This window comes from Gordonia sp. IEGM753, from assembly GCF_050321825.1.
In the GTDB taxonomy this organism is placed as follows: Bacteria; Pseudomonadota; Gammaproteobacteria; order Pseudomonadales; family Pseudomonadaceae; genus Aquipseudomonas.
In genome coordinates this window covers 293,175-349,397 of record NZ_JBNQGB010000005.1, presented here as the reverse complement: position 1 = coordinate 349,397, position 56,223 = coordinate 293,175, and the positions used below count along the sequence as shown (strand labels likewise).

Below are 56,223 nucleotides of genomic sequence, written 5' to 3'. Positions count from 1 at the left end.
TCTCGAATTCGAGGCGATAGCCGTTATGGGGGTCAATGCGGTTGTCGCTTTTCAAGTAGGAATAGGCGACGCCGGGCATCAACAACGTGCTAAGCCCGGAGTCGTCGCCCAGCCTGTATTCCTCACGCTGCCATTTAAGCGACACCACGCGCTGCCAACCACTGGGCAACTTACTGTGCCATTCAGGGCCGAGGGTCAACAGCTTGCTGAGGGAATCCTTGTCGGCGATTTCTTCACTCTGATAACCACCGGCAAAACGCAATTTGTCGGTCAGGGGCGGGTCCAGCGGAATGTCGTAAAACACCCCGACGTTTTGCCGTGGCTCCGAGATTTCAGCCTCCCAACCATAGCTGTGGCCCTGTGGATTGACCCAATGCCGGGTCCAGTTAGCCTTGACTCGCGGGCCGACGTCGGTCGAGTAACCCACGCCCAGGCCCATGGTCCGTGGCTTGCGGGTTTCAAGTTTTACGTCCACCGGGATCACATCGTTTTTTGATGCGGTGGGCGCCGCATCGACGCGCACGCCTTCGAAATAGCCGCTCGATTGCAGTGCCTGATTGAGTTCAGCGATCAGTTCGGAGTCATAAGGTGCGCCTTCCTTGAACGGCACCATGCGTTGCAGCAGGTCTTCGTCAAAGGGTGTGTCGCCTTCGAATTTGACCTTGCCCAGTGAATAACGCGGGCCGCTTTCGTAGATCAGTTCGATATCGGCAACGCCGGCGCGCGGGTCCACCAACAATTTCGAACGGGTAAATCGTCCGCTGAAAAAACCGAAACGCGAAGCCTGGTTCTGAATCAGTCGTTTGGCGTCTTCGTAATGGCCGTGGTTCAGCACAGCACCGGTTTTCAGTGCCTTGTCGTTAGGCACACGGAAGGACTTGAGGGAGGCTGCAGGGCCGTCAATACGGATGGTGACGTTGCGCAAATGAATGGGCTTGCCGGGGTCTATGTTCAGCACCAGACGCGGCGTTTTGCCGCCCTTCACGTCCGACCCGATTTGCGGCTGGTAATAACCCAAGGCCTGGGCAGCCTTGCGTGCCTGTTCTTCAGCGCCACGACTGAAGCGCTGCAACGCTGCTTCATCACGATCGCCGAGGCTGCCGATATAGCCCTCTATATTGGCCTTCAGTTCATCGTTGGACGGTTTGATCCGCACATCCAATTCACTTTGCGCCAGTGCCGCGTAGCTGGATAACAGCATCAGCACGCCACTGGTAAATCTTCCTGGAAACTTCATAGGCGCGGATGCTATCACGAGCTGGGGAGCGTGATAGAGCCTCGCTCGCCGTGAAAGTTCTAGCTTTATGCCGTCGCGGTTTGCAAGACCTGGGGGTTGGCGTGGAAAAAAACGTGTTCGCGTATCGGTCCGATAGCCACTTCGCCAATTTCCTCATAACCCTGACGTTTATAAAACTCCAGATAGCGCGGGTTGCCGGTGTCGAGAATCACCCCTTGTGAATGCTCGTCCACGGCGCACCAGTTGTGCACGGCTTGCAACAGCTGCTCTCCGAAGTGTTTGCCCTGGAACTGCGGATGCACCCCCAGCAACGGCAGGACGTGCACCGAGTCGGACGGCACACATGCGGTGACTGCATCGTGATATTCGAGGTAACGCCGAGTGCAACGAAACCCGGTACTCAGCACCATTCGTAAACGCCAGGCCCAACTTTCGGTAATTCCCAAGCGCCGTTGCGGCGGCGCGATCAGTGCAATACCGATCAATCGGTCGTTCACCAACAAGCCAATGGCCGGCAGGTCTTGCAGGAAGTGTTGCTTGACCAATTCGCGCACCGTCGCGCGAACCCGCTGTTCGTAACCCGGGCGTTCGGCCTCGAACAGGTAGCCAAAGGTGGGTTCATGGCGGTACGCCTGGTACAGCAGGGACCGCGCTTCTCGGGAATAGCCGCTGTCGAGCATGTGAATATCGGCAATGGCGGTCGACGTTTCGGGCATAACGGTAGATCTCCCCTGGACGAAGCTCAAAAGGCCCCGCTCTTGTTATACGAGCCCTGGGTTCAAGTGATCGTTCCCACGCCCGAATGACATTAGCAGTGCATCTGGACTACTGCCACGCTGGCCCCCGTCCTACATGTCAGCTAGCATCGCCCTTTTGCCAGGACTGCCGACCATGAAGATCGTCTCCTTCAACATCAACGGGCTGCGCGCTCGCCCGCATCAGCTGGCAGCGCTGATCGAAAAGCATCAGCCAGACGTGATCGGGCTTCAGGAAACCAAGGTCCATGACGACCAGTTTCCGCTGGCCGAGGTTCAGGCGCTGGGCTACCACGTGTATTTCCATGGTCAGAAAGGCCATTACGGCGTCGCTTTGCTGTCGCGCAAAGAACCGCTGACGCTGCACAAAGGTTTCGCTACCGATGAGGAAGATGCGCAGCGACGCTTCATCTGGGGCACTTTCGCTGATGACAATGGCGTGCCGATTACCATCATGAACGGCTATTTCCCACAGGGCGAAAGTCGCGATCACCCGACCAAATTCCCGGCCAAGCAACGTTTCTACAACGACCTGCAACAGTTGCTGGAAAGCCAGTTCAGCAATGATCAACCAGTGATTGTGATGGGCGACATCAATATCTCACCGCAAGACTGCGATATCGGCATTGGCGCCGACAACATGAAACGCTGGCTGAAAACCGGTAAATGCAGCTTCCTGCCCGAAGAGCGCGAATGGATGGCGCGCCTGAAGAACTGGGGCCTGGTTGACAGCTTCCGTCATCTGAACCCAGACGTCGCCGACCGTTTCAGTTGGTTCGACTACCGCAGCCGTGGCTTTGAGGATGAACCGAAGCGCGGGCTGCGAATCGACGTGATCATGGCGTCCAACGGTTTGCTGCCGCGCGTGAAGGATGCGGGCGTGGACTACGAACTGCGCGGCATGGAAAAACCATCGGACCACGCACCGATCTGGCTCGAATTGAGCTGATGACCTGTGGAAACCGGCTTGCCGGTGATGGCGCTTTTGAAATCGCCATCGCTGGCACGCCTGTCTCCTGCGGATCGGTGGTGACGCAGAGAGAGGGATACCTAGAATACAAATCCGTAGGAAACCGGCTTGCCGGTGATGGCGCTCTTGAAATCGCCATCGCTGGCAAGCCAGTCTCCTACGGATCGGTGATGACGCAGAGAGGGATACCTCGAACACAAATCTGTAGGACACCGGCTTGCCGGTGATGGCACTCTTGAAATCGCCATCGCTGGCAAGCCAGTCTCCTACGGATCGATGGTGACGCAGAGAGGGATACCTCGAACACAAATCTGTAGGAGACTGGCTTGCCGGTGATGGCGCTTTTGAAATCGCCATCGCTGGCAAGCCAGTCTCCTGCGGGGTCGGGCGCAGGCTTGCGATAGCGGACACCTGTATAAGCGTTGTCAGCACCTGTCATCTGTATGAAACCTTACTGACTTATTCTCCCGGCACTTCCTATGGCTTCTTAAGGTGCCGGCATGACGCTGCGCGGGTTATTCCTGTTGATGTTGTGCGCTGGACTGCCGCACGCGGCGTCGGCCACCGATTTGCCGATGCCTGATCAAGGTCCGGTGCTGCGGATTCAAGGTTCCAATACCATCGGTGCAGCATTGGGCCCGGCGCTGGTCGAAGGGCTGATGCGTGAACAAGGTTTGCTCAAGGTACACAGCGAGGCACCGGACACCGCCAACGAACTGCGTATCGTCGGGGAAACCGCTGCGGGGCGCCGGGTTGTGGTCGACGTTGCGGCCCATGGTTCCAGTACCGGCTTCACCGCCCTGAAAGCCGCCACGGCGGATCTCGCGGCCTCTTCTCGCCCGATCAAGGACAGCGAACTGGCGGCCCTCGTGGCACTGGGCGACTTGAAAAGCCCCAGCGCCGAGCAGGTCATCGCCATCGACGGACTGGCAATTATCCTTCACCCGCAAAACCCGCTGGGCCAACTCAATACCGATCAACTGGCGCGAATTTTCAGCGGCGAGGCCAAAACCTGGGAGGAACTGGGCGGCAGCGGCGGACCCATTCATCTGTATGCGCGCGATGATCAATCCGGCACGTACGACACCTTCAAGGAATTGGTCCTCATCGGACGCGGGAAAACGCTGAGCAGCACGGCGAAACGTTTCGAATCCAGCGAACAGTTATCAGACGCCGTCAGCCTTGACCCGCAAGGCATTGGTTTTATCGGCCTGCCTTACGTGCGTCAGGCCAAAGCCGTGGCGATTGCCGATGGTCAGTCGCAGTCCATGTTGCCGCTGAACAGCCTGATTGCCACGGAAGACTATCCATTGTCGCGCCGTTTGTTTTTCTACTTGCCACCCACTGGCACCAATCCTTGGGCCCAAGCTTTGGTTGCGTTTGCGCAAAGCAGCAATGGCCAGGCCATTGTCGCGGCCAACGGATTTATCGCTCAGACCGTCCAGGCCATGGCAGTGTCCCCGAATGCGCTGATGCCCGAGGGTTACCAAGCGCTGAGCCGGCATGCCCAGCGATTATCAGTGAATTTTCGTTTCGAAGAAGGCAGCGCCACGCTGGACAACAAGGCCCGACAGGACTTGAGGCGAGTGCTCGATTACATAAAGCAGCAAGACAAAGCCAATCGCCAGGTAACCCTGGTGGGTTTTGGCGACGCCAAAAGCGACCCGGCCCGCGCCGATTTGCTATCGAAACTGCGGGCCATGGCGGTACGGCGGGAACTGGTGAAAAACGGCGTGGTATTTCGCGAGATTCGCGGCTTTGGCGCCGAAATGCCAGTGGCTGCCAACAGCGCGGATGAAGGCCGAATCAAGAATCGTCGGGTTGAGGTCTGGGTGTACTGAGACACGATGAAACGGGGGCGAACGGAGCAAAATCAGCCGAAGCGCTCCATCAGGTTGAAACTGCCGATTAGAGTGGCGAGGGGATTTATCCCCGATGGGTGGCGCAGCCACCCTCAAGTCATCGACGCATGTCAGAAAAACGACTCTCGTCTGAACGAAAACGGCTGCGCAGCCAGCCTGACGGGGATAAATACCTTCGCCACAAAATCCCGAACAACGGGATTTAAGCTAGCCAACAAGTTTAACCCTTAGCCCTGCAGTTTCTGCAGTTGCGCGGTGGTATCGACAGCGCCCATGGTTTTGGCGGCATCCAGCGCCGAAACGCCGTTGGCATCCTTGGCTTTCGGGTCGGCACCCTTGCTGATCAGGTAGTCGACGATTTCAAAGCGGTTGAACATGGCCGCCATCATCAGCGCCGTCCGGCCGTCGAAGGATGACCCTTCCACTTGTGCGCCACCTTCGACCAGCGCCTTGACCACCGCCAGATCACCTTTGAACGCAGCACCGGCAATCGGGCTCTGGCCGTTGTCGTTGCGGATTTCCGGATCAGCCTTGTGTTCGAGCAATACCTTCACCGTATCGACATGGCCGTGGTAAGCGGAGAGCATCAGCAATGTGTCGCCCTTGTGGTTACGCAGATTCGGCGGCAGGCCTTTGGTCAGCAGCGCAGCCATCATGGCCGCATCGCCCTCGCGTGCTTTGTTGAATACCTGTTCGGCAAATTCAGCAGCTTCTTCGGGGGTCATCTGGCGGCTTTGGTCAGACATCTGGAACTCCACGTTCAGTTAATCGCAAAGTCGACAGTTTCCCGAGCGACTCCGAAACTGTCACTTCTTTTTTCTCATGCCTTGCCATAGCCACATTCAATAGCGGTACTTGCCCGCATTGATGTCCGCCAGCAATTGCCCGGTAACCTGCACGTAAGTGTGAGTGCCCGGGAGCCAGGCATAAATCGGATCGTCGCCAGTTTTGTCGGGATCGAAGGCCTCATTCTTGAGCCGGACTTTCTGATATTTGAAGGTCCCGGTGGTTTCCATTTTCACCTTCACCCGCAGGAATAATGGCACCGCGTACGCTGGCATGCGCTCACGAACAAACGCCAGCAGCCCGCTGAAATCCAGGGTTGCCAACGACTCGGCTGGCGTGATCGCCGCCATACCGGCGCGCCCGTTTGTATTGACGATTTCTACCCCGTAAGCCACCGCTTCGGAAATATTCGGGTGTTGCAGCAGGATATTCTCGACCTCGGTGGTCGAGACGTTTTCGCCCTTCCAACGATAGGTGTCGCCCAACCGATCAACAAACTGTGCATGCCCGAAACCGATATTGCGCAGCAAATCGCCGGTATTGAAGTAGCGGTCGCCCTTTTGGAACACATCTGTCAGCACGACTTTTGCGGTGTTCTGCGGATCGGTGTAGCCATCGAGGGGTGCCTTGTCATCAATTTTTGCCAGCAACAGTCCCCGCTCACCTTTGGCGACTTTGCGCATGAAGCCGTTGGCACCGCGCAACGGCAAACCGCTGTCATGGTCGTAGGCCGCCAATTCCCATGACATCAGCGAGAAGCCAACGGTGTTGTCGAAGTTGAGCACATTGGTAAAGCCGATATTGCCGTCACTGGCGGCGTACAGCTCACAGATATGGTCGACGCCAAACCGCGTCTTGAACTCGGCCCATGCGCCCGGGCGCAGGCCATTGCCGATCATCTTTTTCACGTTGTGCTGACTGTCGTCGGCACTGGGCGGCTGGTCTACCAGGTATCGGCACAATTCGCCGACGTAACCGAGCGTGGTAGCGCGGTAGGTGCGCACATCGCTCCAGAATTGACTGGCGCTGAACTTGCGGCGGATGGCGAACCCCGAAGCCCCACTGATCGCCGACCCCCAACACACGCAAAGTCCGGTGGCGTGATAGAGCGGCAAGGTGCAATACACGACATCGTCGGGGCGCATATCCAGCGCGATCATGCCGAAGCTTGCCGAGCTGCGCATCCAGCGACCGTGCTTGAACACCCCGGCCTTGGGCAAACCCGTGGTGCCCGAGGTGTAGATGTAGAAACAAGGGTCATTGCAAAAAATTTGCTGGCTGCTCGCCGGGTTGTCACTGCACTCATCGGCACTGGCGGTCATAAAATTGATAAAACCGTCGGGCGCGGCGGCGGCAGCGTTGCCGGAATTATCTTCCGCGACAAACCAGGTTCGCGTCGGCTCAATCGATACGCGCTGGCGAACTGCGTTAAACGCTGACACCAACTCCTCACCGACGACAATTGCTACCGGCGCCACCAGTTCAAGGCTGTGCGCGAGGGTATCGCGTGTTTGCGAGGTATTAAGCAAGGCGCTGACTGCACCCACTTTGGCCACTGCCAAAATTGTCACCAGCATTTCTGGGCGGTTGTCGATGAACACCGCTACCACATCACCCTTGGCGATACCTTGGGCCAACAGGTGATGGGCGATACGGTTGGCCCATTGGTTGACCTGCAGATAGGTGAGCGTGACGTCACCTTGCAGCAGCGCCGGGCCATGCGGATTGCGCACGGTGGCCTGTTCGAAGCTCCAGCCAAGACCGCACGTTTGGGTCGGATCCTTGACGTTTGCCGCTTTCATTCCCTTCACCACGCGTGGAATGGCTTTGGCAATGGCAGGCAGCTTGCGGAGCATCATGCCCCAGGTAATCGTGTGATGCGGCGTGTGGCTCATGGTTGCTCCCGTTCGATCTTTTTATTGTCGGGTGGCGTTGTCTGATGCCGAAAATACGTCAGCCGTTCCTGAGCTGTACACGCAGTTTTTGAAATGTTTTGTATCCGCAGCACCGGTATTCGCCAGCGAGAGCATCGCAGTGGCGTTTGGTTCCATCGACTGATGCCCGACCACGCAAAATGCAGGATGCACGATGGCCATTCATGCAGATTGCACGAAAACAAAAAATCGCGGTTTTTTTAACTTGTTGTTTTATAAGGAATTTAAATTTTTAGGGTGCTGGCACAAAGGCTGCAACTACCTCTTCATGCTTGCCATTCAAGTGCTAACGGAGCTGATAGACATGAGCCTGATCCAAGAAAAATTTACCTCCCTGTTCTCCAACTTCGAAGTAAACACCCAAGCACGACCAGACGGCGGCATTCTGCTGACGCTGCGCAGCGTTGACGGCAGAGTGTTTAAACGCTCGATTTCGTATCAGCAATTGCATGCTGGCGATCAGCTGTCGTGGGTGATCAGCGCCATTCGCCGCGACCTGGCAGAACAGGCCAGCGAGTTGCCACAGATTTCCATGCTGCAAAGCCAACAGCGTTTCGCTCTGCCTACTTATCATTCAGCGTAAATCGATACAAAACCCGCAACACTGAACACCGTGGGAGTGAGCCTGCTCGCGATGAGGCCGTATCAGTCGACATCAATTGATGCAAGCTGATACACCGCCATCGCGAGCAGGCTCGCTCCCACAGTTTTTGTGGCGCTCAGAGGTTTTGTGCTGGAAATTAGAACGTAGAGGGTTCGATCAGCGCGAAGCTGTCGACAGTCACATGCCCCTTCAACTCCCCACCTTCCCGAGCAAGTGCGCACGTTGCCATCCCGGCCGACCGCGCCGCCTCCAGCTCTTCGACAATGTCCGACAGAAACAGGATCTGCGCAGGTTCGACGCCGATTGCCAAAGCGATGCGCTGATAAGACTGCGCGTCACGTTTGGCCCCCGAAGTGGTGTCGAAATAGCCGTTGAACAACGCCGACAAATCCCCCGCCTGCGAACAGCCGAAGATCAACTTCTGCGCCTGGATCGAGCCCGAGGAATAAACAAATAATTGAAACCCTGCCTGATGCCAGCGTTTAAGCGCTTCAACGGCATCCGGGTAAACGTGACCTTTTAACTGCCCCGCCAGGTAACCCTGCTCCCAGACCATGCCTTGCAATGCCTTCAATGGCGTGGCCTTGCGGTCTTCAGCGATCCAGCGCAACAGAATCTCGATAACGCGCTCGATATCTGCATCCGGTTCATTGCTGTCCTGGCGTACCGCAACCAACTGCGCCGCGACATCGGCGCGCTCGGCGTGCTGGCGGACGAAATCGGGCAGGTGCTTGGCGGCGTACGGAAACAACACGTCGAATACAAAACTCACCGCGCTGGTGGTGCCTTCGATGTCGGTGAGAATTGCTTTGATCGACATGGGCTCAGTCCTCAAGACGCGGGAATTGGTTGGCGATGTCTTCGCCGGTGAAGTTGGCCACCCAACCTTCAGGGTTGTTGAACAGGCGAATGGCGACGAAATGCGGATGCTCGCCCATGTCAAACCAATGGGGCGTGCCGGCCGGTACTGAAATCAGGTCGTTTTTTTCGCAGAGTACTGCGTACACGTAATCGTCGATGTGCAGGGTGAAAAGACCGCGCCCGGCGACGAAAAATCGCACTTCGTCTTCGCCATGGCGATGCTCGTCAAGAAACTTGGCGCGCAGTTCGGCTTTTTGCGGATGATCGCTGTTGAGGCTGATCACATCGACCGTGACATAACCGCGCTCGGTCATCAGTTTGTCGATTTGCTGCTGGTAAGCGGCGATCACCTCTTCCTGGCTGGCGCCCGGCTGAATCTTTGCCGTGGCTTGCCAGCGGTCAAAACGCACGCCCTGCTCAGCCAGCGTGGAGGCGATGTCTTCGAAATGTGTCAGCACCTTGTTAGGTATTTCAGGGCTTGAGACGTGGTAAACGGACAGGCTGCTCATCAGGGCAACTCCTTAACGGTTCATGCTTGGCGGTTGAGAACCGAGCGTGTCTTCAACTCGCACTCGAACAAAAATTCAAATGCTTCTATCTGCCGCAACGCATCGCTCATGCGCGCGCCCCACGTGTAGAGGCCATGGCCGCGAATCAAATAGCCAACACAATCGGGATGGGCGTCGAGCCAAGGCTGCACCTTGGCGGCGAGGCGCGCAATGTCCTGGTCGTTGTCGAAAATCGGCACGCGCACCAAGGATTCGTGGGTCGAAACGCCACTGAAAGCTTTTTGCAGTTCGTAGTCTTCAAATTCAATGAAGTCGTGTGGCGTCAGGCGTGACAGCACCGTGGCGTTGACCGAATGCGTGTGCAGCACCGCGCCGATCTGTGGGCGCCACTGGTAAAGCTGAGTGTGCAACAGGGTTTCAGCGGAGGGCTTTTTGCCCGGCTCCAGGCTGTTGCCCGACAGGTCGGTGGCCAACACATCATCCAGGCCCAACTGGCCTTTATGTTTACCGGAAACGGTCAGCAGCGCTTCGGTCGCCGACAGGCGTGTCGAATAATTGCTGCTGGTGGCCGGCGACCAGCCGCGGCCATACAAAAAACGCCCGGCATCGATGATTTCCTGGGCGAGGTGTTCACGGGTAAGGCTCATGGCCTGTCCTCTTGCAGTCGTGTGGCAATGATAACGGCAGCCGCGAGGGCTGCGAGGCTGGCAATACTAAAGGTCAATGTGGGGCCGAGACTGTTCCAGCTGTAGCCGGAATACAACGCTCCCATTGCGCCGCCGGTTCCGGCCAGCGCTGCGTACAACGCTTGGCCCTGCCCTTGCTGGCGCGCGCCGAAGCTACGTTGCACGAACTGGATGGCAGCCGCATGAAAACTGCCAAAAGTCGCGGCGTGTAATACCTGGGCAAACAGTAGCACCCACAGAAACTCGGCGAACGAGCCTAGCAATAACCAGCGCAGCGCTGCCAATAGAAAACTGGCCATCAACACCCGGCGCACCGAAAAACGCGCCAGTATCCTGCTCATGGCCAAGAACATCAGGACTTCAGCCACCACCCCGACCGCCCACAGCATGCCGATCAATCCACGGCTGTAACCGAGTCGTTCCAAGTGCATCGTCAAAAAGGTGTAATACGGGCCGTGGCTCATCTGCATCAGTGCCACGCAGGCATAAAAGGCCAACACGCCAGGGCTGCGTAATTGGCGTAGAAAGCCGTCCTGAGCTTCGCGTTGGCCCAATGCCGGTTGGGCGTTCGGCACCCACAGACTGCTGACGACAATCCCGGCCATGATCACCACCAAAGCCACGGGATAAATGTCGAGGTTGAGCCACTCGAACAGCCGACCCAGCGCGACCACAGTGATGATGAAACCGATGGAACCCCACAACCGGATCTGGCTGTAACGCTGCGTCTGACCCTTCAAGTGCGCGAGCGTGATGACCTCGAACTGCGGCAACACCGCGTGCCAGAAGAACGCATGCAACGCCATCACCATCGCCAGCCAGGCGTAGGTCTTGCTGACGAAGATCAGCGAGAACGTCAGCAACGTGCAGACCGCGCCGAAACGCACGATGGCCAAGCGGCGGCCGGTATAGTCGCCGAGCCAGCCCCAGATGTTCGGGGCAACGCAACGCATCAGCATCGGGATTGCCACCAGTTCGCCGATGCGCGCACTGGAAAAACCCAGGTGATCGAAATACAGCGCCAGAAACGGCGCTGTCGAACCGAGCAAGGCGAAATAAAACAGATAGAAACTGGAAAGCCGCCAGTACGGGAGCGCCGCCACAGTCCTCAGACCGCAGCGGCAATAAGGTCAGCCATTAAAGCTGACCCAGCACCGGCGTGCTCACGCGCACGTCGGCGTTCTGGCCACGGTGACGCAGCAGGTGATCCATCAGCACAATGGCCATCATCGCTTCGGCAATCGGCGTGGCGCGAATGCCGACGCACGGGTCGTGACGGCCCTTGGTGATGACGTCGACCGGGTTGCCGTGGATATCGATCGAACGCCCCGGCGTGGTGATACTCGACGTCGGTTTGAGCGCCAGGTGCGCAACGATTGGCTGACCCGACGAGATACCGCCCAAAATGCCGCCGGCGTTGTTGCTGAGGAAACCTTGCGGCGTCAATTCATCACGGTGTTCGGTGCCACGCTGGGCGACGCTGGCGAAACCGGCGCCGATTTCCACACCCTTGACTGCGTTGATGCTCATCAGCGCATGCGCCAGCTCAGCATCGAGACGGTCGAAGATCGGCTCGCCAAGGCCCGGCATCACGCCCTCCGCGACCACGGTGATCTTGGCCCCGACCGAGTCCTGATCGCGGCGCAACTGGTCCATGTAGGCTTCAAGCTCCGGCACTTTGTCGGGGTCTGGACTGAAAAACGCGTTGTCTTCCACCGAGTCCCAGGTCTTGAACGGGATTTCAATCGGCCCGAGCTGGCTCATGTAGCCCCGAATGACGATGCCTTGGCTGGCCAGGTATTTTTTCGCAATCGCACCGGCCGCCACGCGCATGGCCGTTTCACGGGCCGAACTGCGGCCACCGCCACGGTAATCGCGCTCGCCGTATTTGTGGTGATAGGTGTAGTCGGCGTGGGCCGGGCGGAACAGATCCTTGATCGCCGAGTAGTCCTTGGATTTCTGGTCGGTATTGCGGATCAACAGGCCAATGGCGCAACCGGTGGTGCGACCTTCGAACACGCCAGAAAGAATTTCGACTTCGTCGGCTTCCTGGCGCTGAGTGGTATGGCGGCTGGTGCCAGGCTTGCGGCGGTCAAGGTCACGCTGCAGATCTTCCAGAGAAATCTCCAGACCCGGCGGGCAGCCGTCGACAATGGCGACCAACGCCGGGCCATGGCTTTCGCCCGCGGTGGTGACAGTGAACAACTTGCCGTAGGTATTGCCGGACATGCAGGACGCTCCGTGAAATGAACCTTAATACGTAATGCGCGCCAGTATACGCAGGCTACCGAAGTAGTTCATCCTCGAACCTTATGGGTGCCCCGCGAGTCCAAACGGCACCTTTGTGAATGATGGCGTGATGATGCTGCGAGTTCTAGCCTTGAGCCTTACCCTGTTTACCGGTTTTGTACAGGCCACCGTCCTGCAACGCCCGATCAGCCTGGACACCGGAAGTGGTGAGCTTTTCGGCTCGCTGTTACTGCCCAAATCCGACACACCCGTACCGGTGGTGCTGATCATTTCCGGCTCCGGCCCCACTGACCGTGACGGGAACAACCCGGATGGCGGACGCAACGACAGTCTCAAACGACTGGCCTGGGTGCTGGCCAAACACAACATCGCCAGCGTGCGATACGACAAACGTGGCGTGGCGGCCAGCCTGGCGGCGACCCCGGATGAACGCAATTTGTCGGTGGAGGCCTATGTGGCCGACGCTGAAGCGTGGGGCCGCAAGCTCAAAACCGATCCGCGCTTCGGCAAATTGATCGTGCTGGGCCATAGCGAAGGCGCATTGATCGCCAGTCTCGCGGCGCCGAGTGTTGACGCCGCAGCAGTCATCTCCATGTCCGGCAGTGCTCGCCCCATCGATCAGGTGTTGCGTCAGCAACTGAGCAATCGCCTGCCACCGCCGTTGATGCTGCGCAGTAATGAATTACTCGACAGCCTCAAGGCCGGCCATACAGACGACAACGTGCCGCCGCAATTGCAGGTTATTTTCCGTCCGAGCGTGCAGCCGTATCTGATTTCGCTGTTTCGCCAGGACCCTGCCGGCGCATTCGCCAAGCTGAAAATGCCGGCGCTGATCATTCAGGGCAGCAACGATATTCAGGTGGGTGTCGGCGACGCCCGCACGCTCAAAGAGGCCAAACCCGATGCAGAACTGGCGGTGATTGAAGGCATGAACCACGTCATGCGCATCGTCCCCAACGATGTCAAACGGCAATTGGCTTCCTACAAGGATCCGCAATTACCGCTGGCCGCCGAGCTGGGCACGAAAATTATCGAGTTTATTGACGGACTTGGCACCCGTTAAGCGCTGTTTGCCCTCCAGTCCTGAAAAAAACGGCCGATAAGCATTTGTCGCCAGTACCAAGACTGGCGGCAAGCTGAGCTTGGACAGGATCTCGCCGTTATGACTGATACCCAGACTTCACCCGACACCACCGTTGAAAAAGACGTGCCGCCAGCGGTGGAGCTGCCATGGGCGGACGTTAACGTCGAGCATCACAAAATGCTCCGTCTGGCGCCGCTGAAAACCGATCGCCACACCGGTGGCCGCCCATTGCGCTTTGTCGAGTTCGGTTACGCCGAGCGCAACGACAAGCAGCGCAGCCTGATGCGCATGAGCATCACCCTGCCCGCCCAGCGTGTGCGTAAAGAACAGAATCATCTGGATGTGTGGGTCGATCACAGCACCCGGCGCGTGCATTTCGGACCAGACAGCGGCTTGCAGATCGAGCCGATGAATCGGGGCATCGGCCGTTTCATGGCCGCGCAAGGCATCACGTGGGCGAAGAAGCGCTGGCCCGGCTACACCGTCGACGGCAGCGATCTGAACAACAAGGATGCGCTGAACGAAGACACACGCATGCGCCGCGATCACTTTCTGCGGGTGCACGGCTTTGATGTGGTGTACGCCGACGCCCAGCATTTGAAAGGCAGTGTGAAAGAGGTTCAGGTCAGCGACCTGCTGGGCGACTGGAACACCGAGAAACTGCAGATTGTGGAAATTCTCGAAGCGGCCGCCATGCTTCAGCAGGCCGAGCAGAACCTGGCCGAGCAGGAAGTGAAGCTGAAAAAACACGAAGAAAAGGTCAGCAAGTACAAACGCGAAGACGCCGGGCTGCGCTTTACCATTACCTGCCTGGTGGCGTTTGCAGTATTTCAGGCAGGGCTGTTGATCTGGATTGCTACGCACCGTTGAAGGCGTTTTGTGCACTTGTAGCGAGGGAATTTACCCTCGATGGGAGGCGTAGCCCCCCAAAAAGCTTGCGATTGCTGCGCAGCCGAGCGGGAGCACGCTCCCTCGCCACAATGATTTGGCTTACACGCGCGAAGCAAACAACGCTTGGTGATTGCGGCATTGCTCTGCGGTCAGCATGAATACGCCGTGGCCTCCGCGCTCGAAATCGAGCCAGGCGAAGTCCACTTCCGGGTACAGCGCTTCGACGTGCACCTGGCTGTTGCCGACCTCAATGATCATTAAGCCCTTCTCCGTGAGGTGATCTGCAGCTTGCGCGAGCAGGCGGCGAACCAGGTTCAAGCCGTCTTCGCCACACGCCAGGCCAAGCTCCGGCTCGTGCTGGTATTCGTCCGGCATGTCGGCGAAATCTTCGGCATCGACATACGGCGGGTTCGACACGATCAGGTCGAATCGCTGGCCGGGCAAGCCATCAAAGCCATCACCCTGCACCGTGTAGACGCGCTCATCGACGCCATGGCGCTCGATATTCTTGTTGGCCACCTCAAGTGCTTCGAACGACAGGTCTGCCAGCACCACTTCGGCATTCTGGAACTCGTAGGCGCAGGCAATACCGATGCAGCCGGAACCGGTGCACAGGTCGAGAATGCGCGCAGGCTCGGCGCCCAGCCACGGTTCGAAACGTTTTTCAATCAGCTCGCCGATAGGAGAACGCGGGATCAGCACGCGCTCATCAACGATGAACGACATGCCACAGAACCATGCCTCGCCCAGCAAGTACGCGGTCGGAATACGCTCTTCAATCCGGCGTTTGAGCATGCGTTGCAACTTGACCAACTCGTCGTCTTCGAGATTGCAGTCCAGATAACTGTCGGCAATTTCCCATGGCAAGTGCAAGGCACCCAACACCAACTGACGAGCTTCGTCCCATGCATTGTCGGTCCCATGGCCAAAAAACAGATCCTCCCCATGGAAGCGGCTGACGGCCCAACGAATATGGTCGCGCAGGGTACGAAGGCGGGAAGTGATCACGGTGGCAAACTCCAGAAAAAACGACTGGCGATTCTACCAGCCAAAACGCGCCACGACGACGCTGGAAAAATACAGCCTCAGAGGTAGGAGTTATCTGTTTTTTTGCTCGGCCAGAGAACAAAACTGGCATATTGACAAGGCTACGGGCCACTAACGACGCCGCTTACGATGGTAGCGATTCACAGAAGCGCTCAGCCAGAGGACAATGTCGCAAAAGCCCCACTCGAAGGAGCCCCAGAATGTCCGTTCCAAAAACGATGTTTCAACTCAGCGGCCGCGGTTATGCAGCAGCCAATCTGAGCCATGCGACCCTTGTCATCATTGATGCCCAAAAAGAATACCTCAGCGGTCCATTGGCCCTGAGCGGCATGGATGCTGCCGTCGCGAACATCAAGCAATTGTTGGGCGCGGCCCGTGCAGCGGGTCGCCCGATTGTGCATGTGCGTCACCTTGGTACCGTCGGCGGGCTATTTGATCCACAGGGCGAACGCGGTGAGTTCATCCCTGGACTGGAACCACAAGGCGACGAAACCATTATCGGCAAATTGCTGCCAAGTGCTTTTCATGGCACCGAACTGCTGGACCGCCTGCAAAACCTGGGCTCACTGGATTTGATCGTGAGTGGTTTCATGAGCCACTCCAGTGTCAGCACCACAGTGCGCGCGGCAAAGAACCTGGGCTTTCGTTGCACGCTGGTCGAGGATGCCTGCGCCACGCGCGATTTGCCTTACAAGGGCGGCGTAATAAGCGCCGAGCACGTTCAGCAGACCGAAATGGCGATCATGGCGGACAACTTCGCCACACTTGCCCAGACCTGCGAACTGATCTGATCCAGTCTGCGCTGATCCACGCTTGATGAGCGGCCCATGCCGCCGCTCATCCGCAAAAGCCTCTCATTTGCCGTAAATGTCTTAGCTTCAGGAACATCGAGGTCAACTCCCGGTCGAAGGGCCGATACCCATTGAGGAAGGTCGGAATGAAGTTATCCGATGGATTTGACGCACGCCGCTTGCGGCCCAAAAGCCAAAGCAACTGGCGATATCGATTTGGCGCAGCGTTTGCGGCGTTGTTGGCGATGTGCGGTGTATTGCTCGCAATGGCCGGCGCTGCCAGCCTGATCGGCCACCCACCGGCCCTCGGTGAACTGAACGCAAGTCCGTTGGGCTCGGCGATTATCCTGGCCGTGGGCCTGTTGGTGTTGTACATCGGCGTGTGGATGTGGCGTCGTTGTCGCCGCCGCTCGCGTCAATCGCGAGAGCTGAACATGTCCCCGCACCTGATGAAAAAGCACGACTGAATAAGTGCCCCGACGTTTTGATGGGCCCCAATTATTATCGATAGGGGCTCGACTTGGGTAAACTGGCCGCCCTTCGCGGAGGCTGACATGCAAGACGACGATTTTTCCCTGTTTAAAAGCGCGACCCAAGGCATCAAGCCGATCAAACACGATCGCGCCGAAACCGGCAAACCTAAAGCTGACCGCGCGCAAATTGCCAAACTGCGTCAGGCCGCCACTGTGCGCACCGATGCCACGACCGTTGACGGGCTGTCCGATCAGTTTGTCATCGATGTCGGTCCTGAAGACGAATTGATGTGGGCGCGCGACGGCGTCCAGGAAAGCCAGATGCGCAAGCTCAAGATCGGACAGATTCCGTTCGAAGGCAGCCTGGACCTGCACGGCATGAGCGTGGAAAAAGCCCGGGAGACACTCTGGGCCTTCCTCGCCGAAGCCACAAAATTCGAAATTCGCTGCGTGCGCGTCACGCATGGCAAAGCCGTGCGGCTGGATGGCAAGCGCCCGATGATCAAAAGCCACGTCAACACCTGGCTGCGCCAGCATTCACAAGTACTCGGCTTCACTTCATGCCAAGCCAAACATGGCGGCGCAGGCGCGGTGTACGTGATGCTCAAACGGACCATGATGGAAGGTCGCGACGACTAAAGCCGTCGCTTCCGACTGTGGCGCAACCTTGCGGTGTGCCGTCGCTATTTGATCCCCTGACCCACTACCACGCCGTTCACGGTCTCTCCGTACAGGTTGACGCCGTCACCCTTATGGTATTTCTCACGAGTCTTCTCGACCGATCCATCGACCAGGCGTGGGTCCTGAGGGCGCTCATGACTGTTGACGTAAGCAGCCACATGCCAGGCTTCATCATCCGTCAGCGAGCCGCCCTTGCCTAAAGGCATGTTTTGCTTGATGAATCCGGCAGCCGTATTGATACGGTGCATGCCCGCGCCCCAGTTGTAGGAATCTTTACCCCAAAGTGGTGGAAATACGAATTTCCCTCCAGACTTCTCGCCCTGCCCTTCATTGCCGTGGCAAATCGCGCAGTTGTCGGCGTAAATCTGTTTTCCCTTAACCAGATCGAAGCCTTTCTCCGGAGCCGCAATGACCGGGTAGAGGCGTCCAGGCAAGTCCACACCTATCGGAGCCTTGGTCGCCAGCCAATAGGCATAAGTGCTGAGCGCCTTCATGACATGGCTATCACTTGCCGGCGCCTTGCCATTCATACTGAATTCAAAACAGCCCTGCATGCGCTCGGTGAACGTATTGACCTTGTTGTTCTTTTTCCGGAAGGCCGGGTACATGCCATAAGCCCCCCACAGCGGCGCCGAATCTGCCTTGCGCCCTTGATCCAGGTGACAATTGCTGCAGTTCAGGCCATTGCCAACGTACTGCGACGCATTTTTCTGGGTGTCGACGAAGATATCCCGCCCTTCACGCGCCAGCTGTCCAAATGCGTTGTCGGGTAGCTCCGCTTCTTGCGGTGGTGCAAAACCGGAAAGACTGGTTTGCAGAGCCGCTCCGGCTGCTGCCGCAGGGGCAATGTGAGCAGTTTCAGCGGCAGGCTGTGCAGCTGAATCCTTTGCCACAGGCGCCATGCCACGTTCTTCGTAAACCGTTTTTGCAGCCAATAGCGGCACTGCAATCGCTACGCCGATCAGTATTTTCGTTGGAAAATTCATTGTTTAGCCTCCCCGCCCACACTGCCGAAAAACGCCGACAGGTCTCGGACTTCGGCGTCGCTCAGCGACCGCGCGATATGGCCCATCAGGTCATTGGGATCATTCTTGCGCGTACCACTGCGCCAAGCGTTCAACTGCGCCGCGATGTAGGCACCGGGCTGGCCAACGAGCGGCGGAAAACTTTCTCCCACGCCCGTGTTACTGCCTCCGTGACACGCCACGCATGCAGGAATATTGCGCGACCAATCGCCCTGTTTCACCAACTTCTCAGCGTCGCTGCCAATGCTTCCCGTGGGGTCTATATCAACCTTGGGCGCGGCAACATCCAAAGCAGCCAGATAACTTGCGACCGACTTGCCTTCGGCATCAGTCAGCGCCGTTGCGATGGGTTGCATGACGGCGTTGGTGCGTTTTCCCGAGCGGAAATCTTCTAGCTGCTTGGTAAGGTAGCCCTGCGGCAGGCCCGCCAACCGCGGAAACCCGGCGCTCGCGGTGCCCATTGCGTTAGCGGCATGACAAGTGCCACAGGCCATGGCGGCGGGTGACTCGCCACCCTGCGTATAGATTTTCTGCCCTGAGGGCTCGGCGCTTGCGGCAGTTGCCAGCATCAATATGCAGGCACTAATACTGGTCTTGATACCGAATCTCGTTGCAAGATTCATGGCTCTAAACTCCTTTTTCGGCTTCTCCAACAGCATCAATCGACTACCACGCCCAGGCTTAGGGGGCGGACAACAACGTCTGAAAGCACTGTAATATTATTTAGGAATATCCTTATACCCCAAAAGTATATTGTCAAACTGTTTCTGCCGCTGACCAAATAGTCAGGATTATCCGGCGGACAGCTGAAATGCCATTCCAGTCTGCGCCGATTGATTTGGTCATTCACATCCGTCGGCAATACAACTGCCGGCACACTTACGCTACCATGTGCCCCAAGCGAAGCCGGGAAGCTTGAAAACAGCTTGATTGGTACAAAACGGGTACGGACAAGCACCAGTACCCCTCTGAAACCCTTATGGAATCAGCCCTGTGACACTGGAACAGAATTACACCGCGATTCTCGGCCAATTGGGCGAGGACGTCTCCCGCGAGGGCCTGCTCGACACGCCAAAACGTGCCGCCAAAGCCATGCAGTACCTCTGCCGTGGTTATGAACAAACGCTGGAAGAAGTCACCAACGGCGCTTTGTTCAGCTCCGATAACAGCGAGATGGTCCTGGTGAAGGACATCGAGCTCTACTCGCTGTGCGAGCATCACTTGCTGCCGTTTATCGGCAAGGCGCACGTTGCTTACATTCCGAGTGGCAAGGTGTTGGGCCTGTCCAAGGTTGCGCGCATCGTCGATATGTACGCTCGCCGCCTGCAGATCCAGGAAAACCTCAGCCGCCAGATCGCCGACGCCGTTCAGCAAGTCACGGGCGCCCTGGGCGTTGCTGTGGTGATCGAGGCCAAGCACATGTGCATGATGATGCGCGGTGTAGAGAAGCAGAACTCGTCGATGATCACGTCGGTGATGCTCGGTGAATTTCGCGAAAACGCTGCCACCCGCAGCGAGTTTCTCAGCCTCATCAAGTAACCTGCAGCACCAGGAAAACCGGCATTCATCGCCGGTTTTTTTTCGCCCGTGAAAAATCAGGTAAGCTGCGCGACTTCTATTTGCCCCCTGTGAGGCTTATTACCGTGTTCGTTAAAGCGCTTCGTGTCGGCCTCGGCCAACTGGTCATCTTCATTGACTTCATTACCCGTCCAAGCAAAAAGCAGCGCCCTGCCGCGGCCCAGGCTCAAGTCGAAGCCGACGCTCAGGACCTGACCCTGTACCAGTTCCACGCGTGCCCTTTCTGCGTAAAAACCCGCCGCACCCTGCGCCGCTTGAACGTGCCGGTAGCGTTGCGCGATGCGAAGAACAACGAACTGGATCGCCAGACGCTGCTGGAGCAAGGCGGCAAGATCAAGGTGCCGTGCCTGCGCATTGAAGAAAATGGCCAGACCACATGGATGTATGAATCCAAAGTGATCATTGATTATCTGGACAAGCGGTTTGCGGCAGCCTGACCGGTAACGTTGCGCCCTTCTACGCCGCCTGAGCCGCCTGAGCCGAACGCACGACCGCCGCAAGACGCTTGAGCCCCTCATCCAGACGCGCCGGGTCGATGTGGCTGAAGTTCAGGCGCAAATGGCCTTGATTACTGTCCGGATCAGGGAAAAACGGCTCGCCCGGCATGAACGCCACATCGTTGGCCAGTGCTGCGTTGAGCAAGGTCCGGGTGTCCAGCGGTTGCTTCAGGGTCAGCCAGAAAAACAACCCGCCCTGCGGCACGTTCCAGTCCGCCAGATCGGAAAAATGGGTTTGCAGTGCGCACTGGAAGCCGTCGCGCCGTTCGCGGTAAAAGCCGCGCAATTCACTCAGGTGCTGCTCATACTTGTGCGTACCGATCCACTGCAGCGCCTGCCATTGGCCGATGCGGTTGGTGTGCAAATCCGCTGACTGCTTGAGTTTGAGCAGGTGCCCAAACAGGTCGGGACTGGCAATCAGATAACCGACGCGCAAACCCGGCAGCAAGGTTTTCGATACCGTGCCGGTGTAGATCCAGCTGGCTTTCTTCAAGCGCCCGGCAATGGGCTTGTCGCTGCCGCCATCAAACGTCAGTTCACGGTACGGCTCGTCTTCGATCAGGGTCACGCCGAACTCATCCAGCAACGCTGCCACCGCCGCGCGCTTAGCCTCGCTGTAACGCACGGCGGACGGGTTCTGGAACGTCGGGATCAAATAGATGAACGCAGGGCGATGCTGTTCCAGACGACTGCGCAATTGCGTGAGGTTCGGTCCATCAGCCTCTTGCGGCACGGTCAGACAGTCGGCGCCAAATAGCTGGAATATCTGCAAAGCAGCCAGATAGGTTGGCGCTTCTAGAAGGATTTCAGTGCCCTTGTCGATGTACAGCTTGGCTGCCAGATCAAGGGTTTGCTGAGAGCCGCTGACCACCAGCACCTGACTCGCTTCGCACGCCAGCCCCAGCGCCCTCGCCTGTGCCGCCAGCGCCTCACGCAATGCCGGTTCGCCTTCGCTCATACCGTACTGGCCGAGGGACAGCGGCATCCCGGCCCACTCGACTTTCGGCAACATGGCTTCGGCCGGCAAGCCACCAGCGAACGACATCACCTCGGGACGTTGGGCAGCAGCAAGGATTTCACGGATCAAAGAACTTTTAAGGCGCGAGACACGTTCGGAAAAAGCCATGGAGGTCACCGGTAGCGAGGCATGAAGAAAATGAGTCAAACTGGTTGACTGAAATTACGGCAACTCGAACGGAAACGTCAACATGCTTGACCTTAAAAATCCCGTCAGCCAACAGCAGGCGATGGAAGCGTTCTTCTTCGGCTATCAGGCATTTACCGCCAAGGCTGATGAAATGCTCGAGCGTCGCGGCCTGTCGCGGGTGCATCAGCGCATTGTGTTTTTCATCGCCCGTTATCCAAACCTGAGCGTCAAGGAGTTGCTGGCGCTGCTAGGCGTCAGTAAGCAGGCATTGAACATTCCGTTGCGTCAGTTGCAGGAAATGCACCTCGTGGAGAGCGTGGCCTCACAAACAGATAAGCGTAAGCGATTGCTGGAACTGACCGAAGACGGCGCACGCTTCGAACACTCACTGCGCCGCGAGCAGGTGAAACTGCTTGAGCGGGCGTTTGCCGAGGCTGGGGAGACCGCGGTGAACGGATGGCTGGCAGTGAATCTGGCGCTGGGTAAAAGCCAGACTGCTGTTGATTGACTGTTCTGCCCCCATCGCCAGCAGGCTGGCTCTCACAAATTCTGTGTACACCACCGATCAGTGTGGGAGCAGCCTGCTGGCGATGAGGCCCTCGAAGGCGATATATCCCTATTGCCAAACTTTTCGTCGACAAAATCAAAAACATTATTTGCATTATTTGTATACAAAAGCATAATCCACTGCGTGCGAGTTCCTGACCAACAGGTCAACAAATTCGCAAGTGCCTCAAAGGACCGCTGCCGCCCTCATGGGTCCGGTCCTGGAAATAAAAATAAAACTCTTGAGGAGTACTCGCTGTGGAAAGCCGCAAATCCGAAGCCCCGTCGCTGGAACTCTCGCCGCCGTTACGAAACGGCCTGCTGGAGCGCATCTTCAAACTCACCTTGCATGGCACCACGGTGAAGACCGAGTTGATTGCCGGCCTGACAACCTTCATCACCATGGCCTACATCATCTTCGTCAACCCGAACATCATGGCCGACGCCGGGATTGATCACGGCGCGGCTTTCGTCGCTACGTGCATCGCCGCAGCACTGGGCTGCCTGTTGATGGGCCTGTACGCCAACTGGCCAGTCGGCCTGGCACCGGGCATGGGCCTGAATGCCTTTTTCACCTACACCGTGGTCGGCACCATGGGCTACAACTGGGAAACCGCGCTGGGTGCGGTGTTTGTGTCCGGCGTGTTGTTCATGATTTTGACCTTCTCGCGGATTCGCGAGTGGCTGCTTAACAGCATTCCAGTGAGCCTGCGTTACGCCATGGGCGCTGGTGTGGGACTGTTTTTGGGGATCATCGGTCTGAAAACCGCCGGCATCATCGTCGCCAGCCCGGCCACCCTGATCAAACTCGGTTCCCTGCGCGAGCCAGGTCCATTGCTGGCTGCCGTGTGCTTCCTGATGATCGCCGTGCTCAGCTACCACAAGGTATTTGGCGCGATCCTGATCAGCATCATCACCGTAACCCTTGCCGGTTGGGGCCTGGGGCTGGTGCATTACGGCGGCATCATGTCCGCCCCGCCAAGCCTGGCGCCGACGTGGATGGCCATGAATATCGCCGGCGTGTTTAACGTCAGCATGATCAGTGTGGTGTTGGCCTTCCTGTTTGTGCACATGTTCGACACCGCTGGCACGCTGATGGGCGTCGCACAGCGCGCCGGTCTGGTCAATGCTGATGGACGAATCGAAAACCTTTCCCGCGCGATGAAAGCCGACAGCGCCTCCAGTGTTTTCGGGGCAATGGTCGGTGTGCCGCCCGTAACGAGCTACGTGGAAAGTGCTGCCGGTGTCGCTGCGGGTGGTCGGACTGGTCTTACCGCGGTGACCGTAGGTGTGCTATTTATTGCGGCGATGTTCTTCGCACCGCTCGCCGGCATGATCCCCGCTTATGCAACCGCCGGCGCGCTGATTTACGTGGCGATGCTGATGATGGGCGGCATGAAGCACATCGAATGGGACGAAGCGACCGACAGCATTCCGGCAATCGTTACCGCGATCATGATGCCGCTGACCTTCTCGGTCGCTGACGGCATTGCGCTCGGTTTTATCACCTACGTGGTGTTGAAAGCGTTTACCGGCAGACACAAGGAAATTTCCGTCAGCCTGTGGGTGCTCTGCGCGATCTTCATCGCCAAGTTCATATTCTTGTAAGCGTTACGCAGTAAGCGTTTCAAATCAGCCTCACCCCGTCGGGTGGGGCTTTTGCACAAATGGAGGAAAGTGATGAGTCTGGAAACCTGGCTGCTGTTCAGTGGCGCTGCGCTGGTGGTAATCCTGATCCCGGGGCCCCTGTCTTTGCTGATGATCAGCAACAGTTTGAATTACGGTTTGCGTCGTTCGTACCCGGCATTTCTGGGCGGTGTGATTGCCTCGATCTGCTTGCTCAGTGCGTCGGCACTGGGCTTGGGCGCGTTGTTACTGGCGTCGGAACAATTGTTTAGCGCGTTGAAAATTGTCGGTGCGTTGTACCTGTTCTACCTGGCCTGGCAGAGCTGGCAGCAATCGCGTCAGCCATCGGTGGGCGCGGAAGTGCCTCAGGCTGCGCCAATCCCGCGTTTTCGTGCACTGTTCGGGCGCGCATTTGTGCTGGGCGCGAGCAACCCGAAAGACATCCTGTTCTTCGCTGCATTCCTGCCGCAGTTCTTGAGTGCAGAACAACCCTTCCTGCCACAGTTGCTGATAATGATCGCGACCTGGACCGTATTGGACCTGTTGTGCAAGCTGGCTTACGGGCTCGGCGCGCATGGTGCGGCCCGGTACCTGCGCAGCGGCAAGGGCCAGAGCTGGTTTAATCGGGTAAGCGCGGCGTTGTTTGGTGGTGCGGGCGCTGCGTCGTTGTTAAGCCGCTAAGCGCAAAAGCATCGCTAGCAGGCTAGCTCCCACAGGGTTTTGTGAATGCCGAAAATCCAATGTGAGGGCTTGCCTGCCAGCTCCTACAGGGGTTTTGTGAATGCTACAAATCCAATGTGAGGGCTTGCCTGCCAGCACCCACAGGGGTTTTGTGAATGCTGCAAATCCAATGTGGGAGCTAGCCTGCTAGCGATCAGGTCGGCATGAGCGCCACATTTCTACAGGCAAAAAAAAAGCCCGCAGTGTGAGCGGGCGAAAGACCAAAGAAGCTATATGCGCAGTCGCTTCCAGGTTGAGGCAGCTGCTTGGGGGATCAGCTGCCGCGATACGTGGAATAACTGTAAGGCGAAATCAGCAGCGGCACGTGGTAGTGATCCTGCTCGGCGGAGATGCCGAACCGCAGTACCACCACATCAAGGAACGCAGGTTCCGGCAGCTGAACGCCACGGGCGCGGTAGTAATCGCCCGCATGAAACTGAACCTGATAAACCCCGGTGCGATAGTCGTCGCCTTGTAACAACGGCGCATCGACACGGCCATCGCTGTTGGTCATCGCGCTGGCGACCAATTCCAGCTGCGAACCTTCAACGCGGTACAACTCGACCTTGATCGAGCTGCCCGGGCAACCGTGTGCAGCGTCCAAAACGTGAGTAGTCAAACGTCCCATTGATTCTGCGCGCCTGCCTGCCGTTAGCAGCCAGACCACGCGCCTCCCGAAGTCAGTTGAAAAGGAGACCGCACCGGTTCGGAGCACGAAACGCTGCGGCGAGCGACTGATTAAGACACTTTTCAAAAAAATTGTACACAATAAAAACGACATTTTTAACGCCAGTACCGTCATCCACGATTTCAACGCCAATTTGACGCCAAACCATAGGATCAGCGGACCTTCCAATCATTAACTGACCAACTGGGCAGGTTTCTTGCAGTAGCATGGGAAGATGACAGTTCATCAAAAATGCGAAAATTCAGGCTTACAAAGTGGATATAAAGTTGTATACAATCAGTCATCGCTGTGACGCCAGCCTGTTATCTAATCGCCAGGCCGCCACGCAACCCCGACCTTGAATAAGTCACGAACAAGAAGGAAGACTGCAGTGAGCGCTGACTACCCACGCGACCTGATCGGTTACGGCAGTAACCCTCCTCACCCACACTGGCCGGGCAATGCCCGCATCGCATTGTCTTTCGTACTCAACTACGAAGAAGGCGGCGAGCGCAATATCCTGCACGGCGACAAAGAATCTGAAGCGTTCCTCTCGGAAATGGTGTCGGCGCAGCCGCTGCAAGGCGCGCGCAACATGAGCATGGAATCTCTTTACGAGTATGGCAGCCGTGCTGGTGTATGGCGGATTCTGAAGCTGTTCAAGGAATTCGACATTCCGCTGACCATCTTCGCCGTGGCCATGGCCGCCCAGCGCCACCCGGATGTCATCCGCGCGATGGTCGATGCCGGTCACGAGATCTGCAGCCACGGTTATCGCTGGATCGACTACCAGTACATGGACGAAGCGCAGGAACGCGAGCACATGCTCGAAGCCATTCGTGTACTGACCGAACTCACCGGCGAACGTCCGCTGGGCTGGTACACCGGCCGCACTGGCCCGAACACCCGTCGGCTGGTGATGGAAGAAGGCGGTTTCCTCTATGACTGCGACACCTACGACGACGACCTGCCCTACTGGGAACCGAACAACCCGACCGGCAAGCCGCACCTGGTGATCCCGTACACCCTGGACACCAACGACATGCGCTTCACCCAGGTCCAGGGTTTCAACAAGGGCGACGATTTCTTCGAGTACCTCAAGGACGCGTTCGATGTGCTGTACGCCGAAGGCGCAGAAGCACCGAAAATGCTCTCGATCGGTTTGCATTGCCGCCTGATTGGCCGTCCGGCGCGTCTGGCCTCGCTCAAGCGCTTTATCGAATACGCTAAAAGTCATGAACAGGTGTGGTTCACCCGCCGCGTCGACATCGCTCGCCACTGGCACGATACCCACCCGTACCAAGAGGCCGCCCAATGAGCCACTTCAAAACCCTCAAGCCATCGACCCTGAGCCGCGAGGCTTTTGTCGAAGCGTTTGCCGACATCTATGAACATTCGCCATGGGTGGCCGAAAAGGCCTTCGACCTGGGTCAGGACGCTTCGATCGATGAGATCGAAGCCCTGCACCAGCGCATGAGCGACATCCTGTTGAGCGCCGATCACGCCAGTCAATTGGCATTGATCAACGCTCACCCGGACCTGGCCGGCAAAGCTGCCGTCCAGGGCCAACTCACCGAAGCCAGCACCAATGAACAGGCTGGCGCCGGTATTCACCAATGCACGGCCGAAGAGTTTTCTCGCTTCACCGAGCTGAACGACGCCTACAAAGCCAAGTTCAAGTTTCCCTTCATCATGGCGGTAAAAGGCAGCAATCGGCATCAGATCCTCGCGGCGTTCGAAACGCGCATTCACAACTCGGTCGACACCGAATTCAAATGCGCGCTGGCGGAGATCAACAAGATCGCCCTGTTCCGTTTACTGACCCTATAGCGAGCCTTGCCCGAGTGTTCAGAACGCGAAAACACCCAGGGCACTGCAAGCATCCCAAGCCAACTAATTAAAGGCAGACAAGAAGAATGAAAGCTTACGCCGTACCTTTCGAGAAGTTCGTCAACCTGGCCGACGCCCGTCTGGGCACCAAGATCATCTCGGTCACCGATGACTGGTTTGCAGACGCCAACCGTCTGTTTCAGCCGACCCCGGCCGTATGGAAGGAGGGCGTTTTCGATGACAACGGCAAGTGGATGGACGGCTGGGAGTCGCGCCGCAAGCGCTTTGAAGGCTACGACAGCGCGGTAATCCGCCTGGGCGTACCGGGTTCGATCAAAGGCGTGGACATCGACACCTCATTCTTCACCGGTAACTTCCCGCCGTCGGCCTCTCTGGAAGCGTGCTTCCTGGCCTCCGGCGAGCCGGACGAAAAAACCCAGTGGACTGAAGTACTGTCGGCGGTCGAGCTGCAAGGCAATAACCACCACTTCCACGAAATCAACAACGACCAGGCGTTCAGCCATCTGCGTTTCAACATCTACCCGGACGGTGGTGTTGCTCGTCTGCGCGTCTACGGCATTCCGTTCCGCGACTGGTCGGCGGTTGGCGACAACGAGCAAGTGGACCTGGCCGCAGCCCTGAACGGTGGCCGTGCGCTGGCCTGCTCCGACGAACACTTCGGCCGCATGAGCAACATCCTCAACCCTGGCCGTGGCATCAACATGGGCGACGGCTGGGAAACTGCACGTCGTCGCACGCCAGGCAATGACTGGGTCATCGTCGCACTGGGTCATCCGGGCGAGATCGAGAAAATCATCGTCGACACCCTGCACTTCAAGGGCAACTACCCGGACACCTGCTCCATCCAGGGCGCGTTCGTGAAGGGCGGCACCGACAGCCAGATTGAAACCCAATCGCTGTTCTGGCGCGAACTGCTGCCGGCACAGAAACTGGAAATGCACGCCGAACACACCTTTGCCGAGCAGATCAAGGCACTGGGCCCGATCACCCACATCCGCCTGAACGTGTTCCCGGACGGCGGCGTGAGTCGCCTGCGCGTATTGGGCAAGGTCGCTAAATAAGCGTTGAAGCCAATCGCCAGCAGGCTGGCTCCCACATTTGCAATGCATTCCCCTGTGGGAGCCAGCCTGCTGGCGATAGCTACAGAACCAACAACACAGAATTCGGAAAAGAACAGCATGCGCACATTAAAGATTGAACCGCTGACAAAAGAAGCCTTCGCCCCTTTCGGTGACGTGATCGAAACCGACGGCAGCGATCACTTCATGATCAACAACGGTTCGACCATGCGCTTTCATAAACTGGCGACGGTCGAAACCGCCACGCCAGAAGACAACGCAATCATCAGCATTTTCCGCGCCGACGCGCAGGACATGCCGCTGACCGTTTGCATGCTGGAGCGTCACCCGTTGGGCAGCCAGGCTTTCATCCCGCTGCTCGGCAACCCCTTTCTGATCGTGGTCGCGCCACTTGGCGATGAACCTGTATCGGGCTTGGTCCGCGCCTTCGTCACCAACGGCAGGCAGGGCATCAATTACCATCGCGGCGTTTGGCACCATCCGGTGCTGACGATCGAAAAGCGGGATGACTTCCTGGTGGTTGATCGCAGTGGCACAGGCAATAACTGCGATGAGCATTTTTTCAAAGAGGATGAGCGTTTGATCCTCGCCCCCCACCAATAAGAGAAGGTCTGATCACTCGACGACAGAGTGACAGGCGAGAGGTAAAGACTGTGGAAGCACATCTGTTGGAATGGCTGAACCTGAGCGTGCGCTGGGTTCACATGATTACTGGCGTGGCCTGGATCGGCGCGTCGTTCTATTTCGTCTGGCTGGAAAACAACCTCAATCGGGTCAACCCGAAAAGTGGTCTGGCGGGCGATTTGTGGGCGATCCACGGCGGCGGTATCTACCACCTGGAAAAATACAAACTGGCTCCACCGACCATGCCGGACAACCTGCACTGGTTCAAATGGGAAGCCTACTTCACCTGGATGTCGGGGATCGCGCTGCTGTGCGTGGTGTTCTACTCCAACCCGACGCTTTACCTGCTGGCACCGGGCAGCAGCCTGACCGGTCCTGAAGGTGTTGCCCTGGGCATCGCTTCGCTGTTCGTCGGCTGGTTCGTCTACTCCTTCCTCTGCGACTCGGCTTTGGGCAAACGCCCTGCCCTGCTCGGCGGCATCCTGTTCGTGCTGATCATTGCGGCGGCCTACGGCTTCAGCAAAGTGTTCAGCGGCCGCGGGGCTTATCTGCACGTCGGCGCGATCATCGGCACCATCATGGTCGGGAACGTGTTCCGCATCATCATGCCGGCGCAACGCGCACTGGTGGCAGCGATTGCCGAGAACCGCACGCCAGATCCGGCGCTGCCGGCTAAAGGCTTGCTGCGTTCGCGTCACAACAACTACTTCACCTTGCCGGTGCTGTTCATCATGATCAGCAACCACTTCCCGAGCACCTATGGCAGCCAATACAACTGGCTGATTCTGGCCGGGATCGCGGTACTGGCCGTGTTGGTTCGTCACTACTTCAACACCCGTCACAACAGCCACAAGTTTGCCTGGACCCTGCCAGTGGCAGCCGTCGGCATGATCTGCCTGGCTTACGTGACCGGTCCTGCACCGATGTCGACTGCACCTGAAGTGGCCAAGGCACCCGGCACCATCGAGTACCAGCCGTTGCCGGAAACCGCCCTTGGCGGTGGCGCCAAACCTGAAGCGGCGAAACCTGCCGCTGCGGCTGCAACGCCGGCCCAGGCCTCGAATCAAGGGCCGGCGTTCGACAAGGTTCACAGCGTGATTCAGGAACGTTGCGCAGTGTGCCATTCGGCGAAACCGACCAGCCCGTTGTTCAGTGCTGCACCGGCCGGTGTGATGTTCGATACGCCTGATCAGATCCGTCAGAACGCTCCGCGTATTCAGGCGCAAGCCGTCGCCAGCCAGATCATGCCACTGGGCAATATCACTCAGATGACCCAGCAGGAACGTGACCTGATCGGTGCCTGGATCAACCAGGGAGCCCAGACCAATTAAGCAACACACAAGCCTGTGAATAGCAGGCTTTTGTTGTGTAGGGATTTTGGCTGTGTAGAAGGAATTACTGTGGTGAGGGGATTTATCCCCGTTGGGTTACGAAGTAGCCCCAAAACCTGTGATCGCGACCATCAGATGGATCGCGTTAGCCGGGTTTGCGACGGCTTCGCCGCCGAACGGGGATAAATCCCCTCGCCACAGTAAGCCCTCTGGCGACAACAAACTCCCTGACTACACATATGAATGATGCAAAGAAACAGCTGCCAGCAACCCGGCAGCTGTTCAATCACAAGAATAAAAAAGATCCGAGGTGTTGCATGTCCGAGCTATCCGAAGCGCGCATCCCCGACGCACCCGCCATTCAGCGTTTGCCCCTTTTTCAACTGATCCTGGTCGGTTTGCAGCACGTTTTGCTGATGTACGGCGGCGCCATTGCAGTGCCACTGATCATTGGCCAGGCCGCTGGACTGAGTCGTGAAGAAATCGCCTTTCTGATCAACGCCGACCTGCTGGTGGCCGGTATCGCAACCATCGTTCAATCACTGGGTATCGGCCCGATGGGCATCCGCATGCCGGTGATGATGGGCGCCAGTTTTGCCGCTGTCGGCAGCATGGTCGCCATGGCTGGAATGCCGGGCATCGGTTTGCAAGGGATCTTCGGCGCAACCATTGCTGCCGGTTTTTTCGGCATGATCATTGCGCCGTTCATGTCCAAAGTTGTGCGCTTCTTCCCGCCTCTAGTGACCGGCACGGTCATCACCTCAATCGGTTTATCGCTGTTCCCGGTGGCCGTTAATTGGGCTGGCGGTGGTGCTGGCGCGGCTCAATTCGGCTCACCGGTCTACCTGGCCATCGCCGCGTTGGTGCTGGGCACGATTTTGTTGGTCCATCGCTTCATGCGCGGTTTCTGGGTCAACATTTCGGTGCTGATCGGCATGTGCATCGGCTACGTCGTCTGCGGCGTTATCGGCATGGTCGACCTCAGTGGCATGGCGCAGGCGCCTTGGCTGCAAGTCGTTACACCGCTGCATTTCGGCATGCCGAAGTTCGAACTCGCACCGATCCTGTCGATGTGCCTGGTGGTGGTGATCATCTTCGTCGAGTCCACAGGCATGTTCCTGGCACTGGGCAAGATCACCGATCGGGAAGTCTGCCCGCGCATGCTCCGTCGCGGTTTGTTATGTGACGCTGCTGCCTCGTTTTTCGCCGGTTTCTTCAACACCTTCACTCACTCCTCTTTCGCGCAAAACATCGGCCTGGTGCAGATGACGGGCGTGCGTTGCCGCTCGGTCACCATCGTCGCCGGCGGTTTGCTGGTGGTCTTGAGCCTGTTGCCGAAAGCCGCGTTTCTGGTGGCATCGATTCCACCCGCCGTGCTCGGCGGCGCGGCGATTGCGATGTTCGGCATGGTCGCCGCTACCGGGATCAAGATTCTTCAGGAAGCCGACATCGGTGATCGTCGCAACCAGTTGCTGGTAGCGGTGAGCATCGGCATGGGGCTGATTCCGGTGGTACGCCCGGAGTTCTTCGCGCACCTGCCGCTGTGGATGAGCCCTATCACCCACAGCGGCATCGCCATGGCGACGATCAGCGCGCTGATGTTGAACCTGTTGTTCAACATCCTCGGCGGCAAAGAGCGCGCGGTCATTAACGACTGCCATGCGCACACGCATTGATCGAACGCTGTAGCGAACAATAAAAACAAAAAGGAGCAACAGATGATCAGGACCCAGACAAACCTGTTGTTGAGCGGCGGTCTGATGGCCGCCAGCCAAGCCATGGCCGGTGACTTATTGCTGTGGCAAACCAACAGCCTGAGCTACTTGTACGGCAAGAACTTCGCCATCAACCCCTCGATCCAGCAGACGGTGACGTTCGAACATGCCGACAAGTGGAAGTACGGCGACAACTTTCTGTTCGTCGACAAGATTTTCTACAACGGCAAGGAAGACCGGAATAAAGGCCCCCACGCGTTCTACGGTGAGTTCAGCCCGCGCTTGTCGTTCGGCAAGATTTTCGACCGCCGTTTTGAATACGGCCCGATCAAGGACGTGCTGCTGGCGATGACCTACGAGTATGGCGAAGGCGACAGCGAGGCCTACCTGATAGGCCCGGGTTTCGACCTTGCGGTACCGGGTTTCAATTACTTCACCCTGAACTTCTACCGCCGCCAGACCGAAGGCCCACGCCCCGGCGACGGCGTGTGGCAGGTCACACCGAGCTGGTCCTACAGCATCCCGGTGGGCAATTCGAACCTGTTGTTCGATGGCTATCTGGACTGGGTGGTGGACAACGACCAGAACTCGCGCGGCACCTACCACGCCAATCTTCACTTCAACCCACAGCTCAAATATGACTTGGGCAAAGCGCTGGGCTGGGGTGAAAAGCAGTTCTACGTCGGCACCGAGTACAGCTATTGGAAGAACAAGTACGGCGTTGAAACCAGTTCGAACCTGGACACCAATCAAAACACCGCCAGCCTGCTGGTGAAGGTGCACTTTTAAGATGGCCCGCAACCGTGCCCCAAACCTGTCGTCGGTGCGCTGTTGCGGGGCACTTGAGACCTGGCCAAGGAGTCAGTATTCTCCGCGGCCGCCAGAATCCGCGTTAAAAAAAAGCCCGGATTTAATTCCTGACCAGAAAGCCAACTTATCCCGGCTCTGGACAGTACCAAGGCGCCTCAAAAACCCTCTCAATCGACTGCTTTCGAGCCGCCGAACGGGAGTTTTTTTGCTTTTTGAAAACCTTGGCCCAGCTCTTGCTAACAGCAATAAAGCTGACCGACTGGATGACTTTTTACAGCTGCACAAAAAGGCGCCACACCAGAGCGCCGACCTTAGAAAAATAACGTGGAACCACCTACTTTTTGGGAGCAACCGAATGAAACGTACGTGCACCAGCCTGATGCTCGCGGGATCCTTATTGGCCGGCGGCCAGGCAATGGCCGGCGATGGCGACCTGCTGCTTTGGCAGAACAACAGCCTGACCTACCTGTACGGCAAGGACTTCAAGGTTAACCCGGCGATTCAACAGACCGTGACCTTCGAACACGCCGACGCCTGGAAATACGGGGATAACTTCCTGTTCGTCGACAAGATTTTCTACAACGGCAAGGACGACAACAACGTTGGCCCGAACACCACCTACGGTGAGTTCCAGCCGCGTATCTCGCTGGGCAAAGTCCTGGACCAGAAGATCGAATTCGGCCCGATCAAAGACGTGCTGCTGGCCATGACGTACGAGTTTGGTGAAGGTGACGTCGAGTCTTACCTGATTGGTCCTGGCTTCGACCTGGCGATCCCTGGCTTCGACTACTTCCAGTTGAACTTCTACCAGCGCCATCCTGATGGTGATCGCCCGGGCAACAACGTCTGGCAGATCACGCCGGTGTGGTCCTACACCATCCCCGTCGGCGATTCGAGCATCCTGATCGATGGCTACATGGACTGGGTGGTCGACAACGACACCAACGCGCGTGGCGACTACCACGCCAACCTGCACTTCAACCCGCAGGTCAAATACGACTTGGGCAAAGCGCTGAATTTTGGCGCCAAGCAGCTATATGTCGGTGTTGAGTACGACTACTGGAAGAACAAGTACGGGATTGATGACACCAACGCGTTTACCACCAATCAGAACGTGACGAGCTTCCTGGTCAAGTTTCACTTCTGATGCTGCTTTAAATGGCGTCTGCGAGGACGCCATCGCCAGCAGGCTGGCTCCCACATTGGTTTTGTGTACACCACTGAATCCCTGTGGCAGCTAGCCTTGGCTTTGTGTACACCACTGAATCCCTGTGGGAGCTAGCCTTGGTTGTGTGTACATCACTGAATCCCTGTGGCAGCTAGCCTTGGTTTTGTGTACACCACTGAATCCCTGTGGGAGCTAGCCTTGGCTGTGTGTACACCACTGAATCCCTGTGGCAGCTAGCCTTGGCTGTGTGTACAGCACTGAATCCCTGTGGCAGCTAGCCTTGGCTTTGTGTACACCACTGAATCCCTGTGGCAGCTAGCCTTGGTTTTGTGTACACCACTGAATCCCTGTGGCAGCTAGCCTTGGCTTTGTGTACACCACTGAATCCCTGTGGCAGCTAGCCTTGGCTTTGTGTACACCACTGAATCCCTGTGGGAGCTAGCCTGCTAGCGATTGCCGCGGCGCAAATCTCAGAAGGGAACCACCGCCTCGCCAATCCCCAGAAATCGGCACAACTCATCCTTTTTGGCCAACGCATCACGCCGCCCGAGATCAATCAATTCACTGCAATATCCCGCCTCGAACAGCAGATAACTCAACACCCCCGCACCGCTGGTCTTGGTCGCCCCCGGCCCACGCAGAAACAACCGCAGCGCGGCTGGCAATTCCTGGCGATGCCGTGCGGCTATCTCGTCGATTGGCTGACTCGGCGCAATCACCAACACCTCGACCGGCGCTACCCCCAATTCACGCATCGGCGTGCCGTCGGGCATCAAATGGCTGAACTGATTCAGACGCTGCAGCAACTCGATGTCGCTTTCCAGACTGTCGATGAACGTACTGTTGAGCATGTGCCCGCCGATTTGCGCCAGGGTCGGCTGCTGCCCGGTGTAGGTGCGTTGCAGCGGCTGCTGCGGATCAACCCCACGCGGATTGCCGCTGACGCCCACCACCAGCACTCGGCTCGCGCCAAGGTGCAGGGCCGGACTGATCGGTGCCGACTGGCGCACAGCGCCGTCGCCAAAATACTCTTCGCCGATTTTTACCGGCGCGAACAACAAGGGAATGGCTGAACTTGCCAGCAAATGCTCGACCGTCAATTGCGTCGGCATACCGATACGCCGATGGCGCAACCAGGCGTCGATGGTGCCGCTGCCCTGATAAAAGGTAACGGCCTGCCCGGACTCGTAACCGAATGCCGTGACCGCCACTGCGTGCAATTGTTGCTGTGCGATGGATTCGGCGATGCCGCCCATCTGCAATTTATCGTGCAGCAAATCACGCAGCGGTGAGCTGTTGAGCAGCGCCACCGGCACTTGTGCGCCCATGCCCAACAAACTGTGCGTCACAAATCGGCTGGCCTGGCTGATCACGCCGGGCCAGTCGCTGCGCAACACCAGATGGCTACGAAAGCCTTGCCAGAAGGCTGTGAGGCGCTCGATAGCGCCTCGAAAGTCCATTGCGCCGCTGGCAAGACTGACCGCGTTGATCGCCCCGGCAGACGTGCCGACGATCACCGGGAACGGATTGCTGGCACCGACCGGCAGCAGTTCGGCTATCGCTGCCAGCACCCCGACCTGATAAGCCGCTCGAGCGCCGCCGCCGGAAAGAATCAATCCTGTGACCGGTTCGGCTGGGCTCATCGCAACACTCCATGGTGCTTATAGGGAACGGATATTCAACCGCGTTTTGCGTACAGCTTCGGCTCGCCAGGAGGACGACTTTTGAAGCGCCGGTGGGCCCACAGGTATTGCTCCGGGCAATCGCGCAATACACCTTCAACCCACTGGTTGATGCGGATGCAATCGGCCTCTTCGCTCTCGCCGGGAAAACCTTCAAGCGGTGCATGAATCACCAGGCGATAACCGCTGCCATCAGCCAGGCGTTCCTGGGTGAACGGCACTACCAGCGCCTTGCCCAGTCGCGCGAACTTGCTGGTGGCGGTGACTGTAGCGGCCTGAATGCCGAACAGCGGCACGAAGATACTTTGCTTGGCGCCGTAGTCCTGATCCGGCGCGTACCAGATCGCCCGGCCGGCCCGCAGCAGCTTGAGCATGCCACGCACGTCCTCACGTTCCACGGCCAGCGAATCCAGGTTGTGCCGCTCACGGCCACTGCGCTGGATGTAGTCGAACAGCGGATTCTTGTGTTCACGGTACATGCCGTCGATGGTGTGCTGCTGGCCCAACAACGCCGCGCCAATTTCCAGCGTGGTGAAGTGCACGGCCATCAGAATCACGCCTTTGCCCTCGCGCTGGGCTTTTTTCAAATGCTCCAGCCCTTCGACATGCGCAAGCTTGGCCAGACGTTCACGCGACCACCACCAACTCATGGCCATTTCGAAAAAGGCGATACCGGTGGAGGCGAAATTTTCCTTGAGCAAGCGTTTGCGCTCGGCAGCGCTTTTTTCCGGAAAGCACAGCTCGAGATTGCGCTTGGCGATACGCCGTCGGTCGCCGGCCACACGATACATCGCCGCGCCGAGAACGCGGCCGACCGCCAACAATGCCGGATAAGGCAGCTGCACAATGAGCCACAACAGCCCCAAACCACACCAAAGTGGCCAGAAACGCGGCATGAGAAATGTTTTTCTAAAACGCGGGCGATCCATTAAAGGTTCCGGAAAGACAATGGCCGCGCATTCTACATCGTTCAACCCGGGTTGCGGCTCGCGAGCGTTCTCGTTATAAGTCTCGGCACTTTTAGTGACAAGCCGTTGTATGCCGACCATGAGCCAAACCGAACCGCTAGACCAAGATCCCGTGTTCCAGCTAAAGGGCAGCATGCTCGCCATTACGGTGCTGGAACTGGCGCGTAACGACCTTGAGAACCTTGATCGGCAACTGGCCGCCAAGGTCGCCCAGGCACCTAATTTTTTCAGTAACGCACCGCTGGTGCTGGCCCTGGATAAACTTCCGGCCAGCGAAGGTGCCGTCGATTTGCCTGGCCTGATGCGTGTTTGCCGCCAGCATGGCCTGCGCACCCTGGCTATCCGTGCCAGCCGCATCGAAGACATCGCTGCCGCCATCGCGGTCGATCTGCCCGTGCTGCCGCCATCGGGTGCCAGAGAGCGCGCGCTGGACCCGCTCGAAGGCCAAGTGAAGAAAAAACCGGAAAAACCACCGGAACCGACGATCAAACCGACCAAAATCATTACCTCGCCAGTGCGCGGTGGCCAGCAGATTTACGCCCAGGGTTGCGACCTGGTGGTGATCTCTTCGGTCAGCCCGGGTGCGGAACTTCTCGCCGATGGGAACATCCATGTATACGGCCCGATGCGCGGTCGGGTGTTGGCCGGTGTCAAAGGCGACACGAAAGCCAGGATTTTCTGTCAGCAAATGAGCGCTGAACTGGTCTCCATCGCAGGCCACTACAAGGTTTCGGAGGATCTGCGTCGTGACCCTTTATGGGGTGCAGGCGTACAGGTCAGCCTGTCAGGCGATGTGTTGAACATCATTCGTCTTTAACGGATACTGCCGCATTTTCCAAGCATCTCTAAAACGTAGCGAAAACGGCTCAAACGAAGTAGGAAAAAGGGCAAAAAGCAGTGTTTACCGGAGGTAAGTACCGTTTTTGACCCGATTCCAGCCAAGGCTGTTCGACTGCAGTCGTTTTTCTAGAGATGTTTTTCAGGGGCTAAAAGTCCTTTTTCCTTAGGGGTGAAACACCTTGGCCAAGATTCTCGTGGTTACATCCGGCAAGGGTGGTGTGGGTAAGACCACCACCAGTGCCGCTATTGGTACCGGCCTCGCTCTGCGCGGTCACAAAACAGTTATCGTCGACTTCGACGTTGGTTTGCGTAACCTCGACCTGATCATGGGTTGCGAGCGTCGCGTGGTGTATGACTTCGTCAACGTCGTCAACGGCGAAGCCAACCTGCAACAGGCCCTGATCAAAGACAAGCGCCTGGAAAACCTCTACGTCCTCGCCGCCAGCCAGACCCGCGACAAAGACGCGCTGACCGTCGAAGGCGTGGAAAAAGTGCTGATGGCACTGAAAGAAGATTTCGAATTCGTGGTCTGCGATTCGCCAGCGGGTATCGAGAAAGGTGCTCACCTGGCCATGTACTTCGCTGATGAAGCGATTGTCGTGACCAACCCTGAAGTGTCCTCGGTACGCGACTCCGACCGCATGCTCGGCCTGTTGGCCAGCAAATCGCGTCGCGCCGAAAACGGTGAAGAGCCGATCAAGGAACACTTGCTGTTGACCCGTTACAACCCGCAACGCGTCAGCGACGGCGAAATGCTCGGCGTCGAAGACGTCAAGGAAATTCTCGCCGTAACCCTGCTGGGTGTAATCCCTGAGTCCCAAGCGGTGCTCAAGGCATCCAACTCGGGTGTGCCGGTTATTCTTGACGACCAAAGTGACGCCGGCCAGGCGTATAGCGATGCAGTCGATCGCTTACTGGGCAAAACCGTGGAACATCGTTTTCTCGATGTGACGAAGAAAGGATTCTTTGAGCGTCTGTTTGGAGGCCGGTAATGAACATTTTTGACTTCTTTCGGGCTAACAAGAAGCCAAGTACCGCCTCGGTCGCGAAAGAGCGTCTACAGATCATCGTGGCGCATGAACGCGGCCAACGCAGTACCCCGGACTACCTGCCTGCCTTGCAGAAGGAATTGGTAGAGGTGATCCGCAAGTACGTCAATATCGGGTCCGATGACGTGCACGTCGCTCTGGAAAACCAGGGCAGCTGCTCGATCCTGGAACTCAATATCACCCTGCCAGATCGCTGAGTCGATCCGGCGGGAGCCACGGCGGCTCAGGCCTCCTGCGTCCCTACACGGGGACGGCGGGGGCTTGAGCCGCCGTTGGCGTTTGTTACGAGGCTGTTTTAATGCCGCTGTCCAACATCCGCATCATCCATCAGGACGCCGCCGTATTGGTGGTCAACAAACCCACCCTGTTGCTGTCCGTGCCCGGCCGGGCCGATGACAACAAGGATTGCCTGATCACCCGCCTGCAAGAAAACGGCTACCCGGAAGCGCGAATCGTCCATCGGCTGGATTGGGAAACCTCCGGCATCATTCTGCTGGCCCGCGACCCCGACACGCATCGCGAATTGTCCCGGCAATTCCACGACCGCGAAACCGAAAAGGCCTACACCGCGCTGTGCTGGGGCCAACCGGAGCTGGACAGCGGCAGTATCGATCTGCCCTTGCGCTATGACCCGCCAACCAAGCCACGCCACGTCGTGGACCATGAGTTCGGCAAAAATGCCCTGACCTTCTGGCGCGCATTGGAACGCTGCGGCGACTGGTGCCGCGTCGAACTGACACCGATTACCGGTCGCTCTCACCAGTTGCGTGTGCACATGCTTTCCATTGGCCATCCGCTGCTGGGTGATGGCCTGTACGCACACGAACAGGCGCTGGCGGCCTGGCCAAGACTGTGCCTGCACGCCAGCATGCTCAGCTTCACTCACCCGCAAAGCGGCGAGCGCCTGCGTTTCGAGTGCCCTGCACCGTTCTAAAGCCGATGAGAACCTGTGGGAGCGGGCTTGCTCGCGAAGAGGGAGTGTCAGTCGACATCAATGTTGCCTGATACACCGCTTTCGCGAGCAAGCCCGCTCCCACAAGTTCCGTGCCGCCGCACTTTGCGCTTTCAATACGTTAAACTGGCGCCATTGCTGTCTGGAGCTACTTATGCGCGAAGAGTTGAACCAAGGCCTGATCGACTTCCTCAAGGCCTCCCCTACCCCATTTCATGCCACTGCCAGCCTCGTTCAGCGCCTGGAAGCGGCGGGCTATCAGCGCCTCGACGAGCGCGAGCCCTGGGCCACCGAAACCAATGGCCGCTACTACGTCACCCGTAATGACTCTTCGATCGTCGCGATCAAAATGGGTCGTCACTCGCCACTGCATGGCGGCATTCGCCTGGTAGGCGCTCACACCGACAGCCCATGCCTGCGCGTCAAACCTCAGCCCGAGCTGCAACGCCAGGGTTTCTGGCAGTTGGGCGTCGAAGTGTATGGCGGCGCGCTGCTGGCGCCTTGGTTCGACCGCGATTTGTCGCTGGCCGGCCGCGTGACGTTCCGCCGTGACGGCAAGGTCGAGAGCCAACTGATCGATTTCAAGGCACCCATCGCGACAATTCCCAACCTGGCCATTCACCTCAATCGTGAAGCCAATATGGGCTGGGCTATCAATGCCCAAACCGAGCTGCCGCCTATCCTCGCGCAGTTCGCCGGTGATGAACGCGTAGACTTCCGCGCGGTACTGACCGACCAACTCGCCCGCGAACATGGCCTGAATGCCGACGTGGTGCTCGATTACGAGTTGAGCTTCTACGACACCCAAAGCGCTGCGATCATCGGCCTGCACGGCGACTTCATCGCAGGTGCGCGACTGGACAACCTGTTGTCCTGCTACGCCGGCCTGCAAGCCTTGCTGACCGCCGAAACTGACGAAACCTGCGTACTGGTCGCCAACGATCACGAAGAGGTTGGCTCATGCTCGGCATGCGGCGCCGATGGCCCGATGCTGGAGCAAACGCTGCGTCGTTTGCTACCTGATGGCGACGAGTTCGTACGCACCATCCAGAAGTCGTTGCTGGTGTCGGCCGACAATGCCCACGGCGTACACCCCAACTACGCCGACAAACACGACGCCAACCACGGCCCCAAGCTCAATGCCGGCCCCGTGATCAAGGTCAACAGCAACCAGCGTTACGCCACCAACAGCGAAACCGCCGGTTTCTTCCGCCATCTGTGCATGGCCGAAGAGGTGCCGGTGCAGAGCTTCGTGGTACGCAGCGACATGGGCTGCGGTTCGACAATCGGCCCGATCACCGCCAGCCACCTCGGTGTGCGCACTGTCGACATCGGTTTGCCGACCTTTGCCATGCACTCGATCCGCGAGCTATGCGGCAGCCATGACCTGGCGCACCTGGTCAAAGTGCTGAGCGCGTTCTACGCCTGCCACGAGTTGCCGTAACTCCTCGCCCCCTGCTGGCGTGAGATTGCTCTCGCCTGCAGGGGTGTGAAAAGCCCACTAAACTTTATTTATCACCCACGACAAGGCTGTCGCCATGATTTCGATGTCTTCGTTTCACGCCATGCTGATTCCGATCCTCTGCGGGATGATCATGCTGGCGTTCGGCTTCAATTTCCGTGACAAGAACGCCGGGGTGTTTGCAATGTGGGTTGGCATGCTGCTGATCCTTGGCACCGTAGTGTTCAAGATCCTCGCCAAACTCAACGAATAATTCCTCGCCCCGACTCGCATTGATTTTGACGGACTCGTACACTCGGTCGATATGCTCTTTGCAAGGTTGACCGCCTAGTGTTCGCTCGTCTTTTCACCCTGCCGTATTTTCTTCTCGTCTGCCTCATGACGCTGCTGCCGCTGGCGCCAGCCCAAGCGGTCGGCTTGCCCAGCCTGCTCAATAGCTCGGCGAAAACCCAGCCGGAGGCGCAAGAGCCTCTCGGGCAATCACTGGACGAAGTCATCAAGTCGCTGGAGAACGACCAGCAACGCAGCAAGTTGCTGGCGGACCTGAAAAAGCTGCGTGACGCCACCAAAAAAGCTCAACCCACTGCCGAAGAAGGCGTATTGGGCTTGATTGGCGGCACGCTGGCCAGTTTCGAAAAGCAGTTCACGGGCGAGGACAGCCCGATCACACGCTGGTCCACAGAATTCGAGCTGGCCAAGGAAGAGTTGTCGGAGCGTGTGCTTCCGGCCAATGAATGGCTGCCGATCATCTTTGCCTTCGCAATGATCCTGATGGTCTGGAGCCTGCTGGCCGCCGCGCTGATATGGCTCGGCCATCGGGTGCAGATGCGTTTTGGCCTCACCGAAGAGCTGCCGCAACATCCCAAGGCATCGGACATGCTGCGCTTCGCCCTGCGCAAGCTCGGGCCGTGGCTGATTGCCTTGGTGATCACGGTCTACATGAGCTATGCCCTGCCCTCGTCACTGGGTAAAAGCCTGGCCATGATGCTGGCTTATGCGTTGGTGGTGGGCACGTGTTTCTCGGCGATCTGCGTCATCGCATTTTCGTTGCTCGACGGCCCGCATCGGCACCGCGCCCTATACATCCTGCGGCACCAGGCATTCCGGCCGCTGTGGCTGATTGGTAGTTTTGCCGCGTTCGGTGAGGCCTTGAACGATCCACGACTGGTGGACAGCCTCGGTCCGCATCTGGCACATGCTGCCGCCACCATCACCAACATACTGGCAGCGTTATTCACCGGCCTGTTCATCTTGCGCTTCAGACGGCCCATTGCTCACTTGATCCGCAACCAACCGCTGTCGCGACGCCTGACCCGTCGCGCGCTCAGCGACACCATCGATATTCTCGGGACCTATTGGTACGTGCCGGCGCTGGTACTGGTGGCTATTTCAGTACTCGCCACATTCGTTTCCGCCGGCGACACCAGCACCGCGTTGCGCCAGTCGCTGATTTGCACTGTATTGCTGGTGTTGTGCATGGTCATCAACGGTCTGGTGCGCCGCCACTCTCTACGACCGCAACGCGGCATCAAGCGTCATGCGCTGTATTCTGATCGCCTGAAAAGCTTCTTCTATACCCTCGCGCACCTGTTGGTGTGGTTCGCATTCATCGAACTTGGCCTGCGTGTGTGGGGCATGTCGCTGATCGCCTTCACGGAAGGTGAAGGCCACGAAGTCAGCGTCAAACTACTCAGCCTTGCCGGCACGCTGATTTTCGCCTGGCTGATCTGGATTCTCAGCGATACCGCCGTGCACCACGCGCTCACCCGCTCGCGCAAAGGCCTGGCGAATGCCCGCGCGCAAACGATGATGCCGCTGATCCGCAACGTGCTGTTCGTGGCTATTTTCATCGTGGCAATGATCGTCGCGCTGGCGAACATGGGCATGAACGTGACGCCACTGCTGGCCGGTGCCGGTGTAATCGGCCTGGCCATCGGCTTTGGTGCGCAGTCGCTGGTGGCGGACTTGATCACCGGGCTGTTCATCATCATCGAAGACTCTTTGGCCATTGACGACTACGTCGACGTGGGTGGGCACTTGGGCACGGTGGAAGGCCTGACCATCCGTACGGTGCGCCTGCGCGACATTGACGGCATCGTCCACACTATTCCGTTCAGCGAGATCAAGAGCATCAAGAACTACTCGCGGGAATTCGGCTATGCGATCTTCCGCGTGGCAGTGCCGGCCAATATGGACATTGATGATGCGATCAAACTGATGCGTGAAGTCGGGCAGAAAATGCGCGCCGATCCGCTGCAGCGCCGCAATATCTGGTCGCCGCTGGAGATTCAGGGCGTGGAGAGTTTCGAGTCCGGCAATGCGATTCTTCGCGCTCGCTTCAAGACCGCTCCGATCAAACAGTGGGAAGTGTCACGGGCGTTCAACCTGTCGCTCAAGCGGCATCTGGATGAGGCGGGGCTCGACCTGGCAACACCACGCATGAGTGTGCAGGTCGTCACTGCGGGTGGCGGACCCACAACGGAATAACCCCACAGCGGTTACAAACGGCAGGCAAAAAAAATCCCCGAACCAGTCGGGGATTTTTTATGTTCGATCGATCAGCTCAAGAGCAGATCAATCTTCGCGGTAGCGACGCAGCTTCAACTGCTTACCGGCAACGCGAGTGTCCTTGAGCTTGGTCAGGAGTTTCTCCAGACCATCTTCCGGCAACTCGACGAGGCTGAAGCTGTCACGCACCTGGATGCGACCGATAGCTTCACGAGCCAAACCACCCTCGTTGAGGATGGCGCCCAGCAGGTTTTTAGCAGCGATACCATCACGCGCACCCAGCGCGGTACGGCAACGAGCACGGCCTTCAGCCAATGGAACCGGAGCACGACGCTCACGATCACCACGGTCCGGACGATCACCGGTACGCTCTGGACGATCGCCACGTGGTGCGTTGTTCGGCACCAATGGACGTTCTTTCTCGATAGCGGCCAGGGTCAATGCTTGACCGTTGGTTGCCTTGCGCAGCAAAGCTGCGGCCAGGGCACGCGGGCTGCAACCGATGTCGGCAGTCAGGCGATCCAGCAGATCACCATGAGTCGATTCGGCATCAGCCACCAGCGGCGACAGGCTGTTGGTCAGTTTCTTGATGCGAGCATCCAGCACTGCCTGGGCGTCCGGCAGGCGAACTTCGGCAACTTTCTGACCGGTCACACGCTCGATCACTTGCAGCATGCGGCGCTCACGCGGAGTCACCAGCAGCAGCGCACGACCTTCGCGACCGGCACGGCCAGTACGGCCGATACGGTGTACGTAGGATTCCGGGTCGTACGGCATGTCAACGTTGAACACGTGAGTGATGCGCGGAACGTCCAGGCCACGAGCAGCAACGTCGGTCGCCACAACGATGTCCAGACGGCCATCCTTGAGGGATTCGATTACACGCTCACGTTGGTTCTGAGCAATGTCACCGTTCAGCGCAGCGGCTTTGTAGCCTTTGGCTTCCAGGGCACTGGCCAGGTCCAGGGTCGCTTGCTTGGTGCGCACGAACATGATCAGGGCATCGAAGTCTTCAACTTCCAGCAGGCTCAATACAGCCGAGGTCTTCTGGTCAGCGTGAACCAACAGGTGAGCCTGTTCGATCGCGGTAACGGTCTGGGTCTTGGTCTGGATCTTCACGTGTTGCGGATCGCGCAGATGGCGTTCGGCAATGGCACGGATCGACTGCGGCAAGGTAGCCGAGAACAATACGGTCTGGCGGGTTGCAGGCAGCGACTTGAAGATGACTTCAAGATCGTCCATGAAACCCAGTTTGAGCATTTCGTCGGCTTCGTCGAGAACCAGGTGGTTCACGGTTGCCAGTACTTTTTCGTCACGACGCAGGTGGTCGCACAGACGACCCGGAGTGGCGACAACGATCTGTGCGCCATTACGGATTGCTTTCAGTTGTGGGCCCATAGGGGCGCCGCCGTAAACGGCCACAACGGTAACGCCCGGCATTTGCTTGGCGTAGGTTTCGAAAGCGGTTGCTACTTGCAGCGCCAACTCACGGGTTGGCGCCAGGATCAGGGCTTGCGGCTCGCGCTTGGCAGGATCGATGCGATGCAGGATCGGCAGGGCGAAAGCGGCGGTTTTACCCGTACCGGTTTGCGCTTGGCCAATCATGTCGTGGCCGGCCATGATGATCGGGATCGATTGCTGCTGAATAGCCGAAGGCTCTTCGTAGCCAGTCGCGATGACGGCTGCAAGAATATTCGGATTAAGGTTAAAAGCGGCGAAGCCGCCGGTTTCCTGGGTCATGGGTCTGCCTCTAAGTGCATCCGCAAAGACCCATGCTCCAAAGCTGCGCATGCCGTGTAAGACTCAAGAGTCGCCCTGGCTGCTTTGTCGGCGGGGATTTGCGAAAACGAATGAATGAAAAAGATTCGTCAAGGGAGAGTCCGCTGTGCGGACGTGCAGCCGAAGCTGGCTTCGGGGAATTGCGCTACCTAAACGCGGCCCGGTTAAAGGCCGGCGCGCACTATACCGGAATTCGCCCAAAAAGGGAGCATTATTTGTAGGAAAACTGACGTATACACCGTTGTGTCACAGGCTTTGCGGATTATCGTGCGACAGTCTATTTTTCAAAGGCCCGGCCCTGCTGGGGATGGCGCTAAAACGGTTCACCTTTGCGACCCGGGCATGCAGCCCGGCATCGACCTTCCCGCTTCTTCCCGCCCGAGGAATTGCTCCATGAATCAGCCCTGCTCCAGTCGAGTCAGTCGCGAACGGCACGGCCATGTCCTGTTGATCGGCCTGGATCGAGTGGCCAAGCGCAATGCGTTCGACCTTGACCTGCTCAACGCGCTCAGCCTGGCCTATGGCGAGTTCGAGGCGGACAGCGAAGCCCGGGTTGCCGTGGTGTTCGGGCACGGCGAGCATTTCACCGCCGGGCTAGACCTGGTGAACGCCAGCGAGGCGCTGGCCGAAGGCTGGCAAGCGCCAACGGGCGGCTGCGATCCGTGGGGCGTGTTTGCCGGCCCCAGAGTCAGCAAACCGGTGATTATCGCCGCGCAAGGCTATTGCCTGACCATCGGAATCGAGCTGATGCTGGCCGCCGATATCAACTTGTGTGCCAGCAATACAAGGTTCGCGCAGAAAGAAGTGCAGCGCGGAATATTCCCGTTCGGCGGCGCCACACTGCGCCTGCATCAGGTCGCCGGCTGGGGCAACGCCATGCGCTGGCTGCTGACCGGCGATGAGTTCGATGCACACGATGCGTTGCGCCTGGGCCTGGTGCAGGAAGTCATGGCCAGCGAAGACCTGTTACCCCGCGCCATCGAACTGGCTGAAAGGATTGCCCGGCAAGCGCCGCTGGGAGTCCAGGCGACATTGATGTCGGCGCGCCAGGCACGCTATGAAGGCGAAACGGCAGCAGCACAAGGGTTGCCGCCGCTGGTGAAGAAATTGCTGGCGAGTGAGGATGCGAAGGAAGGTGTGCGGTCGATGCTGGAAAAACGCCCCGGCGTTTTCAAAGGATGCTGACGTTTAACTAGGGTTAGGAAAGTTTGTGTGGCGAGGGGATTTATCCCCGTTGGGCCGCGAAGCAGCCCCAAAACGAGCGCCGTGAGCATTCAAGCAGACCGCATTCGCTGGCTTTGCGACCGCTTCGCGCGTCGGACGGGGATAAATCCCCTCGCCATAGATAAGCCTCTTCACTGCAGATAAATCCCCCACTACAGGGTGCTCATCGCGCTCAGGTAGCCGGGCGAATCGCCTTGATCAACGACTGCAACGAATACCCCAACTGCGGCGCCAGCCCTTCGGCGCGGGCGACCAAGCCGTCCATGTCCAGCTCCTGATCCAGCTCCGCAGGCACCAGCAGAATCACGTTGCCCTCCTTCACCGGTAGCTCCCAATAATGGCGGTGATACAACCCGCGCAACAACGCAGCCCCGAGCGGTTTGCCATCGTCGGTGGCCCATTGGTTGATCACCAGCCAGCCACCCGGATTCAGGCGTTTTTGACAGTTTTCCAGAAAGCTCCACGCCAGATGCCCAACGCCTGGCCCGACATCGGTGTAAAGGTCGACGAAAATCAGGTCGGCCGGCTCGGCGGTATCCAGCAGTTCCAGCGCATCGCCGACACGGATGTACAACCGAGGGTCATCATCCAGCCCAAGGTATTCGATGGCCAGACGCGGCACGTCAGGACGCAACTCAATGGCTTCGACATCTTCCAGCGGCAGGAACTTGAGGCAAGCCTGGGTCAGCGTACCGGCGCCAAGGCCCAGGAACAGCGCGCTTTCAGGCTGCTCGTGGCACAGCGCCCCGATCAGCATTGCGCGGGTGTAGTCGTATTCCAGCCAGCTCGGGTCGGCGGTGAACACACAGCTCTGCTCGATGGCATCGCCGAACTCGAGAAATCGGTAATCGGCCACTTCCAGCACACGAATCACGCCAAACTCGTCCTGTACCTCGGCGAGCAGATGCTCGACGCGCTCCTCAGTCATTTCGTCTCCTGATGGTTACCGGGCCTGCAATGAAAAAAGCAGCGCAATAAAACCGCTGGTACAGCGGCAAAGGCGCGATTGTCCCTGAAGCGGCGGGAACAGGTCACGCACTAATTGCTGATAACATGGCCGTCCGAGCGTAAACCCACAGAGACCGTGATGAGCCAACCCTGGAGCCCTGACAGCTGGCGTGCCCTGCCGATCCAGCAACAACCCCACTACCCCGACGCAGCGCACCTGCTGCACGTCGAGCAAACCCTGGCCAGCTATCCACCGCTGGTGTTTGCCGGTGAAGCACGGGAGTTGCGCCGTCAGTTTGCCGAAGTCACCCAAGGCCGCGCGTTTCTGTTGCAGGGCGGCGATTGCGCCGAAAGCTTTGCCGAGTTTTCGGCCGCTAAAATTCGCGACACCTTCAAAGTACTGCTGCAAATGGCAATCGTCATGACCTTCGCCGCGGGTTGCCCGGTGGTCAAGGTCGGGCGCATGGCCGGTCAGTTCGCCAAACCGCGTTCGGCCAACGACGAAACCATCGATGGAGTCACGCTGCCCGCCTACCGTGGCGACATCGTCAACGGCATCGGCTTTGACGAAAAAAGCCGCGTACCCGATCCGGAACGCCTGCTGCAGTCATATCATCAGTCCACCGCCACCCTGAACCTGCTGCGCGCCTTCGCCCAAGGCGGGTTTGCCGACTTGCATCAGGTGCACAAGTGGAACCTGGATTTCATCGCCAATTCGGCACTGGCGGAAAAGTACAGCCACCTGGCTGACCGCATCGATGAAACCCTGGCGTTCATGCGCGCTTGTGGCATGGACAGTTCGCCGCAACTGCGCGAAACCAGTTTCTTCACCGCCCACGAAGCGCTGCTGCTCAATTACGAAGAAGCCTTTGTGCGTCGCGACAGCCTGACCAACGATTACTACGATTGCTCTGCGCATATGCTGTGGATCGGTGATCGCACCCGCCAACTGGACGGTGCTCACGTCGAATTCCTGCGCGGGGTGAACAACCCGATCGGGGTCAAAGTCGGCCCGAGCATGAATCCTGAAGACCTGATCCGCCTGATCGATGTGCTTAACCCGGACAACGATCCCGGCCGCTTGAACCTGATCGCGCGCATGGGTGCAAACAAGGTCGGCGATCATTTGCCGGCATTGATCCGCGCGGTGCAGCGTGAGGGCAAGCACGTGCTGTGGAGTTCGGACCCGATGCACGGCAACACCATCAAGGCCAGCAGCGGTTACAAAACCCGCGATTTTGCGCAGATCCTTGGCGAGGTTAAGCAGTTCTTCCAGGTGCACGAAGCGGAAGGCACTTACGCTGGCGGCATCCACATCGAGATGACCGGACAGAACGTCACCGAATGCATTGGCGGCGCGCGACCGATTACTGAAGATGGATTATCGGATCGGTATCACACCCATTGTGATCCACGGATGAATGCCGATCAGTCACTGGAATTGGCGTTTTTGATTGCTGAGACGCTCAAGCAGGTTCGGCGTTAAATCGCGCCGCGCCTATCGCTAGCAGGCTAGCTCCCACAGGGGATTTGTGACCACTACAGTCCTCTGTGGAGCTGGCTACTACAGATCAGATTGTGACCACTAAAGACCTCTGTGGAGCTGGGTACTACAGATCAGATTGTGACCACTAAAGACCTCTGTGGGAGCTGGCTATTACATAAGATTGTGACCACTACAAACCTCTGTGGGAGCTGGCTACTACAGATCAGATTGTGAACACTAAAGACCTTGTGGAGCTGGCTACTACAGATCAGATTGTGACCACCTCTGTGGAGCTGGCTCACACAGGGAGATTGTGACCACTACAACCCTGTGGGAGCTAGACTGCTAGCGATGGCGTCCGCTCAGTCACCACCACTGTTAGCCAGTGCCACCCGCAACCGCGCCGCACTCTCCCGCTGACAATTCAACTGGACCTGCCCCAGCCCCAACCAATCGGCCATCCGCCGCAGATTGACTGCCAACGCCATCATTCCCTCGTCATCCAGCCCAGACTCTTCTTCATGCACGGCGTGCACCGCCAGCCTGCCCGAGGCCCGTTCAGCGCGCAGATCAACTCGCGCAGCGATTTGCTGATTGTGCAAAAAAGGCAGCACGTAATAGCCATAGACCCGTTTGTCTTGCGGCGTGTAAATTTCGAGCCGATAGCGGAAGTCAAACAAACGCTCGGTACGACTGCGCTCCCAGATCAGCGAATCGAACGGCGACAGCAGCGCACTGGCGTCGACCTTGCGCGGCACTTTAGGCTCGGGCAAGCAATACGCTATTTGCCGCCAACCTTCGACTTCACACAGCTGTAATTGCCCCGCCTCGACCAGTTCCGCAAGACGCGCACGACTGTCTGCCGGGCCCAGGCGAAAATAATCTCGTAAATCCTTCTCGGTCCCGACTCCTAACGCCGTCGCAGCGTGCAGCAACAGCCCGCGTTGAGACTCGGCTTCACTCAATAACGGCTGTTGCAGAATGGCCGAAGGAATCACCCGCTCCGGCAAATCATAGAGCCGCTCAAACCCGCGCCGCCCGGCAACCGTCACCTCGCCGGCGGCGAACAACCATTCCAGCGCCATTTTCTCAGCGCTCCAGTCCCACCAAGGCCCGGCACGCTCCTGTCGGGTCGACAGGCTGCCGGCACCCAGCGCGCCGAGCGTTTCCACCGAGGCCAGCACTCGACGCACGGTGTCCTGCTGCTCGCGCCCGAAACGTGCCAGTTGCTGGTAGATGTCTTCGCCACGGGTTGCACGTTGCATGCGCCAGCGCATCAACGGGTACAGCGACAGCGGCAGTAACGAGGCTTCGTGCCCCCAATACTCAAACAAGGTACGACGGCGCCCCTGACTCCAGGCAGCCTGGTCGAGCAGATCGGCAGGGTAATGACCGAGACGGGAAAATAACGGAAGGTAGTGCGAGCGCACCAAGGCGTTGACCGAATCAATCTGCAAAATACCCAACCGCTCGATCAGCCGATTGAGGTGCAGCGCTTTGGTTGCCGTCGATGGCTGGCGCCCGTTGAATCCTTGGGCAGCCAGCGCCAGACGCCGAGCCTGTTTGATGGAAAAGGACAGTGTCGCGGGCATGAGCATCTCCTTGTCTGCTCGCAACCTACCTCACCGGGGGACGGTTTGTGTAGCGATGGATGGCTCATTTATGCATCGGGTCATCCCAGAACGGCCGGATCGTTTCATGTTCGACGTCGGCACGACTCAAGCCGATATCCTTCAATGCTTCATCACTCATGCCGGCCAGCATGTGGCGCTCACGGCGCAGTTCATTCCAGCGCCCCAGCCTGTGCAGCAAATCGGCGACCCATTGAAATGAGTGTTTTTCTACCGTCACAAAACCTTTTTGACCTTTCATCGTGTTGCCCTCCGTTTGGGATGGCTCAAGTGTCACGCCGGCGCTAAGATCAATCCAACGAATGTTTCTTATGCAATACATCTCGGAGATTGATGTATGTCTGCCTTCCCCAGTATCGACACGGAAGTGTTGCGCACCTTCGTCGCCATCGCCGATCAGGGCGGTTTTACCCGCGCCGGTGAATTGGTCAATCGCACGCAGTCTGCGGTAAGCATGCAGATGAAGCGCCTCGAAGAAGATGTGCTGCAGCGCCAGTTGTTCCAACGCGACGGTCGGCAAGTACGGCTAACGGCAGAGGGCCAGGTGTTGCTGGGGTACGCGCGGCGCATCCTCAAATTGCACAGCGAGGTGTTCAACACACTGCGGGAACCGCACATGGTCGGCATGGTGCGCATCGGCACGCCGGACGATTACGTCATGCGTTTTCTGCCAGGAATTCTGCGGCGCTTCGCCGAGTTTTATCCACTGGTGCAGATTGAGGTGCATTGCGAATCATCAAAACAATTGCTGCAACGCCAGGACCTGGACCTGTCTATCGTCACTCGCGAACCGGGTAGCGAAATCGGCCAACTGTTGCGCAAGGAGCGTTTTGTGTGGGCTGAGGCACAGTGTTTCAATGCCCACGAACAAACGCCCTTACCGCTGGCGATGTTCAACAGTGACTGTTTTTGCAGGTTGTGGGCCTGTAATGCGCTGGATGCGATGGGCCGTGATTATCGCGTGGCCTATAACAGTTCCAGCCTGTCGGCGATCATGGCAGTGGTCAGCGCCGGGTTGGCGGTGACGGCGCAACTGGAAAGCCTGATCACCCCCGACATGCGCATTCTGGGCGAGGCTGAAAACCTGCCAGTGTTGCCGGAAGCCAGCATCATGCTGGTGCGCAATCTGCACACGCCGTCGCCGATCACCGAGTGCCTGGCCGAACATATTGTCGAGGGCTTCAAACTTTAAACGCGAGCAGCACCGCGCACACCGCCAGGAAGCCACAGAACAAACCACGTAGCAGCCGCTCCGGCATCGCATGGGCGATTTTCACGCCCCAACTGATGCTCATCAGACCGCCGAGTGCCAAGGGCACGCCGATCATCCATTGCACCTGATGATGCACTGCATACGTCACCAGCGTGACACCGGTGCTCGGCAGTGCCAGCGCCAACGACAACCCTTGTGCGACGACCTGGCTGGTACCAAACAGACTGGTCAACACCGGCGTCGCCACCACCGCCCCGCCGACACCGAACAATCCGCCCATGGTGCCGGACGCCGCGCCGAGCACGCCCAACCAAGGCCAGGCGTAACGCATATGCGACGACACCTCGGCGTTGGCGGTGAACATTCGCAACAGGTTGTAGGCCGCCAGCGCAATCAGAAAAACAACGAACCCCAGGCGCATGGTTTGCGAATCAATGCCCACCGCCCATATCGAACCCATCCACGCAAAACAGAAACCCGTCGCAGCCAACGGCAACGCGTGGCGCGCCTCGATGCGATTGCGCTGGTGGTAACGCCATAGCGCCAGCATGACGTTGGGTACAACCATGACCAGCGCCGTGCCTTGGGCCAGTTGTTGATCGAGACCGAACAACACGCCCAGCAATGGAATGGCAATCAAGCCACCGCCGATGCCGAATATTCCGCCCAACGTTCCCAAAGCAGCGCCAAACGCCAGGTTCAATAAAAACTCGATCACAGCGTAATTCCCATTTAGCCAGGACATTCATCCTACGCAGTCGGCTCTGGCGAGGAAACGCACAACGACGCACAATGGCTGTGCCAACTTCGCATAAGCACCGAGACCATGAACCCCAATTTATTGACCGAGCAACTGGGCCTGTTCCTCGACGTATTGGAGACCGGCAGCTTCTCCGCGGCCTCCCGTCGTCACCCGCTGACACCTTCAGCCGTGGCACGGCGTATCGATAGCCTGGAGAACGCCGTCGGCAGTCAGTTGTTCATCCGCAGTACCCACGCGGTCCGCGCAACGCCGGCAGGTTTGGCCTTTGCCGAGCGCGCAAAAAGGATTGTCGCGGAATTGCGACTGGCGCGGGCGGAAGCGGTTTCGCTCAGCAGTGCCCCCGAAGGCCTGATCAGGATTGATGCGCCGGCAGCGTTCGGGCGTCGACATCTGGCGCCGGTGATCGCGGATTTCCTGATGCTGTACCCCGGCCTCGATGTGCAGTTGCACTTGATCGACAGCTTCGTCGACATGCAGGGCTTGAACCTGGGCAAAGTCGACCTGGTGTTGCGTGCCGGGCAAATGGCCGATACGCGGTTGGTGGCCACGCCGCTGGCGAGCATGGTGCGCATTGCCTGCGCCAGCCCGGCTTATCTGAAGCTTCGCGGCGTGCCTGATACTCCAGCGCAATTGGTCGAACACGATGGCCTGGATTGGGATGGCCTGGCACCGCCATTCGCCTGGCGTTTCGAACAGCACGGCCAATTGCAGTTGCACCGTCCGGCACGCATCCGCATGAGTGCCAACAACGCCGAGGCGCTGGTGTGCGGCGCATTGGCCGGACTGGGCATCGCGCACTTGCCCACCTGGCTCGCCAGCGAGTACCTGTTGCGCGGTGAACTGCTGCCGCTGTTTTGTGAAAACGGCTTGCCACCCGCAGAAACCACCGGCATCTATGCCTTGCGCCTGGCCCAGCAACCCAACCCGCGCAGCCGCTTGTTGCTGGAATACCTGAAGACGCGCTTCAGCCCGATACCGCCGTGGGACCTGGCGCTGCAAAACTCCCTCGACCGCCACTAGCCAAAATTATCTGGCGCATTAAACATTCGCCCGCTAGATTCATGAAATATTGAGCAAGGTTTCCTCATGACCACCGACAGCAAGACCCCGGATAACTGTGACCACCTGTTGCTGAACAATCAGGTGTGCTTCGCCCTGCACTCCACTTCCCTGATGATGACCAAGGTCTACAAGCCCCTCCTGCAGGCGCTGGGCCTGACCTATCCGCAGTATCTGGCGATGATGGTGTTGTGGGAGCGGGACGGTTTGACGGTAGGCGAGATCAGCGCCCGGCTACTGACCGATCCCGGCTCGTTGACGCCGCTGCTCAAGCGCCTGGAAGTGGAAGGCCTGCTGAGCCGCACACGCAGCCGTGAAGATGAACGTGTGGTGATTGTCGAGCTGACTGAACAAGGGCGCGCATTGCGGGAAAAGGCGCGAGGCATTCCCCAGTGCATCCTCGGCGCCAGCGGGCAGACCGTGGCTCAATTGCAGACACTGCAGAAAGATCTGCAAGAACTGCGCAAACATCTGCAAAACAGCCTCTGACCAAACCTTTCAGGAGCGAGCTCCCTCTCGCTCTGATTTCTTCACAAATATTTATCTTGCGCGCAATATATTTGCGCGATACATTGATCAGGCAATTAATTAGCGCACAAACATTTAGCGCAAATACAATTTTCAGCGAGGCATTGACCATGCAAACTCTTTACACCGCAATCGCAACTTCCACCGGTGGCCGTGACGGTCGCGCCGTATCGAGTGACAACATCCTGGATGTGAAACTCGCCACCCCCAAGGAACTCGGCGGTGCAGGCGGCGCAGCAACCAACCCTGAACAACTGTTCGCCGCCGGTTACTCGGCCTGCTTCATCGGCGCGTTGAAATTCGTTGCCAGCCAGACCAAACGCAGCATCCCGAACGATGCCTCGATCACTGCCCATGTCGGCATCGGTCAGATTCCTGGCGGTTTTGGCCTGGACATCGACCTGCACATCAGCCTGCCGGGCCTGGAGCAAGCAGACGCGCAAAATCTGGTAGACGCCGCGCATCAGGTTTGCCCGTACTCCAATGCCACCCGTGGCAACGTTGATGTACGCCTGCACGTCACGGTCTAAAAACAGACGCGCACAAAAAAGCCCGACTCAATGGTCGGGCTTTTTCATTCCTGAAGCTTTGCTTATTTAGCACGGCCTTTGTAGGAACCGCCTTCGCGGGTGTCGATCTCGATCTTGTCACCGATTTCGATGAAATCAGCAACTTGCAGCTCAGTACCGTTGCTCAGCTTGGCAGGCTTCATCACCTTGCCGGAAGTGTCGCCACGAGCCGAACCTTCGGTGTAGTCAACTACGCGCACGATAGTGGTCGGCAGCTCTACGGAAACCAGGCGCTCTTCAAAGAAGATTGCTTCGCAAACATCGGTCATGCCTTCTTCAACGAAAGGCAGAACGGCTTCGATGTCTTCAGCGTTCAGCTCGTACATGGTGTAGTCGGTGGTGTCCATGAACGTGTAGGTGTCGCCGCTGATGAACGACAGGGTCGCTTCTTTGCGGTCGAGGATTACGTCGTCCAGTTTGTCGTCGGCGCTGTAAACGATCTCGGTCTTGTAACCGGTCAGCAGGTTTTTCAGCTTGGTCTTCATGATTGCGCTGTTACGACCAGACTTGGTGAATTCAGCTTTCTGAACCAGCCAAGGATCGTTTTCGAGACGGATCACGGTACCGGGTTTCAGTTCTTTACCAGTTTTCATTGCGAATATCCGAATTTGGATGGGATTTACAAAAATCTAGGCCGCGTATCATATCCAATTTCGGTAAAACTGTACCAGCGCCGTGGCAAGATCATCCTGCAAGGCCTGTTCCAGACACCACGCCTCGGCGTGTTTTTTTAATTCTGGCCACTGTTCACGGGTCGATTGCCAGTGGTCGGCCATTGGTTCACCGGCATTCCAGGCACGCCAAAGACCACTGATCGCCTGGCTGGCAGCTTCCGACAGGCCTCTTGTGTACAGCGTCAGAAACGCCTCGAGCTTATCCAGGTGGATGTCTTCATCCTGACGATAGATGTGCCACAGCAGCGGCCGTCCCGCCCATTGAGCCCGCACGAACGAATCTTCGCCGCGTACCGCGTTGAAATCGCAGCACCACAACAGCAGATCATATTGATCCTGTCGGACGAACGGCAGCACCTGCACGGTCAAGGCATCACGCACCTGCAAATCGCCCGCAACCAAACCGTCGATGCCAAGCCATCGCCCGACATCACCGAGAATCCGCCCTTCAGGCACCAGCAGATGAGTGGGCGTGGAGTCCGCGGCCATGGTGTCCAGCCAGGTTGCCAGCCCGGTATTTTCATAGGCAAACAACGAAATCAGCTGTGCATCTTGCGCGCGATCAACGCCTAACCCTTGCAGGAATTGGCGCTGGGCATCGGGGTTCTGTTGAAATTGCCGACGCCGCTCCAGCAGGCCCTTTTCACGTAACAAACCGCCGGTACCCTTCTGGAAACCGGGGAAGAAAAAGAACTTCTGTACGCTCTTGTACTTCACCGAAGGCAAGCCATGGCAGCCCACGACCCAGTCCTCGGCGCTCAAATAATCGAGATTCAACCAGAGTGGCGGTATCGCCCGTGAGGCCATTGCGTCCCTGTAATCCGCCGGTAACTGGCAGGCAAACGCGGCAATCGCCACGTCTGCCGCGGCAACTGGCTGCCAATCGGTTGGCCATTGGCGAACTTCGACACCTTGCTGCCACTGCTGCGACAGGTTGATGTCGATGTCCGGGCACAGCCGCTCGAACGCTCGCAAGTCGTCAACCCATAGGCACACCGCCACCGAATGCTCGGCGACCAGTTGCCGGGCGAGACGCCAGGTAACACCGATATCGCCAAAGTTGTCGACCACGATGCAAAAGAT

At 58.1% G+C, this 56,223-nt stretch carries 57 protein-coding genes (2 of these 57 running past the window's edge); 34 read left to right on the top strand and 23 right to left on the bottom strand.

The genetic code is table 11. From position 1 onward, the window contains the following. Together ACQR3R_RS24005 and ACQR3R_RS24000 are read right to left on the bottom strand one after the other, a co-directional pair. On the bottom strand, window positions 1–1,201 hold the 5' portion of the coding sequence (locus tag ACQR3R_RS24005; protein WP_428276052.1) for a BamA/TamA family outer membrane protein. It extends 491 nt beyond the left edge of the window; the window shows 1,201 of its 1,692 coding nt (coding positions 1–1,201); the start codon lies at window positions 1,199–1,201; the stop codon falls past the left edge of the window. A 101-nt stretch (window positions 1,202–1,302) separates the two neighbouring features. Further along, window positions 1,303–1,953 (bottom strand): GNAT family N-acetyltransferase, encoded by a 651-nt coding sequence (locus ACQR3R_RS24000; protein WP_428276050.1) that lies wholly within the window; start codon window positions 1,951–1,953, stop codon window positions 1,303–1,305. Window positions 1,954–2,128: 175 nt separating this feature from the next. On the opposite strand from ACQR3R_RS24000, the gene xthA reads away from it, so the two are divergent. Further along, complete coding sequence (xthA, locus tag ACQR3R_RS23995; protein WP_428276048.1) at window positions 2,129–2,941, top strand: exodeoxyribonuclease III; 813 nt, start codon at window positions 2,129–2,131, stop codon at window positions 2,939–2,941. A gap of 521 nt (window positions 2,942–3,462) precedes the next feature. Further along, the gene (locus ACQR3R_RS23990; RefSeq protein WP_428276046.1) at window positions 3,463–4,803 is read left to right on the top strand and encodes a substrate-binding domain-containing protein; all 1,341 of its coding nucleotides are present in this window, start codon (window positions 3,463–3,465) and stop codon (window positions 4,801–4,803) included. 248 nt (window positions 4,804–5,051) lie between these two features. Here ACQR3R_RS23990 and ACQR3R_RS23985 read toward each other — a convergent pair whose 3' ends face one another. Both ACQR3R_RS23985 and ACQR3R_RS23980 read right to left on the bottom strand, forming a co-directional pair. Continuing rightward, complete coding sequence (locus ACQR3R_RS23985; RefSeq protein ID WP_428276044.1) at window positions 5,052–5,570, bottom strand: ankyrin repeat domain-containing protein; 519 nt, start codon at window positions 5,568–5,570, stop codon at window positions 5,052–5,054. Window positions 5,571–5,666: 96 nt separating this feature from the next. After that, window positions 5,667–7,505: a long-chain-acyl-CoA synthetase gene (locus ACQR3R_RS23980; RefSeq protein WP_428276042.1), complete on the bottom strand. Its 1,839-nt coding sequence runs from the start codon at window positions 7,503–7,505 to the stop codon at window positions 5,667–5,669. A gap of 193 nt (window positions 7,506–7,698) precedes the next feature. Between ACQR3R_RS23980 and ACQR3R_RS23975 the strand changes: the two genes are divergently transcribed. Next, on the top strand, window positions 7,699–8,127 hold the full coding sequence (locus tag ACQR3R_RS23975) for a DUF3509 domain-containing protein (RefSeq protein WP_428276040.1): 429 nt from the start codon (window positions 7,699–7,701) through the stop codon (window positions 8,125–8,127). Between the two features lie 157 nt (window positions 8,128–8,284). Here the strand turns inward: ACQR3R_RS23975 and mtnC are convergent, their stop codons facing one another. From mtnC to aroC, 5 genes are read right to left on the bottom strand one after another with little or no spacing between them, the layout of a single operon-like run. Then, the gene (gene mtnC / locus ACQR3R_RS23970; RefSeq protein ID WP_428276038.1) at window positions 8,285–8,968 is read right to left on the bottom strand and encodes an acireductone synthase; all 684 of its coding nucleotides are present in this window, start codon (window positions 8,966–8,968) and stop codon (window positions 8,285–8,287) included. Window positions 8,969–8,972: 4 nt separating this feature from the next. Beyond that, the gene (locus ACQR3R_RS23965) at window positions 8,973–9,518 is read right to left on the bottom strand and encodes a 1,2-dihydroxy-3-keto-5-methylthiopentene dioxygenase (RefSeq protein ID WP_428276036.1); all 546 of its coding nucleotides are present in this window, start codon (window positions 9,516–9,518) and stop codon (window positions 8,973–8,975) included. 20 nt (window positions 9,519–9,538) lie between these two features. Then, window positions 9,539–10,165 carry a methylthioribulose 1-phosphate dehydratase gene (locus tag ACQR3R_RS23960; RefSeq protein WP_428276034.1) on the bottom strand — a complete coding sequence of 209 codons (627 nt, stop codon included), beginning with the start codon at window positions 10,163–10,165 and terminating at the stop codon, window positions 9,539–9,541. After that, window positions 10,162–11,307 carry an MFS transporter gene (locus tag ACQR3R_RS23955; RefSeq protein ID WP_428276032.1) on the bottom strand — a complete coding sequence of 382 codons (1,146 nt, stop codon included), beginning with the start codon at window positions 11,305–11,307 and terminating at the stop codon, window positions 10,162–10,164. The genes ACQR3R_RS23960 and ACQR3R_RS23955 overlap by 4 nt, the downstream gene beginning before the upstream one ends. Before the next feature lie 34 nt (window positions 11,308–11,341). Continuing rightward, window positions 11,342–12,433, bottom strand: a complete 1,092-nt coding sequence (gene aroC, locus ACQR3R_RS23950) for a chorismate synthase (RefSeq protein ID WP_428276030.1) — start codon at window positions 12,431–12,433, stop codon at window positions 11,342–11,344. 133 nt (window positions 12,434–12,566) lie between these two features. Here aroC and ACQR3R_RS23945 point away from each other — a divergent pair, with 133 nt between their 5' ends. Together ACQR3R_RS23945 and ACQR3R_RS23940 are read left to right on the top strand one after the other, a co-directional pair. Then, a complete protein-coding gene (locus tag ACQR3R_RS23945; RefSeq protein WP_428276028.1) occupies window positions 12,567–13,517 on the top strand; it encodes an alpha/beta fold hydrolase in 951 nt (316 codons plus the stop codon). Window positions 13,518–13,616: 99 nt separating this feature from the next. Further along, a complete protein-coding gene (locus tag ACQR3R_RS23940) occupies window positions 13,617–14,408 on the top strand; it encodes a hypothetical protein (RefSeq protein ID WP_428276026.1) in 792 nt (263 codons plus the stop codon). A gap of 120 nt (window positions 14,409–14,528) precedes the next feature. Here ACQR3R_RS23940 and prmB read toward each other — a convergent pair whose 3' ends face one another. After that, window positions 14,529–15,437, bottom strand: coding sequence for a 50S ribosomal protein L3 N(5)-glutamine methyltransferase (prmB, locus tag ACQR3R_RS23935; protein ID WP_428276024.1), 909 nt, complete (start codon window positions 15,435–15,437; stop codon window positions 14,529–14,531). A 239-nt stretch (window positions 15,438–15,676) separates the two neighbouring features. Here prmB and ACQR3R_RS23930 point away from each other — a divergent pair, with 239 nt between their 5' ends. From ACQR3R_RS23930 to ACQR3R_RS23920, 3 genes are all read left to right on the top strand, one after another. Further along, window positions 15,677–16,267: an isochorismatase family protein gene (locus tag ACQR3R_RS23930; protein WP_428276022.1), complete on the top strand. Its 591-nt coding sequence runs from the start codon at window positions 15,677–15,679 to the stop codon at window positions 16,265–16,267. Between the two features lie 146 nt (window positions 16,268–16,413). Next, the gene (locus ACQR3R_RS23925) at window positions 16,414–16,734 is read left to right on the top strand and encodes a hypothetical protein (protein ID WP_428276020.1); all 321 of its coding nucleotides are present in this window, start codon (window positions 16,414–16,416) and stop codon (window positions 16,732–16,734) included. Window positions 16,735–16,821: 87 nt separating this feature from the next. Beyond that, window positions 16,822–17,379 (top strand): Smr/MutS family protein, encoded by a 558-nt coding sequence (locus tag ACQR3R_RS23920; protein ID WP_428276018.1) that lies wholly within the window; start codon window positions 16,822–16,824, stop codon window positions 17,377–17,379. 44 nt (window positions 17,380–17,423) lie between these two features. On the opposite strand, the gene ACQR3R_RS23915 is transcribed toward ACQR3R_RS23920, so the two are convergent. Then, window positions 17,424–18,407 carry a c-type cytochrome gene (locus tag ACQR3R_RS23915; protein ID WP_428276016.1) on the bottom strand — a complete coding sequence of 328 codons (984 nt, stop codon included), beginning with the start codon at window positions 18,405–18,407 and terminating at the stop codon, window positions 17,424–17,426. Then, window positions 18,404–19,105 (bottom strand): c-type cytochrome, encoded by a 702-nt coding sequence (locus ACQR3R_RS23910; protein ID WP_428276014.1) that lies wholly within the window; start codon window positions 19,103–19,105, stop codon window positions 18,404–18,406. The genes ACQR3R_RS23915 and ACQR3R_RS23910 overlap by 4 nt, the downstream gene beginning before the upstream one ends. Before the next feature lie 334 nt (window positions 19,106–19,439). Here ACQR3R_RS23910 and folE point away from each other — a divergent pair, with 334 nt between their 5' ends. Further along, window positions 19,440–19,985: a GTP cyclohydrolase I FolE gene (folE, locus tag ACQR3R_RS23905; protein ID WP_010456659.1), complete on the top strand. Its 546-nt coding sequence runs from the start codon at window positions 19,440–19,442 to the stop codon at window positions 19,983–19,985. Window positions 19,986–20,089: 104 nt separating this feature from the next. Then, entirely contained in the window at window positions 20,090–20,461 is a 372-nt protein-coding gene (locus ACQR3R_RS23900; RefSeq protein ID WP_428276011.1) for a glutathione S-transferase N-terminal domain-containing protein, read from the top strand. A 19-nt stretch (window positions 20,462–20,480) separates the two neighbouring features. On the opposite strand, the gene ACQR3R_RS23895 is transcribed toward ACQR3R_RS23900, so the two are convergent. Next, window positions 20,481–21,647, bottom strand: coding sequence for an aminotransferase class I/II-fold pyridoxal phosphate-dependent enzyme (locus ACQR3R_RS23895; RefSeq protein WP_428276009.1), 1,167 nt, complete (start codon window positions 21,645–21,647; stop codon window positions 20,481–20,483). A gap of 82 nt (window positions 21,648–21,729) precedes the next feature. Here ACQR3R_RS23895 and ACQR3R_RS23890 point away from each other — a divergent pair, with 82 nt between their 5' ends. The 3 genes from ACQR3R_RS23890 to ACQR3R_RS23880 all read left to right on the top strand — a co-directional run bounded on the left by ACQR3R_RS23890 (window position 21,730) and on the right by ACQR3R_RS23880 (window position 24,521). Continuing rightward, entirely contained in the window at window positions 21,730–22,176 is a 447-nt protein-coding gene (locus tag ACQR3R_RS23890; RefSeq protein ID WP_428276007.1) for a MarR family transcriptional regulator, read from the top strand. 296 nt (window positions 22,177–22,472) lie between these two features. Then, on the top strand, window positions 22,473–23,822 hold the full coding sequence (locus ACQR3R_RS23885) for a solute carrier family 23 protein (RefSeq protein ID WP_428276005.1): 1,350 nt from the start codon (window positions 22,473–22,475) through the stop codon (window positions 23,820–23,822). 72 nt (window positions 23,823–23,894) lie between these two features. Beyond that, complete coding sequence (locus tag ACQR3R_RS23880) at window positions 23,895–24,521, top strand: LysE family transporter (protein ID WP_428276003.1); 627 nt, start codon at window positions 23,895–23,897, stop codon at window positions 24,519–24,521. A gap of 313 nt (window positions 24,522–24,834) precedes the next feature. On the opposite strand, the gene uraH is transcribed toward ACQR3R_RS23880, so the two are convergent. Further along, window positions 24,835–25,188 carry a hydroxyisourate hydrolase gene (gene uraH / locus ACQR3R_RS23875; RefSeq protein ID WP_428276001.1) on the bottom strand — a complete coding sequence of 118 codons (354 nt, stop codon included), beginning with the start codon at window positions 25,186–25,188 and terminating at the stop codon, window positions 24,835–24,837. A 430-nt stretch (window positions 25,189–25,618) separates the two neighbouring features. Between uraH and puuE the strand changes: the two genes are divergently transcribed. From puuE to ACQR3R_RS23835, 8 genes are all read left to right on the top strand, one after another. Further along, entirely contained in the window at window positions 25,619–26,545 is a 927-nt protein-coding gene (puuE, locus tag ACQR3R_RS23870) for an allantoinase PuuE (protein ID WP_428275998.1), read from the top strand. Further along, window positions 26,542–27,057 carry a 2-oxo-4-hydroxy-4-carboxy-5-ureidoimidazoline decarboxylase gene (uraD, locus tag ACQR3R_RS23865; RefSeq protein ID WP_428275996.1) on the top strand — a complete coding sequence of 172 codons (516 nt, stop codon included), beginning with the start codon at window positions 26,542–26,544 and terminating at the stop codon, window positions 27,055–27,057. Before puuE ends, uraD begins: the two co-directional genes overlap by 4 nt. An 86-nt stretch (window positions 27,058–27,143) precedes the next feature. Further along, a complete protein-coding gene (gene alc, locus ACQR3R_RS23860; protein WP_428275994.1) occupies window positions 27,144–28,139 on the top strand; it encodes an allantoicase in 996 nt (331 codons plus the stop codon). Between the two features lie 3 nt (window positions 28,140–28,142). Further along, window positions 28,143–28,760 (top strand): ureidoglycolate lyase, encoded by a 618-nt coding sequence (locus ACQR3R_RS23855; protein WP_428275992.1) that lies wholly within the window; start codon window positions 28,143–28,145, stop codon window positions 28,758–28,760. Window positions 28,761–28,810: 50 nt separating this feature from the next. Then, window positions 28,811–30,112, top strand: coding sequence for a urate hydroxylase PuuD (locus ACQR3R_RS23850; RefSeq protein WP_428275990.1), 1,302 nt, complete (start codon window positions 28,811–28,813; stop codon window positions 30,110–30,112). Window positions 30,113–30,429: 317 nt separating this feature from the next. Then, window positions 30,430–31,788 carry a solute carrier family 23 protein gene (locus ACQR3R_RS23845; RefSeq protein WP_428275988.1) on the top strand — a complete coding sequence of 453 codons (1,359 nt, stop codon included), beginning with the start codon at window positions 30,430–30,432 and terminating at the stop codon, window positions 31,786–31,788. A 42-nt stretch (window positions 31,789–31,830) separates the two neighbouring features. Further along, entirely contained in the window at window positions 31,831–32,616 is a 786-nt protein-coding gene (locus ACQR3R_RS23840) for an outer membrane protein OmpK (RefSeq protein WP_428275986.1), read from the top strand. 376 nt (window positions 32,617–32,992) lie between these two features. After that, complete coding sequence (locus tag ACQR3R_RS23835) at window positions 32,993–33,784, top strand: outer membrane protein OmpK (RefSeq protein WP_428275984.1); 792 nt, start codon at window positions 32,993–32,995, stop codon at window positions 33,782–33,784. Window positions 33,785–34,275: 491 nt separating this feature from the next. Here ACQR3R_RS23835 and ACQR3R_RS23830 read toward each other — a convergent pair whose 3' ends face one another. Both ACQR3R_RS23830 and ACQR3R_RS23825 read right to left on the bottom strand, forming a co-directional pair. Beyond that, window positions 34,276–35,448: a patatin-like phospholipase family protein gene (locus ACQR3R_RS23830; RefSeq protein ID WP_428275982.1), complete on the bottom strand. Its 1,173-nt coding sequence runs from the start codon at window positions 35,446–35,448 to the stop codon at window positions 34,276–34,278. Window positions 35,449–35,483: 35 nt separating this feature from the next. Continuing rightward, the gene (locus ACQR3R_RS23825) at window positions 35,484–36,416 is read right to left on the bottom strand and encodes a lipid A biosynthesis lauroyl acyltransferase (RefSeq protein WP_428275980.1); all 933 of its coding nucleotides are present in this window, start codon (window positions 36,414–36,416) and stop codon (window positions 35,484–35,486) included. A 118-nt stretch (window positions 36,417–36,534) separates the two neighbouring features. Between ACQR3R_RS23825 and minC the strand changes: the two genes are divergently transcribed. The 7 genes from minC (at window position 36,535) to ACQR3R_RS23790 (ending at window position 43,245) form a co-directional block, all read left to right on the top strand. Continuing rightward, window positions 36,535–37,272, top strand: a complete 738-nt coding sequence (gene minC / locus ACQR3R_RS23820) for a septum site-determining protein MinC (RefSeq protein ID WP_428275978.1) — start codon at window positions 36,535–36,537, stop codon at window positions 37,270–37,272. 202 nt (window positions 37,273–37,474) lie between these two features. Further along, a complete protein-coding gene (gene minD, locus ACQR3R_RS23815; RefSeq protein ID WP_150631077.1) occupies window positions 37,475–38,287 on the top strand; it encodes a septum site-determining protein MinD in 813 nt (270 codons plus the stop codon). Continuing rightward, complete coding sequence (gene minE, locus ACQR3R_RS23810) at window positions 38,287–38,541, top strand: cell division topological specificity factor MinE (RefSeq protein WP_007944431.1); 255 nt, start codon at window positions 38,287–38,289, stop codon at window positions 38,539–38,541. The genes minD and minE overlap by 1 nt, the downstream gene beginning before the upstream one ends. A 101-nt stretch (window positions 38,542–38,642) precedes the next feature. Then, window positions 38,643–39,278 (top strand): pseudouridine synthase, encoded by a 636-nt coding sequence (locus ACQR3R_RS23805; protein WP_428275975.1) that lies wholly within the window; start codon window positions 38,643–38,645, stop codon window positions 39,276–39,278. A gap of 172 nt (window positions 39,279–39,450) precedes the next feature. Continuing rightward, window positions 39,451–40,740, top strand: coding sequence for a M18 family aminopeptidase (locus ACQR3R_RS23800; RefSeq protein ID WP_428275973.1), 1,290 nt, complete (start codon window positions 39,451–39,453; stop codon window positions 40,738–40,740). 94 nt (window positions 40,741–40,834) lie between these two features. Beyond that, entirely contained in the window at window positions 40,835–41,011 is a 177-nt protein-coding gene (locus tag ACQR3R_RS23795; protein ID WP_428275971.1) for a hypothetical protein, read from the top strand. 77 nt (window positions 41,012–41,088) lie between these two features. Beyond that, on the top strand, window positions 41,089–43,245 hold the full coding sequence (locus ACQR3R_RS23790) for a mechanosensitive ion channel domain-containing protein (RefSeq protein WP_428275969.1): 2,157 nt from the start codon (window positions 41,089–41,091) through the stop codon (window positions 43,243–43,245). Between the two features lie 87 nt (window positions 43,246–43,332). Here the strand turns inward: ACQR3R_RS23790 and ACQR3R_RS23785 are convergent, their stop codons facing one another. Then, on the bottom strand, window positions 43,333–45,006 hold the full coding sequence (locus ACQR3R_RS23785) for a DEAD/DEAH box helicase (RefSeq protein WP_428275967.1): 1,674 nt from the start codon (window positions 45,004–45,006) through the stop codon (window positions 43,333–43,335). 432 nt (window positions 45,007–45,438) lie between these two features. Here ACQR3R_RS23785 and ACQR3R_RS23780 point away from each other — a divergent pair, with 432 nt between their 5' ends. Further along, window positions 45,439–46,230 (top strand): crotonase/enoyl-CoA hydratase family protein, encoded by a 792-nt coding sequence (locus ACQR3R_RS23780; protein WP_428275965.1) that lies wholly within the window; start codon window positions 45,439–45,441, stop codon window positions 46,228–46,230. 211 nt (window positions 46,231–46,441) lie between these two features. Here ACQR3R_RS23780 and ACQR3R_RS23775 read toward each other — a convergent pair whose 3' ends face one another. Beyond that, complete coding sequence (locus ACQR3R_RS23775) at window positions 46,442–47,197, bottom strand: spermine/spermidine synthase domain-containing protein (RefSeq protein WP_428275963.1); 756 nt, start codon at window positions 47,195–47,197, stop codon at window positions 46,442–46,444. Window positions 47,198–47,356: 159 nt separating this feature from the next. On the opposite strand from ACQR3R_RS23775, the gene ACQR3R_RS23770 reads away from it, so the two are divergent. Beyond that, the gene (locus ACQR3R_RS23770) at window positions 47,357–48,703 is read left to right on the top strand and encodes a class II 3-deoxy-7-phosphoheptulonate synthase (RefSeq protein ID WP_428275961.1); all 1,347 of its coding nucleotides are present in this window, start codon (window positions 47,357–47,359) and stop codon (window positions 48,701–48,703) included. Between the two features lie 362 nt (window positions 48,704–49,065). On the opposite strand, the gene ACQR3R_RS23765 is transcribed toward ACQR3R_RS23770, so the two are convergent. Both ACQR3R_RS23765 and ACQR3R_RS23760 read right to left on the bottom strand, forming a co-directional pair. Further along, window positions 49,066–50,295, bottom strand: a complete 1,230-nt coding sequence (locus ACQR3R_RS23765) for a DNA glycosylase AlkZ-like family protein (protein WP_428275959.1) — start codon at window positions 50,293–50,295, stop codon at window positions 49,066–49,068. A 64-nt stretch (window positions 50,296–50,359) separates the two neighbouring features. Then, complete coding sequence (locus ACQR3R_RS23760) at window positions 50,360–50,575, bottom strand: YjiS-like domain-containing protein (protein ID WP_428275957.1); 216 nt, start codon at window positions 50,573–50,575, stop codon at window positions 50,360–50,362. 96 nt (window positions 50,576–50,671) lie between these two features. On the opposite strand from ACQR3R_RS23760, the gene ACQR3R_RS23755 reads away from it, so the two are divergent. Next, window positions 50,672–51,526 carry a LysR substrate-binding domain-containing protein gene (locus ACQR3R_RS23755; protein WP_428275955.1) on the top strand — a complete coding sequence of 285 codons (855 nt, stop codon included), beginning with the start codon at window positions 50,672–50,674 and terminating at the stop codon, window positions 51,524–51,526. Here the strand turns inward: ACQR3R_RS23755 and ACQR3R_RS23750 are convergent. Continuing rightward, on the bottom strand, window positions 51,516–52,265 hold the full coding sequence (locus ACQR3R_RS23750; protein ID WP_428275953.1) for a TSUP family transporter: 750 nt from the start codon (window positions 52,263–52,265) through the stop codon (window positions 51,516–51,518). The two genes, ACQR3R_RS23755 and ACQR3R_RS23750, sit on opposite strands and share 11 nt — an antisense overlap. 108 nt (window positions 52,266–52,373) lie before the next feature. Between ACQR3R_RS23750 and ACQR3R_RS23745 the strand changes: the two genes are divergently transcribed. The 3 genes from ACQR3R_RS23745 to ACQR3R_RS23735 all read left to right on the top strand — a co-directional run bounded on the left by ACQR3R_RS23745 (window position 52,374) and on the right by ACQR3R_RS23735 (window position 54,427). Further along, complete coding sequence (locus tag ACQR3R_RS23745; protein ID WP_428275951.1) at window positions 52,374–53,330, top strand: LysR substrate-binding domain-containing protein; 957 nt, start codon at window positions 52,374–52,376, stop codon at window positions 53,328–53,330. A 66-nt stretch (window positions 53,331–53,396) separates the two neighbouring features. Further along, the gene (locus ACQR3R_RS23740) at window positions 53,397–53,858 is read left to right on the top strand and encodes a transcriptional regulator, SarA/Rot family (RefSeq protein ID WP_428275949.1); all 462 of its coding nucleotides are present in this window, start codon (window positions 53,397–53,399) and stop codon (window positions 53,856–53,858) included. A gap of 149 nt (window positions 53,859–54,007) precedes the next feature. Continuing rightward, complete coding sequence (locus ACQR3R_RS23735; RefSeq protein WP_428275947.1) at window positions 54,008–54,427, top strand: Ohr family peroxiredoxin; 420 nt, start codon at window positions 54,008–54,010, stop codon at window positions 54,425–54,427. Between the two features lie 62 nt (window positions 54,428–54,489). On the opposite strand, the gene ACQR3R_RS23730 is transcribed toward ACQR3R_RS23735, so the two are convergent. Further along, window positions 54,490–55,059: an elongation factor P gene (locus ACQR3R_RS23730; RefSeq protein WP_028619992.1), complete on the bottom strand. Its 570-nt coding sequence runs from the start codon at window positions 55,057–55,059 to the stop codon at window positions 54,490–54,492. A 48-nt stretch (window positions 55,060–55,107) separates the two neighbouring features. Further along, window positions 55,108–56,223, bottom strand: partial view of an elongation factor P maturation arginine rhamnosyltransferase EarP gene (gene earP / locus ACQR3R_RS23725; protein WP_428275944.1) — the 3' portion only. The gene runs 27 nt beyond the window's last position; only the last 1,116 of its 1,143 coding nucleotides appear in the window; its start codon lies off the right edge, out of view; the stop codon is at window positions 55,108–55,110.

Bases quoted from the DNA above. Each gene is read 5' to 3' on its own strand.
- ACQR3R_RS23980 (WP_428276042.1), bottom strand. From the start codon at position 7,505: ATGAGCCACACGCCGCATCACACGATTACCTGGGGCATGATGCTCCGC.
- ACQR3R_RS24000 (WP_428276050.1), bottom strand. From the start codon at position 1,953: ATGCCCGAAACGTCGACCGCCATTGCCGATATTCACATGCTCGACAGC.
- aroC (WP_428276030.1), bottom strand. From the start codon at position 12,433: ATGTCCGGCAATACCTACGGCAAGTTGTTCACTGTCACCACCGCGGGC.
- ACQR3R_RS23740 (WP_428275949.1), top strand. From the start codon at position 53,397: ATGACCACCGACAGCAAGACCCCGGATAACTGTGACCACCTGTTGCTG.
- ACQR3R_RS23845 (WP_428275988.1), top strand. From the start codon at position 30,430: ATGTCCGAGCTATCCGAAGCGCGCATCCCCGACGCACCCGCCATTCAG.
- ACQR3R_RS23990 (WP_428276046.1), top strand. From the start codon at position 3,463: ATGACGCTGCGCGGGTTATTCCTGTTGATGTTGTGCGCTGGACTGCCG.
- ACQR3R_RS23765 (WP_428275959.1), bottom strand. From the start codon at position 50,295: ATGCCCGCGACACTGTCCTTTTCCATCAAACAGGCTCGGCGTCTGGCG.
- ACQR3R_RS23880 (WP_428276003.1), top strand. From the start codon at position 23,895: ATGAGTCTGGAAACCTGGCTGCTGTTCAGTGGCGCTGCGCTGGTGGTA.
- uraD (WP_428275996.1), top strand. From the start codon at position 26,542: ATGAGCCACTTCAAAACCCTCAAGCCATCGACCCTGAGCCGCGAGGCT.
- ACQR3R_RS23940 (WP_428276026.1), top strand. From the start codon at position 13,617: ATGACTGATACCCAGACTTCACCCGACACCACCGTTGAAAAAGACGTG.
- minC (WP_428275978.1), top strand. From the start codon at position 36,535: ATGAGCCAAACCGAACCGCTAGACCAAGATCCCGTGTTCCAGCTAAAG.
- ACQR3R_RS23945 (WP_428276028.1), top strand. From the start codon at position 12,567: ATGCTGCGAGTTCTAGCCTTGAGCCTTACCCTGTTTACCGGTTTTGTA.
- ACQR3R_RS23925 (WP_428276020.1), top strand. From the start codon at position 16,414: ATGAAGTTATCCGATGGATTTGACGCACGCCGCTTGCGGCCCAAAAGC.
- mtnC (WP_428276038.1), bottom strand. From the start codon at position 8,968: ATGTCGATCAAAGCAATTCTCACCGACATCGAAGGCACCACCAGCGCG.
- ACQR3R_RS23895 (WP_428276009.1), bottom strand. From the start codon at position 21,647: ATGGCTTTTTCCGAACGTGTCTCGCGCCTTAAAAGTTCTTTGATCCGT.
- ACQR3R_RS23770 (WP_428275961.1), top strand. From the start codon at position 47,357: ATGAGCCAACCCTGGAGCCCTGACAGCTGGCGTGCCCTGCCGATCCAG.
- ACQR3R_RS23735 (WP_428275947.1), top strand. From the start codon at position 54,008: ATGCAAACTCTTTACACCGCAATCGCAACTTCCACCGGTGGCCGTGAC.
- ACQR3R_RS23755 (WP_428275955.1), top strand. From the start codon at position 50,672: ATGTCTGCCTTCCCCAGTATCGACACGGAAGTGTTGCGCACCTTCGTC.
- ACQR3R_RS23780 (WP_428275965.1), top strand. From the start codon at position 45,439: ATGAATCAGCCCTGCTCCAGTCGAGTCAGTCGCGAACGGCACGGCCAT.
- ACQR3R_RS23920 (WP_428276018.1), top strand. From the start codon at position 16,822: ATGCAAGACGACGATTTTTCCCTGTTTAAAAGCGCGACCCAAGGCATC.
- ACQR3R_RS23985 (WP_428276044.1), bottom strand. From the start codon at position 5,570: ATGTCTGACCAAAGCCGCCAGATGACCCCCGAAGAAGCTGCTGAATTT.
- ACQR3R_RS23915 (WP_428276016.1), bottom strand. From the start codon at position 18,407: ATGAATTTTCCAACGAAAATACTGATCGGCGTAGCGATTGCAGTGCCG.
- ACQR3R_RS23795 (WP_428275971.1), top strand. From the start codon at position 40,835: ATGATTTCGATGTCTTCGTTTCACGCCATGCTGATTCCGATCCTCTGC.
- minE (WP_007944431.1), top strand. From the start codon at position 38,287: ATGAACATTTTTGACTTCTTTCGGGCTAACAAGAAGCCAAGTACCGCC.
- ACQR3R_RS23800 (WP_428275973.1), top strand. From the start codon at position 39,451: ATGCGCGAAGAGTTGAACCAAGGCCTGATCGACTTCCTCAAGGCCTCC.
- ACQR3R_RS23975 (WP_428276040.1), top strand. From the start codon at position 7,699: ATGGCCATTCATGCAGATTGCACGAAAACAAAAAATCGCGGTTTTTTT.
- ACQR3R_RS23825 (WP_428275980.1), bottom strand. From the start codon at position 36,416: ATGGATCGCCCGCGTTTTAGAAAAACATTTCTCATGCCGCGTTTCTGG.
- ACQR3R_RS23965 (WP_428276036.1), bottom strand. From the start codon at position 9,518: ATGAGCAGCCTGTCCGTTTACCACGTCTCAAGCCCTGAAATACCTAAC.
- ACQR3R_RS23835 (WP_428275984.1), top strand. From the start codon at position 32,993: ATGAAACGTACGTGCACCAGCCTGATGCTCGCGGGATCCTTATTGGCC.
- ACQR3R_RS23730 (WP_028619992.1), bottom strand. From the start codon at position 55,059: ATGAAAACTGGTAAAGAACTGAAACCCGGTACCGTGATCCGTCTCGAA.
- ACQR3R_RS23775 (WP_428275963.1), bottom strand. From the start codon at position 47,197: ATGACTGAGGAGCGCGTCGAGCATCTGCTCGCCGAGGTACAGGACGAG.
- ACQR3R_RS23930 (WP_428276022.1), top strand. From the start codon at position 15,677: ATGTCCGTTCCAAAAACGATGTTTCAACTCAGCGGCCGCGGTTATGCA.
- ACQR3R_RS23830 (WP_428275982.1), bottom strand. From the start codon at position 35,448: ATGAGCCCAGCCGAACCGGTCACAGGATTGATTCTTTCCGGCGGCGGC.
- ACQR3R_RS23745 (WP_428275951.1), top strand. From the start codon at position 52,374: ATGAACCCCAATTTATTGACCGAGCAACTGGGCCTGTTCCTCGACGTA.
- xthA (WP_428276048.1), top strand. From the start codon at position 2,129: ATGAAGATCGTCTCCTTCAACATCAACGGGCTGCGCGCTCGCCCGCAT.
- ACQR3R_RS23890 (WP_428276007.1), top strand. From the start codon at position 21,730: ATGCTTGACCTTAAAAATCCCGTCAGCCAACAGCAGGCGATGGAAGCG.
- uraH (WP_428276001.1), bottom strand. From the start codon at position 25,188: ATGGGACGTTTGACTACTCACGTTTTGGACGCTGCACACGGTTGCCCG.
- ACQR3R_RS23785 (WP_428275967.1), bottom strand. From the start codon at position 45,006: ATGACCCAGGAAACCGGCGGCTTCGCCGCTTTTAACCTTAATCCGAAT.
- ACQR3R_RS23805 (WP_428275975.1), top strand. From the start codon at position 38,643: ATGCCGCTGTCCAACATCCGCATCATCCATCAGGACGCCGCCGTATTG.
- alc (WP_428275994.1), top strand. From the start codon at position 27,144: ATGAAAGCTTACGCCGTACCTTTCGAGAAGTTCGTCAACCTGGCCGAC.
- ACQR3R_RS23840 (WP_428275986.1), top strand. From the start codon at position 31,831: ATGATCAGGACCCAGACAAACCTGTTGTTGAGCGGCGGTCTGATGGCC.
- ACQR3R_RS23910 (WP_428276014.1), bottom strand. From the start codon at position 19,105: ATGCTGTTGGAGAAGCCGAAAAAGGAGTTTAGAGCCATGAATCTTGCA.
- ACQR3R_RS23760 (WP_428275957.1), bottom strand. From the start codon at position 50,575: ATGAAAGGTCAAAAAGGTTTTGTGACGGTAGAAAAACACTCATTTCAA.
- ACQR3R_RS23960 (WP_428276034.1), bottom strand. From the start codon at position 10,165: ATGAGCCTTACCCGTGAACACCTCGCCCAGGAAATCATCGATGCCGGG.